Genomic DNA, 56,480 nt, shown 5'->3' on the forward strand with positions numbered 1-56,480 from the left:
GACGTGATCGAGCTGTTAGCCGTCGACAGGCCAGTCGAAGTCGACGTGGACAGCGACGTGATCGAGCTGTTAGCCGTCGACAGACCGGTCGAAGTCGAGGTCGACAGCGACGTGATCGAGCTGTTAGCCGTCGACAGACCGGTCGAAGTCGAGGTCGACAGCGACGTGATCGAGCTGTTGGCCGTGGACAGGCCAGTCGAGGTCGAGGTCGAGAGCGACGTGATCGAGCTGTTGGCCGTGGAGAGACCAGTCGAGGTCGAAGTCGAGAGCGAGGTGATGGAACTGTTGGCCGTGGACAGACCCGTCGACGTCGAGGTCGAAAGCGACGTGACGGAGCTGTTAGCCGAGCTCAGGCCGGTAGACAGCGAGTTGATGCCGCTCAAGGTCGACGTGGACAGCGACGCGATCGAGCTGTTGGCCGACGAGAGGCCCGTCGACGTGGAAGACGAAAGCGACGTGACGGAGCTGTTAGCCGAGCTCAGGCCGGTAGACAGCGAGTTGATGCCGCTCGAGGTCGACGTGGACAGCGACGCGATCGAGCTGTTGGCCGACGAGAGGCCCGTCGACGTCGAGGTCGAAAGCGACGTGACGGAGCTGTTAGCCGAGCTCAGGCCGGTAGACAGCGAGTTGATGCCGCTCGAGGTCGACGTGGACAGGGACGCGATCGAGCTGTTGGCCGACGAGAGGCCCGTCGACGTCGAGGTCGAAAGCGACGTGACGGAGCTGTTAGCCGAGCTCAGGCCGGTAGACAGCGAGTTGATGCCGCTCAAGGTCGACGTGGACAACGACGAGATCGAGCTGTTGGCCGACGAGAGACCCGTCGACGCCGAAGTCGACAGGCTGCCGATCGCGCTCGTGGTCGTGCTCATGCCGGTGCTGAGCTGCGCGACGGTGACGGCGTCCTGCGGAGCCGAGCCGTCGGCGACATTCGTGATGCGGCGCAGCGCGCTCGCGCTGCCGACCGACACTTCCGACAGCGGCGCGGCGCTGCCCGTCAGATAGCCCGTTCCGGTCGGCGCAGCCGTCCCGGTGACGCTTCCCGCGCCGAGCGCGACGCTGGACGCATACTTCGCGTTGCTGCCTGCGCCGAGCGCAAGCGCACCGGTACCAGTCGCCGTTGAGCCCGTGCCGAACGTCGTCGCGTTCGTGCCGCTGGCCGTGGAGCCGACGCCGATGACTTGCGCGCCCGTGCCGGTGGCGAGCGTGCCATTGTTGCCGATGGCGATCGAGTTCATGCCGTTGGCGGCAGTTTGGGCGCCGATCGCCGTCGAGTCTTGGCCCGTGGCCGCCGCACTGGTGCCGAGTGCCAGCGAATCGCCGGACCCCGACGGCGACGTCGCGGTTGCGCCGTTCCCGATTGCGATCGTGGTGCCGGAGAAAGCGGTGCCTGCGTTCGCGCTGTTGCCGATCGCGATGCCGCCACCCGTGCCCGTATTCGAACCGGCGGTTGCCGATTGACCCAGGGCGACCGACGAGACGCCGCTTGCCGTCGCGCCATCGCCTTGCGCGATGCCGTACGCACCGTTGACGGTCGCACCACGGCCAACAGCAATACCCGACGTGGCGCCCGACGCGACGGACGACTGCCCGCCGATCGCGATACCGTCCGACGCGGCGGACTGCGCGCCCTTCGTCGCGTTGCTGCCGATGGCGACTGCGCCCGCGCCCGAAGCGATGGTCGAGTTCGCATAGGAAAGCGGGGTGGTGCCATTACCGGCTGCACCGCCGATCGCGACCGAATTCAATGCGTTGGCCGTTGCCCCGAAGCCGAGCGCGGTAGAACCGGCGCCGCTGGCGGTCGACTCGAGACCGGCAGACGTGCCCCAGAGCGCAGCGGATGACAGAAAGCCCGTCGCCGTACCACCGGTGCCGGTCACTTGCGCGAAGGCACCATAAACCGTGGCCGCGAGATTGTTGTTGCCGCTGGAGTTACAGCCCGCAACCGTGGAGTAAGTGCCGGATCCGTCGACGGGATAGGCATTGGTGTTGCCTGTCGTCGTGCGGCCGACGGTGCCGCTGCCACCGCTCGACGTACACGACGACACGGTGAATTGGCTACCGTTCGTCGTGCCTGGCACGAAGGTATTGGCGCCGGCGAGCGACGGGAGCGTTGCGACGGCGACCAGTACTGCGGCAGCAACGGCCGACTTGTTCGGCTTACCCCGTGCCGAATCGTTTTCCGATGCCGCGACCCAGGCGCCAAGGGCTTCGTTCCAGATCGAGCGGTATGTGCGGTTCATGTCCTGCTACCTCCAAATGTGCACGCAACACACCGGTCTCTTTCGTTAGAGGATTACTCCGTGCGCTCGCGCGAATCTCAAAAATTGATGGGCGGAGTTTATTGGAGGTGGATTTTAAAGATTGACAAACAGTGATAAATGAGGTGTTTTTAAAGTTAAAGAATGGTTAATGCATCGTGTTTTGATGCGTCTGGCGTGAATGAATTTGAAAGATGGTCGAACGTTCGATGTAGGGGGCGTAAGTGGCTGCCACGTCAAAAAATTTACCTTTTAAATCAATGGCTTAATTGACTTTTGTGCGGTGGGTTACACACCGGATCGCTCAAAAAGTAAGACAAATGAAATAGCAAACGTTTGCGAGGTGCCAAAGTCTTTCATATTTGTAATGTAAGTCGATGTGCCGAGATATAATGCTGCAGGCGTTTAATTAACTTGTTAATGTTTTGGTTTTGACAGGATTTGAGTTTGTATTTTTTGGTTATCTGATAATTGAATTTATCCGACTCGGAGGGAATTGAATTATGCCGATATGCGCATCCCGGCCGGCGCAGTGGCCCGCGCGGCGGGCATTCCGGGCCGCCCGGTCGGTGGAAGTTGTAAAAAAGTGCTACGGAGCGCAGAGACGAAACAATTCGCGTCAATTTATCGGATTTGTCCTATTGACGATTGCATCAAAGTCGGCGTCAAGGCGGAATAGGCGCACATGCCGGAAGTCGAGTTGGCGCGCTCGCGGCAGGCGTTTCGCGTGATGGTGACGGGACGTCAGATATCGCGGGTCAGCGTCGGGTCGGCGGCGCCTGAAATGTCAGATCCGGGCGCGGCAATTTGCCGCCCATGCCGTGTGTGTGCTGGCGTGTCGAAGAAAAATAGGGATGGATTGAATGTGTCGGACACGCCACATTCGGTCCCGGGGCGTAGACTGAATCAGGCGCTTGCCGCATGACCGGCGGCAAGCGCCCGACTTTACTTCTTCATGAACCGCAGCGCGAACCGCGCCATCCGCGGCACGAACATCGGGCGCAGCAGGCGCTCGTCGTAACCGGCCATTCGCCGGTCGTTCTCGGCGAGACACAGCTCGATCAGCTCGCGCGGATTCAGCGCATCGCCGATGTCGGCGGTGCTCGTTGCCGGGAAGTTCGCGTCGTGCGCGACGCCATCGGCGTCAATGCCGCGCGCAATGCCGATGCGTTCGCGGATCAGGTGTGCCCATACGGCCGCGACACGTACGAAGAACCACGGCCGGCGCCACCACGGCAGGTTGCGCCAGTGCCACGCGAACCAGTTCACGAAGAACAGGATGTGGCGGCCTTCTTCCTGGATCACCGGTTCGAAGGTTTCGACGAGCTCGGGCGGGAAATAGCCGGAGCGCTGCGCGGAACGGAACAGGCCGAACGCGAAGAAGCTGTCGATGCACTCGCTGAAGCCCGTGACCATCCATGCCCATTCGGCATGCTTCGGCGCCGGGTAGGCCGGCTCCGGCGCGAGCGCGATGCCGTACGCCTCGACGAGCTTCGACAGCACGACCTTGTGGCGGGCTTCCTCGCCGCCGTCCATCTCGAGCGCGCGGCGCAGCAGCGGATCGTCGACCGTCGCGGCGTAGGTCGCCACGCGGATCGACGCGCGGCCTTCGGTTTGCACCGCGATGTCCCAGATCGGCAGCGACGTGAGCCGCCTGAGTTCGGCCGGCTGGAGCGCCGGCCAGTCGATCACGGCCGGCTTGTACGGGTTGTGTGTGTCGAGCAGCATCCGACAGAACATCTGCTTGTGCGCATCGGAACCGATTCGGACCGGGCCTTGCCTCTCGAAGGTCCAGTTGCGCATCGCGTGATCTGCGGCTGCATGCTCTTCGTGCAGCGTGTCGGTCATGGCTATTGTTATGCGATTACGGATCGAAAGATTCTTGCACAGCTTCCGTCATCGCGTATTTTCGAGTGGCCATGGGCACGCCGACCCCGCGCGCGTCGCGGTCACGCGTTCGTGTCGACCCAGAGGCGGCCCCAGCGTGACGCGTAGGCGAGGGCGTGTTCTTCCTCGAAGAAGAAATCGATTGCGTCGAACGACACGGAGCGCGGCGACGGCCCGCCGCTCGCGCGTTCGATCGTCAGGTTGGCGGCGAACAGCCCGTTCGGCAACCGGGCGGCAGCGGGAGCGACTTCGTAGCCCTTGTAGCGGATCGTACGGTTCATGGGGTGGCGCGCAAAAAAGTTCGGACTTTCAGCGTACGAAAACGGGCCGCCTGCGTGAACCAATCTTTCGGCCAATGCAAATTACGCGGGGGGCTGAATCGTTATCGGGGCGGTGCGCGGGGAGAGGGCTTTCGGCAGGGGCGGCGACACGCCCGGCACATCGCCGCGCGTCGGAAGACGCGCCGCGCGACCCCGTCGAATCCTGTCGATCGAAGGCGCGCGGCGGAATGCGGAGGTTACTGGTTGGCGACTTTCAGCACGGGAGCGAGCGCATCGACCGATGTCGCATGCGAGGCCGCACGATGCGACGCGAACGCGAGCGCGAATTCGGCGGCTTGCGCACCGACCGTCTCGAGTTGTGCGACGACCTTCGGATCCGAGCAGCTATCGGCGCTTTCGAAGCGGGTTTCGAGCGTGTTGACGGTGGCGCCGAACGGCGTCGGCCAGCCGCGCAGCGCATGGACGATCGAGCGCAGCGACGTCAGTACGGTGCCGGCCGCCTGCCAGCCGTACGCGGTGACGATCAGGCCGACCGCACGGCCGTCGAGATACGGGCGATCGTCCGCGCGCAGCTCCTCGAGCGTGTCGAGCGCGTTCTTCACGAGACCGGACACGCCGCCGTGATAGCCGGGCGTGGCGATGATGATCGCGTCGGCCTGGCGCACGGCGTCGATCAGCTCGCGCTGCGCGTCGGTCAGCGTTTTGTGTTCGGGCGCGTAGTGCGGCAGCGTATGCAGGAACGGGCCGTCGAACAGGCGCGTGCGCGCGCCGGCGGCTTGCGCGCCGCGCAGTGCGAACGACAGCGCGCGTTCGGTGGACGACGCGGCTCGGGTGGTCCCGCCGATGCCGACGACGAACGGGCGGCGGTGTTGATCGAATGCAGTCAAGGGGCGCTCCTCGGGAATGGCTTGCCCGGCTAAGCACAGGCTTAAAACCAGATGGTAACGACCCGGTCGCCACTCTGAAAACGACTTTTCGTTCTATCGATATGCCGCGCGGCGACGGCAAGCGTGTGCGCGGCCCCGCAGATCGATAGCAGAAATGCTTGGTTGGGACGGTGCGCCACGGTCGATAAGATGGGCTCGTCTCCTCCATGATGTCTCTACTGACATGGGTTGGCCCCGCCGCGCGGATGCTGGCGGGGCTTTTTTTCGTCCTCGGCCGGAAAACGGGGCGCGATGCGTAGGGGCGCGGCCCGTTACTCGAACACCGGCCGGAAGAAGCTGCGTTCGTAGCTGACGATGCACCGCGTTTGCTCCGCGTAGCGGAACGCGGCCTGGCAGGCGGGATCGTCCTTCGAGCGTTCGCGGTAGCGCTCGTAGTCGGCGAGGCTCGGGAACGAGAACATCGCGAGCGCGATGTTGCTCGCGCCTTCGGACGGCAGGAAGTAGCCGTGATGCGTGCCGCCGAACTGCTCGACGAGCGGAATCCACATCTTGCCGTAGGTTTCGAATTCGACGAGTTTGTACGGATCGACGACGTAGCGAAGGAAGCAGGTGATCATGGGCACTCGCGGGGGTGACGGAGCGGCGAGTCTGGAGCGCGGGGCGGCACGTGTCAACGGCGAGCGCGCCGGACAGGCCCATCATCACGCGACTTCATCGCACGACGCGTTGCTTGCGCGGGCAACGATCGATGCTTCGATGCGCTTGCCGTGACGTGCACGCGGCATCGGCGCGAACGATATTCGTTCCGTCCGCCAGCCGCGTTACCCCGGGATTTACTCGTTGCGGCTGTGCGTCTCGCCGCCGCCTTTCGCGAGGCGCCATGCGATCGCGCCGAGCACGCCGACCGCGACGATCAGCGCGCCCCACAGCATGTAGCGGCGCCCGGCATCCGCATCGGCGGCTGCCGCCGGCACGACCGCCGACGGCAGCGCCGCGCCGACGCGGGCGGGCCGCACTTCCGGCACCATGCCGACCAGCAGTGCGTCGCGGCTCACGGCCGACGATGCGAGCGACGCGTCGCCGACGCCGAGCGTAAACGGCGGCGTGCCGCGCGCGACGAAGGTCAGTGCGGCCGGATGCCAGCCGAGCGCGACGGCCGGCTGGCCGCCGCCGAGCCCGCCGTTGCGCATGTCGACGACGATTCGCCATGCGCGATCCGTGTTCGCGACGAACTCGAGCGGCGGATTGCGTTGCTCGCCGCCCTTGCCCTGCAGCCGGAACAGCACGGCGGCCGCGACGTCGCGCCACGGCGCCCGTGCATCGGCGCGGCTTTGCAGCGTCGCGCGCGCGACGGTGTTCGGCTGCGGCAGGTCGATGCGCACGCGGTCGACCGGATACGCGCCGTCGGTGTCGAACAGATACTCGCCCGGCGCAGCGCCGGCGCGTATCCGCACGGCGTCGCGCCACTGGCGCGGCACGGACGCCGTGTCGACGCCGCGCGCGTCGCGCGGATGCGTCTCGACGTCGACCGACGCGATCGACGGCGCGCCGTCGGGCCAGTCCAGCCGAAGGTAGCGCGGCGCCGCGCCGTCGAGCGCGATGCGCTCCTGCACCAGCATGTCGTTGCCGCGGCCGACCTTCAGCAACTGCGTGCTGCCGAGCGGCCGCCAGGTGCGCAGGTCGTCGCTGGCTTCGACGGACACACGCCCCTGGTAGCTGTCGTCGCCCACGTGTACGAGCAGCGCGTCGATGCTGCCGTCGGCATGCGACAGGTCGACGAGGTCCGCGCCGTGCCGGGTGCGCGAAGGCGTCGCGATGGCCGCGCGCAGCGCGCCGTCCGGGCCGACCGTCACGCCGGGCGGCGCGTTGCCGTTCTCGGCGCGCGCGGGCGGCAGCGGGAACCAATGCACCGGCGTGCGGGACGGCGGCACGGCGGCCGCAGCCGCGGCGGGTGCGTCGAGCGAGTACGGCACCGGCTCGCCCGCGCCGTTGAAGATGCGCACATCGCCGAGATCGTCGCGCCGGCTCGCCGCATACACGGGCTGAGGCACGGTGAGCTGGTAATACGCGGCGCTGCCGTCGAGGTCGAGCGCGAAGCGCTGCATCGCGCGTCCGGCGTTCGGTGCGCCGTCGGCCGCCGCGAACGACGCGAGCAGGCTCAGCCCGAGCAGGGCGGCGCGTCGTTTCATGGCCGGCCGCCTTGTTGCGCGGCGGCCTTCGGCGGCAGCGGCGAGAAATAGCCGATCAACAGCAGCAGCACGCCGATGCCGATGAACGACACGATGCGCTCGATGCCGGTGACGTGCGACAGGTCGAACAGGAACAGTTTGACGACCGTGAGCGCGAGCAGCGCGGCGCCGACGAACCACAGCGGTCGCAGCCCGCGGCGCGTGGCCCAGATCGTGATGGCGAGCGCGCAGACCGTCCAGTACACGGACACCGACGCCTGCACGAGCGTCGATTCGGCCATCGCGCCGAATGCGTACGGCACGCCGGCCCAGTGATGCAGCGTGCGCAGCATCAGCACGTTGAACCACAGGAACACGGTCGCGATCGCCAGATAGCCGGCGACGCGCGGATGCCACGCGATGCCGAGCGCTTTCAGGCGACGCAGCCACGCGGCGAACGCGACGAAGACGAGACCCTGCGCGACGTCGAGCGGATTGAGCAGCGGCAGCCAGAAGAGCGGCGCTGCGTCGCCGTCGCTCACCGTGCTGGCGAGGCTCCACAGCCACAGCAGCGCGGCGAGCGGCGCGGCCCCCCACACCTGATAGGCGCGCGGGAATGCCGCGACGGGCCAGCGCAGGCGCGAGCCCGGGCCCGACACGACCAGGAGTAGCGCGCCGAAGCCGTACGCCCATGCGCTCCAGCTCCATGCGCCTTCCGGGACGAACGCGCGCAGGCGCCAGAACCCTTCGAGCGCCAGCAGCCCGCCCAGGGTCCAGAACGTCAGCGTATGCAGCGGCGCGAGCATGCGTGCTGCAACGGAGGGCGTCACACCGCGCGCGTCGGCGGCGTCGGTCGTGCCGCGCGACTGGCGCCACAGCAGCGCAAATCCCGCGCCGATGGTCACGGGCCACGCGAACGCGCCCATGCCCGACAGCGGCGCTTCGTGCGCATCGAACGCACGCAGCGCGAGCAGCGCCAGCACCGGTGCGAGCGCGAGCGCGGGCCATTCGGCGAGCGGCCACGCGAGCCGGCGGCGCGCGGCGTGCGCGAGCCATGCGGTGCCGGCCGCGAACAGCGCGGTCGTATCGACGACGAAGCGGTCGGCATGCAGGTCGACGTGTCGGCTCGCATGGACGAGGATCTCGTGCAGCCCGCCGCTGACCCACCACAGCAGCCCCCACGCGGCGGCCGCGACACCGATCTCGGGCATCCATGCATGCCATGCGCGCGCTTCGCCGCGCCCGTGCAGCCACCAGCCGGTGAACAGGCCGGCGAGCGCGATCAGCAGCATCGCGATATACGGGCTGTTGAGCACCGGCAGCGCGGCCGTGTCGGCCGGGCCAAGCAGGCTCGTGAAGAACGCGCCGGCCGCGGCGACCTGCATCAGCAGCCCGAAGCCGAACGGCAGCAGGCGTTTCTGGCGCACGCCGAGCCACACGACGGCTGCGCCTTCGATGGCCCACGCGGCGCTGGTCGTCGGCCCCGAGAACGCGAACGGCACCGCGAGCGTCGCGAAGATGACCGCGAGCGCGAGCATCGATTCGAACAGCAGACCGAGGCGATCGCGGCGCCGCGCGAGCCATGCGGCCACCGCGACGTAGAACGCCGACAGCGCGACCGCGCTCCATGCAAGCCCGAACGGCATGCCTTTCACGAGCGACGCCTGCAGTGCGGACGCGACGATCGGCGTGCCGAACACGAGCGTGCCGTCCACATAGTGTCGCAGCGCGAGTTCGCGTTTCACCGCATACAGCAGTGCGATGCCGACATACATCAGGAAGAACAGGACGAGGAACGGCTCGGTGCTCGCGAACAGCGCGGGGCGATAGGCCGTCACGCCCCACGCGGAGCCGATCGTGAACGTGAACACGAAGCCGAGCAGGTTCAGCGGGCGCCAGGCCTTGAACCACGCGATCGCGAAGATGCCCGCGTTCAGCAGTGCGTAGTAGCCGAACAGCGCGACGTGGTTGCCCTGGCCGGTCGACAGCAGGATCGGTGCGAGGAAGCCGCCCGCACTGCCCATGAACGCGAGCGGCAGCGCGTTCTGCCGCACCGCGAGGAATGCGCTCAGCGCGCAGACCGCGACCATCAACGGGAACGCGGCGCCGACGGGCAGCAACGCATCGAGCCTGGTCGCGGCGAAGATCGTCAGGTACAGGATGCCGGTGCCGCCGCCTTGCAGCACGAGGCCGTATGCGGCGCGGCGCGCACGCACGCGCCAGCCGATCGCGAGCAGCGCGGCCGCCGCGAGCGCCGTGCCCGCGAGACGGAATTCGATCGGCAGCATGTCGTTGTCGGCAGCGTACTTGAGCAGGAATGCGACGCCGAAGAACAGTACGACGATCCCGACACGCACGACCGTGTTGCCGCCGAGCAGCCAGTCGCGCGCGGCGCCGAACGCGCGTTCGGCGATGCCGGGTTCGCGCGGCGCGGGCGGTTCGGGCGGAGTGGCAGGTGCGCTGGCGGTGGTGTCGGCGTGAACGGACGCAGCCGAGGCGCGTGCCGCGGTGGCCGGCGCGGGCGGTGTAGTGGGCGCCGGCGTCGAAGAGGAGGCCGGCGTGTCCGCGCGTGCGGCGGCCGGTCGTGGCGCGGGCGGTGTCGGGAAGTGCGTCGGCAGCGGTGCGGAGGCGGCGTCGGCCGAAGCCGTCGGCGCGATGCCACCGGATGTCGCCGTCCCGGCTTTCGCGCCCGCCAGTTGAGCGCGCAGCGCGTCGAGTTCGCGCGTGAGCGTGTCGACGGTGGCTTCGAGGCGCGCGACGCGATCGGCGAGCGGTAACGGGGTGGGAGGCGGCGCGGAGCTGGCCCATGCGTCGGGCACGGCGCGCCGGCTCTGCAGCTTGCGTTGCCGCAGCGCGTGCCCGACCCAGAACCCGGCGGCGGCCCCGAGCAGCGCGCCGCTCGCGGCCGGGAAATCCCCGATCAGGGCGGCGATGCCGCCCACGACGAAACCGATTACGGCGAATGCCCAGTTCAACGCCTTGCTCCCTCTCACTATCGTTATCGTCCTTCGATCGGGATCGCACCGGATCGAGGCGGTTTCAGCACGGCCGGCAGGCGAACCGGCATGCGCGCGCCATGCGGCTGGCGCCTTCGTGCGAAAGGCCCGCGGCAACGTCGCGATCGGCGTGTTTGCGGCGAATGTATCACAGCGTGCCTGCCCGGATTTCCGCGGTTGGCGCGGTATCGCGGCGTGCGCCGTTCGGTGTCGCCATACGGCTTTTTGCACGGTCATGCTTTTTATTGACGAATGCGATGCGCGTTTTCGTCTGAGTAGATGCGCGCCGGAACGGACGTCAACTTGTCGGAAAGCGACGCGTGCCGAATGCGGCCTGGCGCAAAATCCCATGTGCCGTTCGCCGCGCTGCTGCGCACAAGTCCGAAGGGCGATGCCCGTCGCAGCAGGCCGAGCGCGTATTGCGCCGCCGCAAAGGGCGGTGCGGCCCGCCGGACGGGGCTGGCGGCCGTGTCGTATTTGCGCAAGCGTTTGTCGTAATTCGTCGGCAGGCCGGGGTTTTTTCTGGCAACTATGTAGGCACGCTATGACAAGCGCGAGTCCCCGCTACACGAGGAGAAGGTTTCGATGGATGCCCCCAAGGTTGTGGTCGAAGGTCTGTGCAAGGTGTTTGGAAGCAATCCGCAGCAGGCGCTCGACATGCTCGCCGCCGGCGCGACGAAGGACGATGTGCTCAAGCGCACCGGTCAGGTCGTCGGCGTGCACAACGTCTCCTTCGATGTGCAGGAAGGCGAAATTTTCGTGCTGATGGGCCTGTCCGGTTCCGGCAAGTCCACGCTGATCCGCCTCGTGAACCGGCTGGTCGATCCGAGCGCCGGCAAGGTGCTGATCGACGGGCTCGACGTCGCGTCGGCGCGCCGCTCGGCGCTGACCGCGCTGCGTCGCAAGGACATGAGCATGGTGTTCCAGTCGTTCGCGCTGATGCCGCATCGCACCGTGGTGTCGAATGCCGCGTTCGGGCTGGAAGTCGCGGGCATGGGCAAGAAGGAGCGCGAGCGCCGTGCGATGGAAGTGCTCGAGCAGGTCGGCCTCGCGCCGTTTTCGCACAAGCTGCCGTCCGAGCTGTCGGGCGGCATGCAGCAGCGCGTCGGCCTTGCGCGCGCGCTGGCCGTGAACCCGTCGCTGATGATCATGGACGAGGCGTTCTCCGCGCTCGATCCGCTCAAGCGCCGCGAAATGCAGGACGTGCTGCTGCAACTGCAGAAGGACCAGCGCCGCACGATCATGTTCGTGTCGCACGATCTGGAGGAGGCGCTGCGCATCGGCAACCGCATCGCGATCATGGAAGGCGGCCGCCTCGTGCAGGTCGGCACGCCGCAGGACATCATCGCGAACCCGGCCGACGATTACGTGCGCGCGTTCTTCGACGGCATCGACACCAGCCGCTACCTCACCGCCGGCGACCTGATGCAGACGGGCGCCGTGCCTACCATGTCGAAGTGCGATGCCGCGAACGTCGCCGCGTCGCTGAACGGCAGCGCCGAATACGCGTTCGTGCTCGATGCGCAACGCAAGATCCGCGGCTTCGTCACGCGCGATGCGATCGGTCAGGACACGCCGTCCGTGCGGCCGATCGAAAGCATCCGGCGCGATGCGTCGCTAGAACACGTCGTCGCGCGCGTGGTCGCGAGCCCGAATGCACTGCCCGTCGTCGACGACGACGGCTGCTACTGCGGCTCGGTCGATCGCGCGCTCATCCTGAAGGCCATCACGCGTTCGCGAGGTTCCCATGTCTGAAATGATTCCGCTCGGTACCTGGGTCGACCAGTCCGTTCACTACCTGCTCGACCACGACGCGAAGACGTTCGACGCGATCGGTCGAGCGATCGAGGGGCTCGCGGCATTCGTCGAGCATGGCCTGCAGGCGATCCCGATGTGGCTGATGATGGCGATCTTCATCGGCGTCGGGCTGTGGCGGGTGGGCTGGCGCTTCGCGCTGTTCACCACCGCGTCGCTGCTGCTGATCTTCGCGACCGGCTTCTGGGATCAGACGGTCATCACGCTCGGCCTCACGCTGTCGTCGACGATCATCAGCCTCGTACTCGGCATCCCGCTCGGCATCTGGGCCGCGAAGAGCAAGTGGGTCGCCGCGATCGTGCGCCCGATTCTCGACCTGATGCAGACGATGCCCGCCTTCGTCTACCTGATTCCGGCCGCGATGCTGTTCGGTCTCGGCCGCGTGCCGGGGATCCTGTCGACGGTGATCTTCGCGATGCCGCCCGCGGTGCGTCTCACGAGCCTCGGCATCCGCCACGTGAACCGCGAGATCGTCGAAGCCGGCCAGGCGTTCGGCTGCACGCCGTGGCAACTGCTGTACAAGGTGCAGTTCCCGAACGCGCTGCCGTCGATCATGCAGGGCGTGAACCAGACGATCATGATGGCGCTGTCGATGGTGATCATCGCGTCGATGGTCGGCGCGGGCGGCCTCGGCAACGACGTGCTCGCGAGTATCCAGCGCCTCGACATCGGCCTCGGCTTCGAAAGCGGTCTGTCGGTCGTGCTGCTCGCGATCATTCTCGACCGCATCACCGAAAGCTTCGGCCGCGCGCCGGGCACCGCGAAAGCGCCGCTGTTCTCGGGCCTCAAGCAGCTCTTTCGCGTGAAGGCCGAGCCCGCGCAGGCCTGATCCCCGGCGGCCGGGCACGCTCCGGCCGCTCACCCTCGTCGAATAACGGCTCCCGCGGCTTGCGCCGCGGGGCTGGCTCCCTGCAACCTCCTCGCCAGGAGACCGATGTGACGTCCGCCGTCGCTGTCGCGCCCGTTGCCTGCGTTTCACCGGTTTCGTCCCTCGCCCATTTCGGCTTCCTGACGCTGCCGAACTTCTCGATGATCGCGTTCTCGAGCGCGGTCGAAGTGCTTCGGATGGCGAACTATGTCGGACGGGCGGAACACTACAAGTGGTCGATCTACTCGCTCGACGGCGCGCCCGCGCATGCCAGCAACGGCATCGCGGTGCGGCCCACGCAGCCGCTCGATTACGACGACCTGCCCGACGTGATGATCGTGTGCGGCGGCATCCGCATCCGCGACATGGTCGACGAACGCGCGCGCGATACGCTCGCGGCGCTTGCCGCACGCGGGCTGCCGCTCGGCGGCATCTGCACCGGCGCCTACGCGCTGATGGCGAGCGGGCTGCTCGACGGCTATCGTTGCACCGTGCACTGGGAGAACCTGTCCGCGCTGCATTCCGAATTTCCGCAGGTCGGGTTCGCTGACGAGTTGTTCGTCGTCGATCGCGACCGGCTGACCTGCACCGGCGGCACCGCGCCGCTCGATCTGATGCTGAACCTCGTCGGCATGCGGTTCGGCCAGCAACTGGCCGCGCAGGTATCCGAGCAGTTCATCCTGGAGCGCATCCGCAGTTCGACCGATACGCAGCCGATTCCGGTCGATGCGCGGGTCGGTTTCTCGCGCGCGGAGCTGATCGAGGTCGTGCGGCTGATGGAGGCGAACATCGAGGAACCGCTGTCGCTCGAGGAGCTTGCGCGGCTCGTGCGGCTGTCGCAGCGGCATCTGCAGCGCATGTTCAAGGTGTACCTGAACGTATCGCCGACCCACTATTACCTGACGTTGCGCCTGAAACGCGCACGCGACCTGCTGCGTACGACCGACGCATCGATCGCGCGCGTGACGACGGTCTGCGGCTTTCACTCGCCATGTCATTTCAGCAAGGCATACCGCGCGCAGTTCGGCCACGCGCCGAGCTACGAGCGCCGGCTGCCGGGGCGCTGAACGGGGCGATCAATCGGTCCGCGACGTCGCCGGGATCGCGGCGCGCGGCTTCAATAAACGATCCCGCATTCGAGCAAACGACATCACTTTGAGGAGAAGCAAGATGAAGCGCCTATTGATCGCAGCGGTGTGCGGGATCGGGATAACCGCGCCGATGTCGGCCGTTTATGCGGCCGATCCGCCCGTTTGCAAGAACGTGCGCTTCGCCGATGTCGGCTGGTCCGACATCGCGGCGACCACGGGCCTCGCGTCGACGATGCTGCAGGGGCTCGGTTACAACCCGACGAAGACGATCGCATCGGTGCCGATCACGTTCGCGGGGATCAAGAGCAAGCAGATCGACGTGTTCCTCGGCTACTGGTCGCCGACGATGGACCCGATCATCCAGCCGTTCACGAAAGCCGGCACGATCAAGGTGCTCGCGACGCCCAATCTGACCGGTGCGAAATACACGCTCGCGGTGCCCGACTACGTGTACCAGGGCGGCCTGAAGTCGTTCGCGGACATCCAGAAATTCGCGGACAAGCTCAACGGCAAGATCTACGGGATCGAGCCGGGCAACGACGGCAACGCGCTGATCAAGAAGATGATCGACGGCAACCAGTTCGGCCTCGGCAAGTTCAAGCTGGTCGAGTCGAGCGAGGCCGGGATGCTGGTCGAGGTGAACCGCGCGGCTCGCGACAAGCAGTGGATCGTGTTTCTCGGCTGGGAACCGCATCCGATGAACGTGCAGATGAAGATCGACTACCTGAGCGGCGGCGACGACGTGTTCGGCCCGAACTACGGCGAAGCGAAAGTGCTGACGGCCACGCCGCCCGACTACGCGCAGCGCTGCCCGAACGTCGCGAAGTTCGTGTCGAACCTGCAGTTCACGACGTCGATCGAGAACCACGTGATGGTGCCGATCATGAACAAGCAGGATCCGAACAAGGCCGCCGCCGAATGGCTGAAGGCGAATCCGCAATCGCTCGACAAATGGCTGGCCGGCGTGACGACGATCGACGGCAAGCCGGGCCTGCCGGCGGTGAAGGCATACCTCGGCGTGCATTGAGCGCGACGCGTCGGGCTTTGCGGCCGCGGCCCGGAGCCTGACGTGAATGTCGAGCCGGCGCAAGCAGGGCGACCTGCTTGCGCCGGCTTTTTGCTGCGTGCTGCGTACTCGCGCCAACGGCCGGCGGGCGATGCGCTAGACTGCTCGATCCCCGCCAAGGAGACGGCAATGACCCGCAACCCCCTCGATGCATCCCGGCGGCTGTACGCAGCCGGCACGCGGCTGAATGGCGCGATCGCTTCGGTCGACGCTGGCTGCAGCCGGACGATCCGGTACGTCGGCCGTTCATTCGCATGAAGCGCATCGAGCAAGTGGTGCTCGCCGCCGATCTCGCGGGCACGGCGGTGTTCGCGATCGAAGGCGCCAATGCGGCAATCGGCGCCGGACTCGATCTGTTCGGGGTGATGGTGCTGTCGCTCGTCGTCGCGCTCGGCGGCGGCGTGATTCGCGACCTGCTGATCGGCGCCCGCCCGCCGAGCGCCGTGAGCGACTGGCGTTATCCGGCGCTCGCGTTCGCCGCGGGACTGTTCGCGTTCGTGTTTCATGCACGGGTCGCGTCGTTCTCGCCGTCGCTGCTGACGACGCTCGATGCGGCCGGCCTCGCATTGTTCGCGGTCGCGGGCGCGGTGAAGGCGCTCGAATTCCGCGTCCACCCGTTCATTGCGACGCTGATGGGCGCCGTGACCGGCTGCGGGGGCGGCGTCGTGCGCGATCTGCTGCTTGCGCGGATACCGGTCGTGCTGGTCACGGATATCTATGCGAGCGCGGCGCTGCTCGGCGCGGTCGTCGTCGTGTCGTGCCGGCGACTCGGTTGCCCGCCCGTCGTCGCGGCCGTGCTCGGCGGCGCCGCGTGCTTTGCGCTGCGGATGGCGGCGGTGCGCTTCGGCTGGCAGTTGCCGAAAATTGCCGCGGGGGCGTAGAGCCTGTTCACGACCCCTTCGTCGCCGCCGGCACGTCGAACACGCGATCGAACGCCCACTGGAACACGAACGCGTAGCAGAAGAAGAACGCGAACAGCCCGATATCGACGACGAACGCATCGAACCACGTGATGTCGAGCCACCACGACACGACCGGCACGAGGATGAAGATCAGCCCGCCTTCGAATCCGGTGGCATGCAGGATCCGCCGCCCGAGCGTACGCGCCGGCTGCCGCCGCGACGCTTCCCAGCGTTCGAACAGCGCGTTGAAGATCATGTTCCACAGCATCGCGATCGCCGACATCGTCGCCGACAATGCGCCCGAATAGACGAGGTCCTGCTTGAAGATCGCCGCGATCGCGGGCGAAATGCAGGAAATGGCGATCGCTTCGTAGAGCACCGCCTGCGTGATCCTGCGCGGTAGGCCTTGCACGGGGTTCCTCCGGTTCGACGGCGGCGCCATGCCGCAACGTCCCGCAAGGCTAGCCGCGTTGCGCGCCCGTTTCAATTCACCTAATCTCACCCCGATTGAACCGAATTCAACCCGGCCGCATTCGATCCGCGAGGCTCCGTGTTCTCGAAAATCCCCCTGACCGCTTTGCGTGTATTCGAATCGTCGGCACGGCTCGGCACGTTCAAGGCCGCCGCGGACGAGCTGTCCGTGACGCCGGCTGCCGTGTCGCACCAGATCAAGTCGCTGGAGAGCCGCGTCGGCGTGCTGCTGTTCGAGCGCGGCGCAGGCGGCGTGCGGCTGACGGAAGAAGGCGAGCGACTGTTTCGCGCGAGCCACGAAGCGTTGCTGGCATTGAGCCGGGGGCTCGACGCCGTGCGGCCGGACGCGGCCGACGAGCGCCCGCTCGTGCTGACCACCACGCCGGCCTTTGCGGCGATGTGGCTGATTCCCCGGCTCGGTGCGTTTCGCCGTGTCGATCCGCATCTGCACATCAAGGTCGAAACGGGGAACGCGCTCGTCGATCTCGAACGCGAGGCGCGGATCGATCTCGCGATTCGCGCGACGTCGCGCAAGTTTCCCGCGCTGCACGAGATTGCGTTGATCGACGAGTATTTCGGCGCGTATGCGGCCGCCGGCTTCGACGCGCACCGCACCGACGAGCCGCTCGACCTGATCGAAACCGTGTGGAATACGCCGCTGCCCGTGTCGGTCGACTGGGCGTCGTGGTGTCGTGCGGCGGGCCGGCAAGCATGGCTCGAACGCGCGGTGTTCCGCCATTACGACGACGAGCATTACGCATTGCAGGCCGTGCTGCACGGGCAGGGTATCGCGCTGCTCAGCTCGGTGCTGGCCGCCGAGCATGTGGAGCGCGGTGCGTTGATGCCGATCGAGCCCGCGGTGCGGCTCGACGGTGCGCGCTTCGTCGCGCTGTGCCGGCCGGGGCGGGAGCGCGAGCCGCAGGTCAGGCGGTTTCTCGACTGGCTCGAAGCGGAAATCGCACGGACGCGCGATGCGGTGGCGCGGATGGCGCCCGGCGCGTCTCGCGCCGCTAACCGAACCTGACGCAATACACCGGCGGCAAATGCGCCGATACCTGTCGCCAATGGTCGCCGCCATCGACGGACGTCCATAACCCGCCCGTCGTCGACGCCATCGCGAGGCGCGTGCCGGAATCGTCGACCGCGAGCCCATGCCGGTACACGAGGTCGTACGCGGGCGCGGCCGGCAACCCGTTCGACAGGCTCTCGAAACTGCGGCCGCCGTCGCGCGTGCGCGTGACGACGAACCGGCCGTTCACCGGAATCCGGCACGCATCCTTCACGGCCGGCACGAACCACGCGGTATCCGGTTCATGCGGATGCACGGCCACCGCGAAACCGAAGCTCGACGGTTGCGCTTCGATGCGGCGCCAGTGTTCGCCGCCGTCGGTCGAGCGGAAGATCGCGCAGTGATGCTGCGTCCACAGCACGTCGGGATTGGCCGCGCACTGCACGACGCGGTGCGGATCCTGCATGTTCGGCTCGCCGCGTCGCTCGGGCGGCATGTAGTCGGCTTCCATGCCTTCCGCGGTCACACGCCATGTCGCGCCGCCGTCGACGGTCTGCCAGACGCCGCCGCACGAGATGCCGACGGCGACGTGTCGGCTGTCGCGCGGATCGACCATCACCGAATGGATGCCCGGCGCGTCGTACCCGCCGCCGCCCCATTCGGCGCGTTCGGGGCGATCCCACAGCGCGCGGTTGAGTACCCATGAATCGCCGTGGTCGCCGGAGCGGAACAGGCCGCCGGGAATCGTGCCGGCCCACAGTACGCCGGGCTCGTCTGGGCCGCCGGTTTCGAGCGACCAGATTTGCTGAAGGGTCCACGGCGGCTGCGGCGACCCCGCGGGCTCGTCGTCGGCGTCGCCGCTGCCCGTGTGCGTGTCGGTACGGGCGGCCGACGCGTCGGCAGGCTGCGGCGGATAAACCGGGGCCGCACATTCCTCCCAGTCGGTGGCGCCTGCGCGCAGCCGGTGGAGCTTCACGCCGAAATGGCCGAGATTGAGCGCCGCATACAGCGTGCCGTCGCGCGGGTCGGCGAGCGCCATGCTGACGGGCTCGCCGATGAAATGCGGTTCGCCGAGCGTCCAGCCGCCGTTACCGTCGGGTTGCAGGACGAACAGGCCCTTGCGGGTGGCGACGAGCAGTCGATCGTTCATATGCGGTGTCTCCGGATGGTCCGCCTTGGCGCGACGGCACTTGGTATGGAGGGATGCGCCCGTGCGTCGGCCCCTTTATCCGCCGGTCAGCGCCTGCACGACATACACGCGGCTGGCGTCGCCGAGCGCGTCGGACAGGCGCTGCCGGTCGCGGATCGGCTGGCCGTCGATGAACACCGACAGGTGCTTTCGCAGCGCGCCCTGGTCGTCGACGATGTAGCCGCGCAGCCGCGGTTGCTCGCTGAAAATGGTGTCGAATGCTTCGCCGACCGTGCGCGCGTCGATGTCGCGCTCGGGCGTTTCGACATGCCGCTGGATCGATGCGGCGAAGAAGAGGTGCGCCATGGCGGTAACTGGCAGGAGCCGCACGAAGGGATGGCTTGTAGTTTAGGCGATCCGGCGGGCGCCGAAAGGGGAAACGGCACTGCCGTGCGCGGCGCGGCTGCTAGACCGGAATCGACCGTCCCCTGATCCGGATCCCGAGCCGCACGACGCCGATCACCGCATTCGACAACCACGTGAGCCAGCGCGGCATCCCGCGCCGGCGGATATCGAGCAGCAGCACGATCCGCACTGCGTCGCTGTCGTTCCATACCTCGTGCGTGAACGTGTCGTCCCACAGCAGGAAGCGGCCTTCGTCGAGCCGGTATTCGCGGCCGTCGACCTTCAGCACGGCGGCCGGCGTGCCGTCCGCGCGCCTGGGCATCGACAGCACGAGATAGCCGCGCAGGATGCCGCGGAACGGCCCGCGATGCGGCGGGATGTGCTTGCCAGGCGCGAGGAACGACAGCGACGCGGACAGCACGTCCGGCGACGTCGCGACGAGCGACGCGACGGTCGGGCAGCGCGACAGGTTGCGCGCAAACGGCTGGCCGTATGCCTGCATGATGAACATGCGCCAGTCGCGCGCGTCGTTGGCCGAGATGTCGTACTGCTCGCGCATGATGTCGTGAAAGCGCGGGATGCGCGGCATGTCGCGTGCGACGTCGAGCGCCTCCGCGCGGATCGCGGGCCACGCGCGCGCGAATCGCTCGGCATCCGGGAATGCGGCCGTGTCGAGCACCGCGCCGCTGTCGATATGGCGGTCGTACAGCGTGCGCAGCAGGGCGGCTGCATGGTCGTAAGCGGCGGACATGGTCGATCGATGGGTGGTCCGGATGAAGTGGTGGTCAGTCTGCCCGAAGCACGACGGGCGTTGCGTTACGTCAGGTTACGCCGGCTGACGAACGAATGACAGTTCGATGAAGGTCCGGCAAGGGCGGCCCGGCAGGCCGGGAATAAACATGCCTCCTCCGTCGTCATACGGGTGTAGCACATCGTCTCGTTGACTTCTGAAGGAGTGGAACATGAACAAGCACTGGCTGTTGGCCGCCACGATGGTGGCGATGTCTGCCACAGGTGTCGCGACGCAAGCGTCCGCACAGGCACTCACGCGCACGCAGGTCCGGCAGGAATTGATCGACGCCGAAAACGGCGGGTTGCGCTTCGTGACCGATACGTCGTATCCGGACGTGAGCCCGTTGTTCCAGAACCAAGCCGAGCGGATGCCTCAGCGGCAGGCCAGCACGGCGGTCGGCAGCGATCCGGCCATGTCGTCCGAAGCGGGCAAGCCGGCGGCGATGCCGCCGCGTCAACGCGTCGCCGCATGCGTCGGCCCCGCGAGCTTCTGCGCGATCTATTTCGGAAGCTGATTCACCTGCCTGCATCCGCAGGTCACGCCTATCCCGTGGTCGGTCGATACGTCACATTGAAGGAGTTCATGATGAAAACATATATCGCACTACTGATGATGATCGGAGCGCTCGTCGGTCAGGCGGCATTCGCGCAATCGGCCGCGCCGCTGACGCGTGCACAGGTTCGCGAGGAGTTGATGCGTCTGGAAGCGGCCGGGTACGACCCGGCGAAGGGCGACGAAGGCGAGTATCCGGCGGATATCCAGGCGGCGGAAGCGATGCTCGCCGACCGGGACCGGGCGCACATGGCGGCGTCGGTTGCGCACGCACCGGATGCCGGCATGCCGGCGCAAACCGGCAACTAGGTGCCGACATGGTCGCGTGTCACGGCTGGCGGCCGTGTTCGCGGGACAGCAAAGCGCATGCGCGTCGCGCGACGTGCCCGAAGGGCGCCGGCCGCCGACAGCGCCGGCAACGGAACGATGCCGACGAGCGTCACGGCCCACGCGCGTGACGACGCGTCGATCCAGCCGAGCAGCGGCACCGCGATCAGCGTCTGCGATCGTACGAGCGTGACTGTGCGCACCGTGAAACGGATTGTAATTGCGCTGCCTCAAATGTCGGCCATTCTGAAGAACGCTAAGGTTGAGTGCCGATAATCCCGCTGCCATCGGCCACGACATTTCTCGGGTAGTGCTCCGCTTCCCCTGATCCCGAACCGGGCAGGTGCGTTCGCCAGGGGTCGGACGCACCTGCCCGCCAATCCGCGACCCTTTCGATCGGCGTACGGTCGATGCATGTCGCCCGTACGGGAGGTTCATTCCTGATGGCACCTTCGACGATCGAGCGATGGCGCGCCTACCTGCTGATCGCCGCACTGGCCGGCATGTTCATCCAGTGCTTCGTGCTGGTTTCGCTGCTGGCATGGCGCGTACCCGAAGCATTTTTCACGACGATGACGTTTCGCATCTGGATCGTCGTGGCGGTCGCCACCGCGATCCTGTCGGCACGTAAGCTTGCCGGCGCGGCGTTCAAGACCGCGGTGGCCTGCGGCTACGTGCGCATCACCGGAATCGATCGCCGCACGGTAGTTGTGTCATCTGATTGCGCGTACCGTCGGTTGGTCGTCCTTCATATCCGGTTCAACGGGAACCGATACGGCGGCGTGCACGGGTGAGCCGCGTGCGCGCGGCCGTTCCCGGGCGCCGCGGTCGTACGGGTCATCACTGGGGAGAACCATGGTTTTGCTGCATGTGCTGCGCGCGCTGGCCGGCGCAATGTCGATCGTCTGCGGGCTGAGCGTGGTGCTGGGCATTGCATACACGATCACGGCCAGCGTGCTGGTCGGCCGGTTCTTTTCCCGAGCGATGGCGCCGCCACGCACGTATCCGGGCGTCACCGTCGCGCAGCCGCTGCACGGCGACGAATGGGATCTCGTACAGCATCTCGAAAGCTACTTCGTGCAGGATTATCCAGGGCCGGTGCAGCACCTGTTCGGCGTGCACGATGCGGGCGACGCCGCGCTTGCGGCCGTCGAGACGTTGCGCGCACGCTATCCGGACGCGAACATCAAGGTCGTCGCCGATGCGCGGCTGTACGGGCCGAACCGCAAGGTCGGCAATCTCGTGAACATGCTCGAACACGCGGAGCATTCGGTGCTCTGTCTCGCCGACAGCGACGTGGTGGTCGAGCGCGATTATCTGCGCGCCGTCGTCGGTGCGTTACAGCAGCCGGATGTCGGCATCGTGACGAGCGTGTATCGCGGCGTCGCGGCGCCGGGATTCTGGCCGGGGGTCGCCGCGGCGATGACGGACTACCATTTCCTGCCGGGCGTGATCACCGGGCTCTTCATCGGGCGCGCGCGGCCCTGCTTCGGCCAGACGATCGCCATCACGCGGGCGACGCTCGAACGCATCGGCGGGCTGGTGCGTTTCGCGCACCACCTGGCGGAAGATCACGCACTCGGCGAAGCGGTGCGGCAAGCGGGCGCGCAGGTCGTCATTCCATCGTTCGTCGTCGGGCATGCGTGTGTCGAAGAGACGTTCGCGCGGTTGTACGCACACGAATTGCGCTGGAGCTGCACGATCCGCGCGGCGGACCGGCACGGTCATCTCGGATCGGTACTGATGCATCCGGTGCCGCTGGCGCTGCTGGCGGTGCTGTTCTCCGGCGGCACGGCCGCCGCGTGTGCGTTCGCGATTGCGGCGCTGGCGTCGCGCGCATGGTTGATGCTGAGAACGAGCCGCGCGACCGGCGCAAGCCTGCGCGGCGCATTCTGGCTGCCGCTCGTCGATCTCCTGCAGTTCGCGGTCTTCGTATCGAGCTTCTTTTCGTCGCATGTCGTGTGGCGCGGCACGCGCTTTCGCGTCGACCGGCAAGGCCTGCTGTCGCCGGCGGGCGAGTCATGACGACGGAGCCGAACCTCGACGCCGCGGCAGCGGGCCGGGTCGCCATGCGCGGCGATGCACGGCTTCGCCATGCGGGGCGCGCGATCGCGCTCGTCGGGCTGGCGCTCGCGGTGTGGCTGGTCTGGCGCGAGCATCCGCAAGACATCCTGCATCGGCTGCGGATCGCCGGAGCCGGGTTGCTGGTCGCCGCGCTCGCGCACATCCTGCCGATGCTCGCGAACGCGTGGGACTGGCGGATGCTGATCCGCGGCCCGCGCCGGCCTTCGTTGCCGACGATGCTGAAACTCGTGTGGATCCGCGAATCGATCAACGGGTTGCTGCCGGTCGCGCGCATCGGCGGCGAGATCGTGTCGTTCGGGTTGCTGCGGCAGGCGGGCGTGCGTCCGGCCACCGCCGTGGCCAGCCTCGTCGCCGACATGCAGCTCACGCTGATCAGCCAGCTGATCTTCGCGCTGATCGCGATCGGCTATGTGCTCGAACGCGTGTCGTCCGATGCCGCGCGGGTGGCCGCCAACCTCGCGATCGGCATGGCCGCGCTGGTGCCGGTGCTGCTGTTGTTCGCGCTGGTGCAGCATGCGCGGCCGTTCGAACGCGCGATGCGCGTGCTCAACCGCGTCACGAGCGGCAAGGTGGTGGCGCTGGTCGGCGAATCGGCACGCACCGACCAGTCGATCCGGATGATCTGGAGAAAGACGGGCGTCGTCGTGCGCTATCTGGGGATCTGGCAGACGCTGCAGTTCGCGGGCTATGCACTGGAAATCTGGCTGGCGCTGTATTTCCTCGGCGCCGAGCCGAGCTTTGCGCAGGCACTCGCGATCGAGGCGCTGATCCAGCTCGTGAGCAGCCTCGCGTTCCTGATGCCGGGCGGCCTGGGGGTGCAGGAGGGCGGGTTCGTGCTGATCGGCGGGCTGCTCGGATTCGATCCGCCGACCTGTCTCGCGCTGGCCGGCGCGCGCCGCGTGCGCGACCTGTTGTTCTATCTGCCGGGGCTGCTCGCGTGGCAGTGGGCGGCGGGTTCGGCGAACCGGCCGGGTGGAGCGAAACGCGCGCCGTTGCCTGCGGGGGAATCCGCCGGGCCGCGCTGACGCGGCCCGACGCGACGCAGCGGGATCAGTGCCGCTCGTCGGCGATATGGCTGCGAATCACGTCCGCGAACGACGTGTCGCCCTTCAGCCCGAGTGCTTCCGCGCGCGACGTATCCCAGCGGCCCGGCCAGCTGCCGACGATCTTCTCGACGCGTTCGTCGGGCGCATGGCGGATCAGCTTGACGACCGCGTCGCCCGCGACTTCGCGCAGCGCCGCGATCATCTCGTCGACAGATACCGACAGCCCCGGCAGGTTGATCACGCGCTTGTTGCCGAGCTTCGCGGCGTCGATCTCGCAACCGGCGACCAGCGCGTCGATCGCGCCGCGCGGCGACAGCAGCCACAGCCGCGTCGAGCCGGGCACCGGGCACACGCTTTCCTCGCCGTTCAGCGGCTCGCGGATGATGCCGCTCGCGAACGACGACGCGGCCGCGTTCGGGCGGCCGGGCCGCACGCTGATGGTCGGCAGCCGCAGCACTCGGCCGTCGACGAAGCCGCGTCGCGCGTAGTCGCACAGCAGCAGTTCCGCGATGGCCTTCTCGGCGCCGTACGACGATTGCGGGTTCAGCGCGGTGTCGTCCTGCACGACGTCGGGCAGCGCGCCGCCGTACACCGCGACGGAGCTCGTGAACACGACGCGCGGCCGGTGGCCGCGCGCGCGGCACACTTCGAGCAGCGTGCGCGATGCGTCGAGGTTGATCCGCATGCCGAGATCGAAATCGGCTTCGGCTTGCCCGCTGACGATCGCCGCGAGGTGGAAGATCGCGCCCGTGCGCGTGTCGATCGCGCGTTCGAGCACCGCGCGATCGGCGATGTCGCCGATGATCGACGTCACGCGCGCATCGCCGAAATCGCTGCCCTGGACGACGTCGAGCAGCACCAGCTCGTCGATTGTCTCGACACGGCCGTCGGGGCCGGTCAGTTCGCCGCGCTCGAGCAGCTTGCGCGCGAGACGCTGGCCGAGAAAGCCGGCGCCGCCGGTGATCAGTACTTTCATGTTCTTCATCCTTTCGGGAATACGGGAATCACAGGTACGGCCTGAGCCAGCCGAGGCCTTCGGACGTGCCGGCCTTCGGCCGATATTCGCAGCCGATCCAGCCGTCGTAGCCGAGCGCGTCGATCAGCGCGAACAGGTACGGGTAATTGAGTTCGCCGACGTCCGGCTCGTGGCGTTCCGGCACGCCCGCGATCTGGATATGGCCGATGCCAGCGAAATCGCGCTGGAGTTTCATCGCGAGATCGCCTTCGACGATCTGGCAGTGATAGCAGTCGAACTGCACCTTCAGGTTCGGCGCGCCGACTTCCGCGCAGATCGCCTGCGCGTCGTCCTGGCGATTCAGGAAATAGCCGGGCATGTCGCGCGGGTTGATCGGCTCGATCAGGATCGTGATGCCGTGCGCGGCCCCCGCCTGCGCCGCATGCCGCAGGTTCGACAGATAGGTGTCGCGATGGCGCGCGCGGTCGGCGCCCGGCGGCACCATGCCGGCCATCACGTGCAGCTTCCTGTTGCCGATCGTGCGTGCATAGTCGAGCGCCTGGTCGATACCGCGGCGGAACTCGTCCTCGCGGCCCGGCAGCGATGCGATGCCGCGTTCGCCCGCGGCCCAGGCGCCCGGCGGCGCGTTGAACAGCGCCTGTTCGAGGCCGTGCGCGTCGAGACGTGAACGGATGTCCGCGGCGGCGAAGTCGTACGGGAACAGGTACTCGACGGCCTTGAAGCCGTCGCGAGCGGCAGCGGCGAAGCGTTCGAGAAACGCATGCTCGGTGTACATCATCGAGAGGTTGGCGGCGAAGCGTGGCATGACGGAGCGTCCTGTGAATGAATGGCGCGGAGCGCCGTGCGCTCCGCGTCGAATGATGAATCGGCCGGCGGCGTATCAGCGGTTCACGAGTTTCGCGGGCGTGAGCCACACGGCGATCGCGCCGATCACGAGCATCGCGGCCAGCACGTACATGCCGGACGACGTGCTGTGCGTGACGTCCTTCAGGTAGCCGATCACGTACGGGCTCGCGAAACCGGCGAGATTGCCGACCGAGTTGATGATCGCGATCCCGGCCGCGGCCGCGGAGCCTGCGAGGAACGCGGTCGGCAGCGACCAGAACAGCGGGGCGCAGGTCAGCACGCCGCCTGCCGCGAGCGACAGGAACACGATCGACACGGCCGTATTGTGCGAGTACGACGCGGCGACCGCAAACCCGAGCGCGCCCATCAGCGCCGGCACGATCAGGTGCCAGCGGCGTTCGCGGCGCTTGTCCGCACTGTGGCCGAACAGGTTCATCACGACGATCGCGACGACGAACGGAATCGCCGACAGCAGGCCGATCTGCAGCGTATCGGTGATGCCGGTCGATTTCACGAGCGTCGGCATCCAGAACGTGAGCCCGTACTGGCCGGTGACGAACGCGAAGTAGATCAGCGACATCCACCACATGCGCGGGTCGGAGAACACGGCCTTCAGCGAATGGCCGTGGTTCTGCTGTTCCTGCGGCTGCGCGGCGATTTCGTCTTCGAGCAGCTGCTTCTCGCGCTCGTCGAGCCATTTCGCGCTGCGGATGCCGTTGTCGAGATACAGGATCGTCGCGATGCCGACGAGCACGGCCGGCACGGCTTCGATCATGAACATCCATTGCCAGCCGTGGAAGCCCGAGCCGCCGTGGAAGCGCTCCATGATCCAGCCCGACAGCGGGTTGCCGAAGATGCCCGACACCGGAATCGCGGACATGAACACCGCGATGATCTTCGCGCGGCGATGGGACGGGAACCAGTACGTGAGGTACAGGATCACGCCCGGATAGAAGCCGGCTTCCGCGAGGCCGAGCAGGAAGCGCAGCACGTAGAACTGCGCCGGCGTCTTCACGAACGCGAACAGCGCGGACAGCACGCCCCACGTGATCATGATCCGCGCGATCCAGATGCGCGCGCCGAGGCGGTGCATCAGCAGGTTGCTCGGCAGTTCGAACAGAAAGTAGCCGAGGAAGAAAATCCCCGCGCCGAGCCCGAACACGGTTTCGCTGAACGCGAGATCCTGCGACATCTGCAGCTTGGCAAAGCCGACGTTCACGCGGTCGAGATACGCGACCACGTAGCAGAGCATCAGGAACGGCACGATGCGCCAGAACACTTTCCTGTAGGTGCGGTCGAGTTCGCCCGACTGGGCGGCCGCGGCGGGCGAGCGGCTTGCGGCCGCGTCGAGAGCAGTCATCGTCGTGTCTCCAAGGACGTCGTGTGCCGGCGGCGCGTAGGCTGCCGGTTCGTATGTGTGTGCTGACGGAAGGGCCCGCGCACACAGCGGGCATGTGAATCGGTATCGGATGCGCGGTGCGTCACCAGCGCGCGCCGAAGGTCTGGCGCAATTCGTCGAGCGCGGCGTCGGACAGCGGTTCGGGCTTCGGCTGCGTCATCAGCCACAGCCGCGCCGTTTCCTCGAGCTCCTCGAGCGCATACGACGCGTGCGACACCGACGGCCCCCACATCACGGGGCCGAGGCGATCGAGCAGCACGCCGCGCACCTGGTCGGCCAGCGCCGCGACTTCGGCCGCGACGGCCGGGTCGCCGGGGCGGCGGTAACGGATCAGCGGGATGTGGCCGACCTTCATCACGTAGTACGGCGTGATCGGCGGCAGCACGTCGGTGTCGCGCCACACGCCCGCGAGCGTCAATGCGACGAGATGCGTCGAATGCGTGTGGACGACGCCATGCGCGTCTGCGTTGCGCGCGTAGATGCCGCGATGCAGCGCGAGTGTCTTCGACGGCTTGCCGCCCGATACGGGCTGGCCGTCGGCGCCGACCTTCGCGATGTCGTTCGGGTCGAGCCGGCCGAGGCACGCGTCGGTCGGCGTGATCAGCCAGCCGTCCGCGAGACGCGCGCTGATGTTGCCGGCGCTGCCGACCGCATGGCCGCGCGCATACAGGCTCGCGCCGACCACGCAGATCTCTTCGCGCAGTTTCGCTTCGTCGCTCATCGTGCGGCTCCGTCCAGCGCGCGCAGCGCCTTGTCGAAAAAGTCCGTCGCGCCGAAGTTGCCGGATTTCAGCGCGAGGCCGAGCGGCTGCGCGTCGACGGTGGCCGTGGCCGGCACGCCCGGGTCGATCTGCGCGCCGATCTGCAGCGACTTCACGTCGAGCGCCTGCACGACCGCGCCGGACGTCTCGCCGCCCGCGACGACGAACTTGCGCACGCCGAGTTCGCGCAGCCCGCGGGCAATCGCCGCGAGCGTGCTTTCGACGAGATGGCCGGCCGCGTCGACGCCGAGCGCCTGCTGCACGGCCTTCACTTCGTCGGGCGTGGCCGTTGCATAGATCAGCACGGGTTGCGGCAGGTGCGTGCGCGCAAAGGCGAGCGCCTGCTCGACGACGGGCTCGCCGCGCGACGCCGCGAGCGGATCGATGCGGAAGCTCGGCCGCGTCGCGCGCCACGCGGCGACCTGCGCGTTGGTCGCCTTCGACGCGCTGCCGGCGAGCACGGCCGACAGGCCGTCGATGCGCGGCAGCGACGCCGCGTTGTCGCGCTCGGGCAGTTGCTCCGCGCGGCGGAAATTCGCGGGCAGGCCGAGCGCGATGCCCGAGCCGCCGGTAACGAGCGGCAAGCCCGCGCACGCTTCGCCGAGGACGTAGAGGTCGCGGTCCGACAGCGCGTCTGCGATCGCGAAACGCACACCTTCCGCGCGCAACTGGTCGATCCGCGCACGCACGGCGGCCGCGCCGAGCGCGATCGTGTCGTAGCGGATCAGGCCGACCGACGACTTCGTTTGCTGCTGCAGCACGCGTACGAGGTTCGCATCCTTCATCGGCGTGAGCGGATGATGCTCCATCCCCGATTCGTTCAGCAGCACGTCGCCGACGAACAGGTGGCCGCGATAGATCGTGCGGCCGTTCTCGGGGAACGCCGGGCACGCGATCGTGAAGTCGCCGCCGGCCGCATCGAGCAGCGCGTCGGCCACCGGCCCGATGTTGCCCGCGTCGGTCGAATCGAACGTCGAGCAGTACTTGAAGAAGAACTGGCGGCACCCTTGCGCGCGCAACCATTCGTACGCGGCGAGCGATTGCGCGACGGCGTCGGCGGCGGGAATCGTGCGCGATTTCAGCGCGACGACGATCGCGTCGGCGTCGACGATCGTGTCGGCAGCCTCGCCGTCGGCGGGCACGCCGATCGTTTGCACGGTGCGCATGCCGCTCTTGACGAGCATGTTCGCGAGATCGGTCGCGCCGGTGAAATCGTCGGCGATGCAGCCGAGCAGGGGACGGGAAGCGGAAGCGGTCATGGCAGGAACGTCGTTCGAATCAGCGGGCGGGCGGCAGCGTGATGCCGGGGAAAGTCTTGATCACGGCGGAATCGTCCTCGCCGCCGTGGCCGGCGCTCGACGCGCTCATGAACATCTGGTGCGCGGTGGCCGACAGCGGCAGCGGGAATTTGCTGCGGCGCGCGGTATCGAGCACGAGACCGAGATCCTTCACGAAGATGTCGACGGCCGACAGCGGCGTGTAGTCGCCGTTCAGGATGTGCGGCACGCGGTTCTCGAACATCCACGAATTGCCGGCGCTGTGCGTGATCACGTCGTACAGCGCGTCGGCATCGACGCCTTCGCGCAGGCCGAGCGCCATCGCTTCGGCCGCCGCCGCGATATGCACGCCGGCCAGCAATTGATTGATGATCTTCACTTTCGAGCCGATGCCGTGTGCGTCGCCGAGGCGGTACACCTTGCCGGCGATCGCCGCGAGCACGTCCTCGCAGCCCGCATACGCGGCGGCCGGGCCGGACGTCATCATCGTCATCTCGCCGGAGGCCGCGCGCGCGGCGCCGCCCGACACGGGCGCGTCGAGCATCTGCAGGCCGGCCGCTTCGATGCGCGCGCCGAGCGCGACCGCGAATTCAGGCGCGACGGTCGCGCTCGCGATCACGATGCCGCCGGGCTTCATCGCCGCGACCGCACCGTGTTCGCCGAACAGCACCGTTTCCGTCTGCGCGGCATTGACGACGAGCGTGACGACGACGTCGCACTGCGCACCGAGTTCGGCCGGCGTCGCGCACGCGATGCCGCCTTCGGCGGCGAATGCCTGCAGCACGGTGTCGCGCACGTCGCATGCATGGACGCGCAGGCCGGCGCGCAGCAGCGAGCGTGCGACGCCGAGGCCCATTGCGCCGAGGCCGATGACTCCAACATTTCTTGACATGGTCAACCTTGATCGATTCGGGAGAGGTTCCGGACAGCGGCGGCGGGCGCCGCCGGCTTCAGCAGATGCCGGCTTCCGCGAGGCGGCGGGCGGCGTTGTACATGTGCGTGCGCGCCGCGTTGCGGGCGGCCATCGGGTCGCGCGCGCGGATCGCATCGGCGATCGCCGCGTGTTCGTCGCGCACCTGCCGCGAGAAATCGTCGCGCGTCGCTTCGTTGCCCCGCGTGACCTTCACGCCGGCTTCGAGGTACTGGTTCAGGAACTGCAGCGTCTTCAGGAAATACGGGTTGCCGGTGACGGCCGCGATCGTGCGGTGGAACGCGACGTCTTCCGCCACGCCGTCGCGCCCTTCGGCCACCGCTGCGTCGATCTTGCGCAGCGCGTCGTCGATGTCGGCCATGTCGTCGTCGGTGTGGTGCAGCGCGGCTTCGGCCGCGACTTCGGCCTCGATCGCGCGGCGCACCGCGAGCAGGTGCGGCAGCGAGCTCGCCTCGACGGCTTCCGCGTAGTCGATGCGCAGCGGCCGGATCGCGCCGTGCTGGTTCACGAATACGCCGCTGCCCTGGCGCGGCTCGACCACGCCTTCGTTCTTCAGCCGCGAGATCGCCTCGCGGATCACGGTGCGGCTCACGCCGAATTCCTGCGCGAGCACGGCTTCGGTCGGCAGCTTGCCGGTGGCCGAGAAACTGCCCACTTCGATCTGCTTGAGCAGTTGCTGCGCGACATGGTCGCTCATCGCGCGGGCCGGAATTTTTTCGAACATGATGCTCAAGTTTGTAGGGTGATGTGGTCATCATACAAATTTGAGTGCGCATCAGCATCCGGGATAACCCTCGTTTTATAGAGAGCAACGTCGGCTAAATTGATTGGAACCGGTTCCAAAAGCGCCGAAACCGATGCGAACGTGTGCGGTTCTGCCATCGGTCAAGGAAGAGGGCGGACGCCTCTGGGCCGTCAGTCGGCGAGGTCCTCGACGGCGTCGGCCGACGCATCGGGCATCGCATCGACTTCGGCCACGTCGCCGCCGCGCTCGCGATACGTCGCCGGCGGCACGCCGAACTGCTTGCGGAATTCGCGCCCGAGGTGCGATGCATCGGCGAATCCGCAACTCGACGCGATATCGGCGACGGTGCGGTCCGAGCTTGTCAGCAGCCAGGCGGCCGTGCGCAGCCGCACTTGTTTCGCGAAGGCCTGCGGGCTCTTGCCGGTCTCGGCCTTGAAGAGCCGCTCGAGCTGCCGCGTCGACAGGTCGAGCTTGCACGCCAGTTCCTCGAGCGGCAGCGCGCGCCCCACGTGCTGTTCCATCAGAAGAATCGCGCGCTTGACCTTCGGATGCGTCGCCGGTTCGAGGCCCGGCGGATGCGGCTGCGGCGCGTTGCCTTTCTGCATCTCGCCGACGAGCAGGATGCGTAGCGCCTTCTGCACGGTGGCGTGATCGAAATGGCGCAGCAGGATCGCGGCGGCGACGTCGATCGACGCGCGGCCGCCCGAACACGTGATCCGGCGCCGGTCGATCACGAACAGCCGGTCGGCGATCAGCAGGTCGGGATCGGCGGACGGAAAGCGCTCGATGAAGTCCCAGTAATGGAACCAGCTCACGCAGGTGCGGTAGCCGTCGAGCACGCCGGCGCGCATCAGCGTGAACACGCCGGTGCAGATGCCGACGACCGTCGCGCCGCCCGTTGCCGCGCGGCGGATGAAGTCGAGCGTTTCAGGGCCGGCCTGCGGCCCCGAATGCAGCAGCCCGCCAACCACCACCACATAGTCGAACGGCTCGGCCGCGTCGAACGTCTCCCACGGCGTGATCTGGATCCCGCAGCTCGCGCGCACCGGCGCGAGCGTCTCGCCGATCACGCTCCATGCGCAGCGCACGGGCTTGCTGTAGTCGCCGTCGTCGGCCGACAGCCGCAGCATGTCGACGAAGCCCGAGAAGGCCGTCAGCGTGAAGTTCGGCAGCAGCACGATGCCGAAGCGGATGCGCCGCGGCGCGGGTTCTGCGAGGGGGGAGGCGGGTACGTCGGGGGTCATCGCGGCCAATCTCGTCACGCCGGTAAGGCGGTCTCACTCGTTTCACTCTGTTTGCGGGCTACGGCTGCCGGAGGGCGGCACGGATGCAGCCAGCGTCGCCGATCGGCCGTGGCCGGACTTGTGGTTTTTCGTCGCGAACCATCGCCAAAACGCACTTTCCGGGCGGCCGGCGCGGCGCTTGGCGGCGCTATCCCACGCCGATGCCGTTTTTGTTCTATCGGCCGATTTTACGCCCTGATGTACTGAGGCCCAACGACATTTCACGCATGCAACCCAAAGGAAGCCAGATGAACGTGAGCGCGTTCGACCTGTTCAAGATCGGCATCGGCCCGTCCAGTTCGCATACGGTCGGCCCGATGATCGCCGCGTGCCGCTTCGCGTCGCACGTCGAGGACGCGAACCTGCTCGGCTTCGTGCGCCGCGTGCGGGTCGAGCTGTACGGCTCGCTCGGCGCGACCGGCAAGGGCCACGGCACCGACAAGGCCGTGCTGCTCGGCCTCGAGGGCCACCTGCCCGACACGATCGATCCCGACCTGATCGAGCCGCGGCTCGCCGCGATCCGCGCGGAGAAGTCGCTGACGCTGCTCGGCAAGCAGACGGTCCGCTTCGACGAGAAGGAACACATCGGCTTCTATCGCAAGCTGATGAGCGGCACCGGCATCGTGCACCCGAACGGGATGCGCTTCCAGGCATTCGACGAACACGGCCAGTTGCTCGTCGAGAAAGAGTATTACTCGGTCGGCGGCGGCTTCGTCGTGAATCGCGACGGCGATCGCGTGAACGGCGTGCGCGCGGCGGTCGACGTGCCGTATCCGTTCCGCACCGGCGACGACCTGATGCGCCAGTGCCGCGAACACGGGCTGTCGATCGCCGAGCTGATGCTGCGCAACGAATCCGCGCTGCGTCCGGCCGACGAAGTGCGCGCCGGGCTGATGGCGATCTGGCGCACGATGGCCGCGTGCGTCGAGCGCGGCTGCAAGGTCGAGGGCGACCTGCCGGGCCCGATGCGCGTGAAGCGCCGCGCGGCCGAACTGAACGGCCGCCTGCGCGCGCGTTCGGAAGAGTCGCTGCGCGACCCGCTGTCGATGCTCGACTGGGTCAACCTGTATGCGATGGCCGTGAACGAAGAGAATGCGGCCGGCGGCCGGGTGGTCACCGCGCCCACCAACGGCGCGGCCGGCGTGATCCCCGCGGTGCTGCACTACTACGTGAAGTTCGTGCCGGGCTCGAACGAAGCCGGCATCGTCGAATTCCTGCTGACGGCCGCGGCGATCGGGATTATCTACAAGGAAACCGCGTCGATCTCTGGCGCGGAAGTCGGTTGCCAGGGCGAAGTGGGCGTCGCGTGCTCGATGGCCGCCGCCGCGCTCGCCGCCGTGATGGGCGGCACGCCCGACCAGGTCGAGAACGCGGCCGAGATCGGCATGGAGCACAACCTCGGGATGACCTGCGATCCCGTGGGCGGGCTCGTGCAGATCCCGTGCATCGAGCGCAACGCGATGGGCGCGATCAAGGCGCTGAACGCGTCGCGCATGGCGCTCAAGGGCAACGGCCAGCACTACGTATCGCTCGATTCCGTGATCAAGACGATGCGCGAAACCGGCGCCGACATGAAGACGAAATACAAGGAAACGTCGCGCGGCGGCCTCGCCGTGAACGTCATCGAATGCTAACGAAGGATCCAAACATGAGCCGCTACTCGATATTCAGCCTGTTCCGCAACGGCCTCTCGTATCACGAGAACTGGGAGAAGCAGTGGAAGAGCCCGGAGCCGAAGAAGGAATACGACGTCGTGATCGTCGGCGGCGGCGGCCACGGCCTCGCGACCGCGTACTACCTCGCGAAGGAGCACGGGATCACGAACGTCGCGATCCTGGAGAAGGGCTGGATCGGCGGCGGCAACACCGCGCGCAACACGACGATCGTGCGCTCGAACTACCTGTGGGACGAATCGGCCGCGCTGTACGAGAAGGCGATGAAGCTGTGGGAAGGGCTGTCGCAGGACCTGAACTACAACGTGATGTTCAGCCAGCGCGGCGTGATGAACCTCGCGCACACGCTGCAGGACGTGCGCGACACCGAGCGCCGCGTGAACGCGAACCGGCTGAACGGCGTCGACGCGGAATTCCTGACGCCCGCGCAGATCAAGGAAATCGAGCCGACGATCAACCTGAACAGCCGCTACCCGGTGCTCGGCGCATCGATCCAGCGCCGTGCGGGCGTCGCGCGTCACGACGCGGTGGCCTGGGGCTTCGCACGCGGCGCGGACCGCGCCGGCGTCGACATCATCCAGAACTGCCAGGTGACGGGCATTCGCCGCGAAGGCGGCGCGGTGGTCGGCGTCGACACGGTGAAGGGGTTCATCAAGGCGAAGAAGGTCGCGGTGGTGGCCGCCGGCAACACGACGACGCTCGCCGACATGGCCGGCATCCGCCTGCCGATCGAAAGCCACCCGCTGCAGGCGCTGGTGTCCGAGCCGATCAAGCCGGTGGTGAACTCGGTGATCATGTCGAACGCGGTGCACGCGTACATCAGCCAGTCCGACAAGGGCGACCTCGTGATCGGCGCCGGTATCGACCAGTACACGGGCTTCGGCCAGCGCGGCAGCTTCCACATCATCGAAAGCACGCTGCAGGCGATCGTCGAGATGTTCCCGGTGTTCTCGCGCGTGCGGATGAACCGCCAGTGGGGCGGCATCGTCGACGTGTCGCCGGACGCGTGCCCGATCATCACCAAGACCGACGTGAAGGGCCTCTATTTCAACTGCGGCTGGGGCACCGGCGGCTTCAAGGCGACGCCAGGCTCGGGCTGGGTGTTCGCGCACACGATCGCCCGCGACGAACCGCATCCGCTGAACGCACCGTTCGCGCTCGACCGCTTCTACACGGGCCATCTGATCGACGAGCACGGCGCCGCCGCCGTCGCGCACTAACCCCCGCATTGAAGGAGAAACAAACATGTTGCTGATCGAATGTCCGTGGTGCGGGCCGCGCGCCGAATCCGAATTCACGTGCGGCGGCGAAGCCGACATCGTGCGCCCGGTGGCGAACGAGACCATGACCGACCGCGAATGGGGCGAATACGTGTTCATGCGCGAGAACAAGCGCGGGCTGCACAAGGAGCAATGGCTGCACACGCAGGGTTGCCGCCGCTGGTTCAAGGTCACGCGCGACACGGTGACCTACGATATCAAGGGCTACGAAAAGTTCGGTGGGGCTGCCATCAGTGGCGCGGCCGCCGGCAACGCAAACGAAGAGGGCACGAGCAAATGAGCCAGAAAGACCGCCTCGGCACCGGTGGCCGGATCAATCGCGCGATTCCGCTGACGTTCACGTTCAACGGCCGCACGTATCAGGGCTTCCAGGGCGACACGCTCGCGTCCGCGCTGCTCGCGAACGGCGTGCATTTCGTCGCGCGCAGTTTCAAGTATCACCGTCCGCGCGGGATCGTGACGGCGGACGTGGCGGAACCGAATGCCGTCGTGCAGCTCGAAACCGGCCCGTACACCGTGCCGAACGCACGCGCGACCGAGATCGAGCTGTACCAGGGGCTCGTCGCGACCAGCGTGAACGCCGAGCCGACGCTCGAGAACGACAAGTACGCGATCAACCAGAAGTTCTCGCGCTTCATGCCGGCCGGGTTCTACTACAAGACGTTCATGTGGCCGCGCAAGATGTGGCCGAAGTACGAAGAGAAGATCCGCGAAGCGGCCGGCCTCGGCAAGGCGCCCGAAGTGCTCGACGCCGATCGCTACGACAAGTGCTACGCGCACTGCGACGTGCTCGTGGTCGGCGGTGGCCCGTCGGGCCTCGCCGCCGCGCATGCGGCCGCCACGGCCGGCGCGCGCGTGATCCTCGTCGACGACCAGCGCGAACTCGGCGGCAGCCTGCTCTCGTGCCGCGCGGAGATCGACGCGAAGCCCGCGCTGCAATGGGTCGAGAAGATCGAGGCGGAGCTGCGCAAGCTGCCCGACGTGACGATCCTGTCGCGCAGCACCGCGTTCGGTTATCAGGACCACAACCTCGTGACGGTCACGCAGCGCCTGACCGATCATCTGCCGGTGTCGATGCGCAAGGGCACGCGCGAGCTGCTGTGGAAGATCCGCGCGAAGCGCGTGATCCTCGCGACCGGCGCGCACGAGCGGCCGATCGTATTCGGCAACAACGACCTGCCGGGCGTGATGCTGGCGGGCGCGGTGTCCACCTACGTGCATCGCTTCGGCGTGCTGCCGGGCCGCAACGTGGTCGTGTTCACGAACAACGACCGTGCATACCAGACCGCGCTCGACCTGAAGGCATGCGGGGCGAAGGTGACGGTCGTCGATTCGCGCGCGTCGTCGAACGGCGCGCTGCCGGCCGCGGCCAAGCGGCAGGGCGTGACGGTGATGAGCGGCGCGGTCGTCACGGCCGCATCGGGCAAGTGGCGCGTATCGTCGGTCGACGTCGCGTCCTACTCGAACGGCCAGACCGGCGGCAAGCTGCAGACGCTGCCGTGCGACCTCGTCGCGATGTCGGGCGGCTTCAGCCCGGTGCTGCACCTGTTCGCGCAATCGGGCGGCAAGGCGTGCTGGAACGACGAGAAGGCGTGCTTCCTGCCGGGCAAGCCCGTGCAGGCGGAAGCGAGCATCGGTGCGGCGGCCGGCGAATTCGGGCTGGCCCGTGCGCTGCGGCTCGCGGTCGATGCGGGCGTGGAAGCGGCGAAGGCCGCCGGCTTCACCGCCGCGCAGCGCCCGGCCGTACCGCAGGTCGCCGAAGCCGTCGAAGGCGCGCTGCAGCCGTTGTGGCTCGTCGGCAGCCGCGAGGCGGCCGCGCGCGGCCCCAAGCAGTTCGTCGACTTCCAGAACGACGTGGCGGCCGCCGACATCCTGCTCGCCGCGCGCGAAGGCTTCGAGTCGGTCGAGCACGTGAAGCGCTATACGGCGATGGGCTTCGGCACCGACCAGGGCAAGCTCGGCAACATCAACGGGATGGCGATCCTCGCGGGCGCGCTCGGCAAGACGATTCCGGAAACGGGTACGACGACGTTCCGTCCGAACTACACGCCCGTGTCGTTCGGCACGTTCGCGGGCCGCGAGACGGGCGATTTCCTCGACCCGATCCGCAAGACGGCCGTGCACGAATGGCACGTCGAGCACGGCGCGATGTTCGAGGACGTCGGCAACTGGAAGCGGCCGTGGTATTTCCCGAAGAACGGCGAGGATCTCCATGCGGCCGTGAAGCGCGAATGCCTCGCGGTGCGTAACGGCGTCGGCATTCTCGACGCGTCGACGCTCGGCAAGATCGACATCCAGGGCCCGGACGCGGTGAAGCTGCTGAACTGGATGTACACGAACCCGTGGAACAAGCTCGAAATCGGCAAATGCCGCTACGGGTTGATGCTCGACGAAAATGGGATGGTGTTCGACGACGGCGTGACCGTGCGCCTGGCCGACCAGCATTTCATGATGACGACCACCACCGGCGGCGCGGCGCGCGTGCTGACGTGGCTCGAGCGCTGGCTGCAGACCGAATGGCCCGACATGAAGGTGCGGCTCGCGTCCGTCACCGATCACTGGGCGACGTTTGCGGTGGTCGGACCGAAGAGCCGCAAGGTCGTGCAGAAGGTGTGCCAGGACATCGACTTCGGCAACGAAGCGTTCCCGTTCATGAGCTACCGCAACGGCACCGTCGCCGGCGCGAAGGCGCGCGTGATGCGGATCAGCTTCTCGGGCGAGCTGGCCTACGAAGTGAACGTGCCGGCGAATGCGGGCCGCGCGGTGTGGGAAGCGCTGATGGCGGCCGGCGCCGAGTTCGACATCACGCCGTACGGCACCGAGACGATGCACGTGCTGCGCGCGGAGAAGGGCTACATCATCGTCGGCCAGGATACCGACGGCTCGATCACGCCGTACGACCTCGGGATGGGCGGGCTCGTCGCGAAGTCGAAGGACTTCCTCGGCAAGCGTTCGCTGACGCGCTCGGATACCGCGAAGGAAGGCCGCAAGCAGTTCGTCGGCCTGCTGACCGAGGACGAACAATTCGTGCTGCCGGAAGGCGCGCAGATCATCGCGAAGGACACGCAGGTGTCGGCGGTCGATCCGACGCCGATGATCGGCCACGTGACGTCGAGCTACTACAGCCCGATCCTGAAGCGCTCGATCGCGCTCGCGGTGGTGAAGGGCGGCCTGAACAAGATGGGCGAGAGCGTCGTGATTCCGCTGGCCAACGGCAAGCGGATCACCGCGAAGATCTCGAGCCCGGTTTTCTACGATACCGAAGGGGTGCGTCAGCATGTGGAATGAAACGAGAAACCAGACGCAGGTGGCGGGTGCGGGCGGCGTGACGCTTGAATCGCCGTTCGTCGGCGCGGCCGACGTGCTGAAGGCGCACCAGGCGCGCGCGTCGAAGAAGTTCGCGCTGCGCGAGCGGCCGTTCCTCGATCTCGTCAACGTGCGCGGCGAGTTGAGCGACCCGGCATTCGTCGCCGCGTTCGAGCGTGTGGTCGGCTGCCGGCCGCCCGCGGAGCCGAACACGGTGGCGCGCGGCGCCGAGTACGACGTGCTGTGGCTCGGCCCTGACGAATGGCTCGTGCGGTCGAACGGGCCGGTTCAGGCAGGCGTGCTCGAAGCGAAGCTGGCGGAGGCCGTGCAGGGCTCGTATGCGGCGGCCGTCGACGTCGGCAGCGGCTACACGGTCGTCGAGGTCAGCGGCGAACGCGTGCGCGACGTGATCGCGCGCGGTTGCCCGCTCGATCTGCATCCGCGCGTGTTCAAGCCGGGCCAGTGTGCGCAGTCGCACTACTTCAAGTCGCCGATCACGCTGATCCCGACCGGCGACGCGTCGTTCGAGATCGTCGTGCGTCGCAGCTTCGCCGACTATTTCGCGCGCATCATGCTCGACGCCGCGGCGCCGCTCGTATCATGAAGCCGTTCGACGAACCGTTCGTGGCGATCGACGCGCCGCGCCTGCGCGGGCGCGGCTGGAGCGTGTTCGTCGACGAACTGAAGGTGCCCGCGCGAATCGGCATCCACGCGCACGAGCATGAAGCGCCGCAGCCGATCGTGATCGATGCGCGGCTCGGGTATCGCTGCGAGCCGAGCGAGCAGGGCGAGTGGATCGATTACGACGGCTATTGCGCGCGTGTCGCGTCGTTCCTGTCGCACAAGCCGCATACGCGGTTGCTGGAGACGCTCGTCGCCGATCTCGCGGTGCTGTCGTTTCGCGAATGGCCGGCGCTGGAATCGCTGACGCTGTCGGTGCACAAGCCGAAGATCCGGCCGGGGACGAAGCGCGTGGGCGTGTCGCTCGACTGGACGCGCGGCGATTATCTGCGGTGGACGGGGGCGGCGGGACAGCTTTGATCGGAGGGGGCTGGATCGAGGCACGAGGGAGGTGATCCGGCGACTCCATGGGACGGCGGCGCGAATGCGCCGCCGTACTCGTTTATAGTTCCTGAAATTCCGGAATTATGGCCCGCACCCTACCGCAACCCGTCGCGATACCTGACCCGCTCGCACTGGATCTCGCCGCCTTGGGGGCGCTCGTGCGCAACCGGCGCGCGCAGAACCAGATGCGGATCGACGATGCAGCCGACATGCTCGGCGTTTCCAAGGACGTGCTGTCACGCCTCGAAAACGGGCGCGCGGTGAGTCTCGACAAGCTGTTCAAGGTACTCGACGGCTTTGGCCTGAATTTGCTCGTCGTGCCGAAACGCGACGTTCAGGTGGCGCGCGACTGCGCCCGAGATCAACGTTGAATTTTGCCGGTATCGGCCTGCCTGCACTTACTTCGCGTTGCGGTTCGCGCCAGGCGCCGGGCCGGACGGATCGCCGATCGGCACCATGTGCGCCTTCCCGTCGCTCGCGGTATTCGCGCTTTTCGCATCGTCCTCGGGTTCGAGCACGAACCGGAATGCATCGACCCGCTGCATCACCTTCGCCGCATATGCACTGGATCCGCCGCTGTAGCTCTTCAGCCCGGCCTGCACGTTGCCGCCGGCGGCTTTCACGTAGCCCGACAGAATGCGCGAGCCGGCATCGACGTTCGCATTCGGCTCGGTCAGGTCCTTCACGTCGCGCAGCATGCCGCGGTGCGCGGACGGCACGACCTGCATCAACCCGGTCGCGCCATGCTGGCCACGCGCCTTTTCCTGGAAGCGCGATTCGATCGAAATGATCGCGTAAACGAGTGCCGGCGGCAGTGAATATTTCGTCGCAGTGACGCTCACGATATCGGCGAGCTTCGCGGCCTTTTCTCTTGCGACGCCGAATTTCTTCGTCAGGTAGGACGTGATGCGGCGGTTTGCTTCGTTGGGCTGATCGTTGGCGTTCGCGAGCGGCGCGGACGCGACAGTCGGCGCCGATGCCGGTACGTCGGGCGCGGAGGCGGACAATGCGGGCGCCTGCTGCGCCGCGGCCTGTTGCGCAATGCCGAGCGAAAGCACGATCAGCCAGAAGAACCGTCGTCGCATGGTCGAGTGCGGGGAAATGGGAGGCGCATAGTATATCGACCAATCGAGGAAGACGGTCGAGCGCTCGCTCGAATGAAAGCGACGTGTAGGCTTGTCACGTTCGCGATCATCGACGCGCCGATCGTTGCGCGGACACGCATCGGAGTCCGAACGAAACGCTAGTTGATGATCTCGCCGATGCCTGTTTCGATGCGGCTTCTGAGTTGCTGGATGAACTCGGGATCGTAGGGTTCCCAGCTATCGAGTTCGCCGACGATTTTCAACGGCAGTGTGCTTCGATACGATCGCGTCGGATTGCCCGGGAATTTCTTGTCCGTGACGTTCGGGTCGTTTTCGAATTCGCCGGTAGGCTCGACGATGTAGACGCGCGGTCGGCCCTCGCCTTTGGCCATTTCGGCAGCCAGGCCCGCGCCTTTGGGCAGCGCCGTGAAATAAACATGATTCATGACGACGTCGTCCCGATAATTCGATCTGAAGCCCGCCGTCAGCAAATCGCCGATCCGCAAATTCGCTTTCGTGCCATGAAAAAACGGGCCGGCGTCCAGGACTGGCATGGTGGCTCCTTCGAAAAAATTGCGTGACCGATGCTAAGCGCGCCGCGCGCTCGCCACCCGCGCAATCGCGCCGATCGCGTCGCTGACGAGTACCGCGAGCAAGCCGACGATCACGCCGCCTTGCAGCACGAACGCGGTGTTCGACGTCTGCAGGCCCGCGATGATCACGTCGCCGAGCCCGCGCGCGGCGACCGTCGAGCCGATCGTCGCGGTGCCGAGATTGATCACGACCGCAAGGCGGACGCCGTTGACGATCACCGGGAACGCGAGCGGCAGCTCGACGGACACCAGTTGCTGCCAGCCGCTCATGCCCATCCCGCGCGCGGCGTCGACGACGTCGCGCGGCACGTCCTCGAGCCCGGCGATCGTGCTTTCGAAAATCGGCAGGAGCCCGTACAGCACGAGCGCGATCAGCACGGGTTTCAATCCGAAGCCGACTGCCGGCACGGCAAGCGCGAGCACGGCGACCGGCGGGAAGGTCTGGCCGATATCGACGACGCTGCGCGCGACCGGCAGGAAATCCGCGCCGAACCGCCGCGTGACCGCGATGCCGGCCGCGACTGCGACGATCGTGCCGATCAGGCTCGACAGCGCGACCGTGCCGAGATGCGCGAGCGTGAGATCGAGCAGGCTCGCGCGATCGTAGATCACCGGCGCGCCGTTGTCCGCGAACGGCGCGAACAGGCCGTGCAGCCACGCGGGGCGCAACAGCAGCACGAGCAGCAGCGCGAGCGCGGCCGCGCGGGCGACGTACGCGGGAAGCGAAGACCGCCTGGGCCGTACGTTGCCGCGCGTCGTCATGCGGGCTGCCTCGCGTGCGAGCGGATCGCGTCGAGCGTGATGCGGCGGGGGCCGTGTGCGGTGCCGTTGCCCGTATCGTCGACGGGCAGTGCGTCGACACCGCGCCACAATAATTCGGACACCGCATCGCGCAGCGTGCGCGTCGCCGCGATCGGCTCGCCGTCGGCGCGGCCGGCTTCGGCCACTGCATCGATCGGCGTCAGCGCGAGCAGGCGCAGCGGCCGGTCGACGCCCGCGACGAGCTGCTCGACGACACCCGCTGCCGGCTTGCCGAGAATTTCGGCAGGCGGCGCGACCTGCAGCAGCCGACCGCCGTCCATCACCGCGATCGTGTCGCCGAGCTTCAGCGCTTCCTCGATATCGTGCGTGACGATCACGACCGTGATGCCGAGGCGGCGCTGCAGCGCGAACAAGTCGTCCTGCGCCTTGTTGCGGATGATCGGATCGAGCGCGCCGAACGGTTCGTCCATCAGCAGCATCGCGGGCTCGGCTGCGAGCGCGCGCGCAACGCCGACGCGCTGCTGCTGGCCGCCCGACAGTTCGTGCGGCAGCTTGCCCGCGAATTCGGCCGGCGCGAGATGGAACAGGTCGAGCAGTTCGTTTACGCGCGCGTCGATACGGGCGGCCGGCCAGCCGAGCAGGCGCGGCACGGTCGCGATGTTGCGCGCGACGCTCCAGTGCGGAAACAGCCCGTGCCCCTGGATCGCATAGCCGATGCCGCGGCGCAGTTGCTCGGGCGCGACGGTCGCCGTATCGACGCCGTCGATGCGGATCGTGCCGCTGGTCGGCGCGATCAGCCGGTTGATCATGCGCAAGAGCGTCGACTTGCCGCTGCCCGATGCGCCCACGAGCGCGGTGATCGTGCCGCGCTGTATCGTCAGCGATACGTCGTCGACGGCGACCACGTCGCCGAAGCGTTTGCCGATTCGTTCGATCTCGATCATCCTGCACGCCCCTTCGCGAGCGACGTCGCGGCTTCGAACACGACGGCGGCCGCCAGTGCGAGCGCGATCGTCGGGATCGCGCCGAGCAGCACGAGATCGGCGGCCGATTGCCCGATCCCCTGGAAGATGAACGTGCCGAATCCGCCGCCGCCGATCAGCGCGGCCACCGCGGTCAGGCCGATGTTCTGCACGAGCACGATGCGCACGCCGCTCAGGATCACCGGCAGCGCGAGCACGAGATCGACGCGCAGCAGCCGCTGCGCGCGTGTCATGCCCATCGCGCGCGCCGCTTCGGTCACGTGCGGCGGCACCTGTCCGAGCCCGACCACGACGCTCGATGCGATCGGCAGCAGCGAGTAGAGGAACAGCGCGAGCGCGGCCGGCGCGACGCCGATGCCGCGGATGCCGAGTGCGGCCGCGAGCGGCACGTGCGCGGCGAGCAGGCCGAGCGGCGCCATCATCAGCCCGTACATCGCGATGCTGGGGATCGTCTGCACGATATTGAGCACGGGCATCGCGACGGTGCGCACCGCCGCGATGCGCGCGCATGCGATGCCGAGCGGCACGCCCGCGACGAGCGCGGCGGCGACCGAGCCGCCCGCGAGCGACACGTGGCGGATCGCTTCGCGCCAGAAATCGTCGCTGCGCACCGCGTATTCGCGCATCACGGAGAGGCCGTCCCACCAGCCGCTCGCGAGCGGCACGGAAATCGCCGCTATCGCGACGGCGAGCGCGGCGAGGCGCCGCCACGGGCCGAACGCGAGGCGTGCGAGCGCGTCGGCGATGAGCACCGCCCACGCGAACAGCAGCAGCCAGACGCCGGCGTCGGGCGATACGCGGGCCAGCATGTCGTCGGGCGCGACGACGTGCGTCGCGGCCGCGCCGACCGCATACGCGAGTGTCGCGAGCCCCGCGCAGCCGGCCGCGAGCCGCCACGCGGGACGGCTCGCCGTCATCGCCCACAGCGCGCCGGCGGTCCATAGCGCGGCGAGCGCGGTGCCCTGCATCGCGGGCAGCGCGGCGAACACCGATAGCCCGGTGCCGGCCGCGATCCGGTTCGGCCGCAGCACCGCGAACGACAGGCCGAACACGGCGACGATCGTCAGTACGCCGATCAGGATGCCGACCTTGTCGAGCGTGACGCGCCGCGCGGACGCCGCCGCGCCCTCCGTCATTTCACGAAACCCTTCGATTTCAGGTAGCTTTTCGCGACGCCGGCAGCCGGCTCGCCGTTGAGCTGGATGCGCGCGTTCAGCGATTGCAGCGTCTTCAGGTCGAGGCTCGCGAACACGGGCTTCAGATACTCGGCGATTTCCGGATGCGCTTTCAGCGCGGCTTCGCGGATCACCGGCGCCGGCGCGTAGACGGGCTGCACGTGCTTGTCGTCGTCGAGCACCGCGAGGCCGCTCGAGGCGATGCCGCCGTCGGTGCCGTAGACCATCGCGGCGTTCACGCCGTCCGTCTGGTTCGCGGCGGCTTTGATCGTCGCCGCCGTGTCGCCGCCGGACAGCACGACGAGCTGCTCGGGCTTCAGCTTGAAGCCGTACGCTTTCTCGAACGACGGCAGCGCGGACGCGCTGTTCACGAATTCGGCCGACGCCGCGAGCTTCACCTTGCCGCCGCCGGCCACCCACTTGCCGAAGTCGGAGAAGGTCTTCAGGTGCTGCGACTGCGCGACGGGCGCGAGCAGCGCGACGCCCCACGTGTTGTTCGCGGGCGCCGGTGCGAGCCACACGAGATGGTTCGCCGCGTAGTCGAGCTTCTTCGCGGTGTCGTAGCCCTGGCTCGCGTTCTTCCACAACGGGTCGTCGGCCTTGTTGAAGAAGAACGCGGCGTTGCCCGTGTATTCGGGGTAGATGTCGATCTCGCCGCTCGTGAGCGCCTTGCGCACGATCGGCGTCGTGCCGAGCGCGATCTTTTCGGTGACGGGAATGCCGTGGGCCTTCAGCACCTGTGAAATGAGGTTGCCGAGCAGGTTGCCTTCGGTGTCGATCTTCGACGACACCACGACGGGCGTGTCGGCGTGCGCGCCGGGCGCCGCGATGGCGGCGGCGAACGCGAGGCCCAGGATCCGGGCGGGCAGGGCGAGCTTCATCGGGGCCAATCTCCAGGACGGGGGCGTACGCCGAAAGTTACTTGACTGAGCCGGCTTTGGCAAACCGCGTGCGGCGGCGTGCCCACAGCCGGTGTGGGGATAACCCGCACCCGTCATACGGGCTTGTTACACTGAAATTCGTTCCCGCCTGCGGACATTTGCTGACATGAAGCCCGAGCTGCTGGTCCTCATCGCGCTGCGCGCCGACGCGCATCGCGAGATCGCCGCGTCGTTCGACGTGCACTACGCCCCGACGCCCGACGAGCGCGAACGCGCGATCGCCGCACACGGCAGCACGATTCGCGCGGTGCTGACCAACGGCAGCACGGGGTTGACCGCCGCCGAAATCGACCGGCTGCCGCGGCTCACGTTCGTCAGCGCGCTCGGCGCGGGCTACGAGCACATCGACGTCGCGCACGCGAAGGCGCGCGGCATTACCGTGGTTACGGGCGCCGGCACCAACGACGACTGCGTCGCCGATCACGCGTTCGCGCTGCTGCTCGCGGCGGTGCGCAACGTCGTGCAACTCGATGCGAAAACCCGCGCGGGCGTGTGGCGTGACGGGCTGTCGATGCCGCCGAACGTGTCGGGCAAGAAGCTCGGCATCGTCGGGCTCGGCAAGATCGGCGAGAAATGCGCGCGCCGCGCGGCCGGCTTCGACATCGAGATCGGCTATCACAACCGGTCGGAGAAGCGGGGGCCGTACCGCTATTTCGACCGGATCGACGCACTCGCGCAGTGGGCCGATTTCCTGATCGTCGCGACGCCGGGCGGCGCGGGCACGCGGCACCTGATCGATCGCACCGTGCTCGACGCGCTCGGCCCCGGCGGCTTTCTCGTCAACGTGTCGCGCGGCAGCGTTGTCGATACCGCTGCTTTGGCGGATGCGCTGCGCGAACGACGCATCGCGGGGGCGGGGCTCGACGTGTACGAAGGCGAACCGGAGCCGCCGCGTGCGCTGACGGATCTCGACAGCGTCGTGCTGACGCCGCACATGGGCGGCTGGTCGCCCGAGGCGCTCGATCGTTCGGTGCGGCAGTTTCTCGACAACGCGGCGCGGCATTTCGCCGGGCAACCGGTGTTGACGCCGGTGTAAGCGCCGGGCGGCGGCGTCGAGTCAGTCCGCCTGTTTGCAGAATGCCCAGTAGAAATCCGGCAGGTTCGCCGGCTTGTCGGCATCGAGATCGATCCAGCCGAACCGGTCGTGCTCGGCGCTCAGCACGATTTCACGGCGCTCGACCTGGCACGCGAAGCACACGATCAGTACGCGCCTGCCCGGCACAACCTCGCACGAACGGCTGCCCACGTAACGGATTGCCGATGCGGCGATTCCGCATTCTTCCTGCACTTCGCGCGCGACGGCGGCTTCGAGCGATTCGCCGGCCTCGGGCCAGCCGCCAGGCAGCTCCCACTCACCGCGAGGGTTGCGCAGGAACAGGACCGAACGTCCGTCGCGGACGATGGCTTTGGCGCTGATGGGAATCATGTGGGCTCACCGCAGGCATTCGATTTCCGCAGCCTATCGCAGGTGCCTCTTTCGTGCAGCGAATCCCCGCCCGCATCGACGCGCATGCAGGCGGGGGAGGCGGTGTCGTTACGCCGGCAGCCGGCGCACGGCTACGCGCCTGTCGACGAGGACGACGACGACGCGAGCGGCACCGTCACCGACGTGCCGGCCGGATCGAGCGTCAGGCCCGTGCCGGGCGTCGGCCGCAGCGTCGCCTCGTAGTCGCTGGAGAGGACGACGAGCCCCAGCCGGTGGCCGGCTTCCAGCTTGTAGTCGCGCGGCATGAACGTCAGCTTCAGGTCGTACGGCATGCCGGGCAGCACGGGTTGCGACACCCACTCGGACAACCGGTTGCGCGGGTCGGTCCACGCACGCGTGACGATCGTCGCCGTGCCGTCCGGCGCGCGGTCGATCAACAGCGCCGTCACGTTCGCGACACCCGTGAAGGTCAGCCTGACGCGCGCGGTCGCGGCGCCGGAGAGGCGCGTCGCGGCCGTCAGCGGGGCCGTCTCGAAGCGGCTGCGGTTTTCGCCCGTCGGCGTGTTCGCCAGCGTGAGCGCGGGAATGCGCGCATCGTCGGTGAAGCGTGCGAGCGGGCCGCCGCTCGGCAGCCGCAGCAGCGTGCCGGTGCCGGCGCCGTCGCCGCCCGCGAAGTACGTGACCGGCGTGGCGTGCCGTGCGGCCCAGTCGGCTTCCTTCAGCAGCGTGCCGTCCGCTTGCGCGATCACCGCGCGCGGATCGCGCTCGACGCCGTTGTCATAGCCGATCAGGTAGCGCGTGAACCACCGGTTCACCTCCGCGGTCCATGCGTCGGCCATCGCCGGCACACGGGTCGGATCGGTGTGTTTCAGGCGATGCAGCCACAGCTGGGTCGGCACGCCCTGGCGTCGCATCGCCAGATACCACGACGTCGACTGGTCGACGCGCACGTTGTCGTCGGTGAGCCCCTGCGCGACGAGCGCCGGTGCGACCGCGAACGCGGTCGGAATGTCGCGCGCGGCCCAGAACGGCGAATAGTCGCCGGTCTTGCGGTCCTCCTGCTGCAGCGCTTCGTCGATCAGGTGCGTGCAGCGCTCCGGATGCGCGTTCGTCAGCAGCGCCTTGATGTACACGTCGACATCCTCGCCCTGGTAGCCTTCCGGCGCGCGCACGAGCCCGCCCGAGCGGTAGTAGCCGTACATGTTCGACAGCCCGGCCACCGGGACGATCGCGTCGAGCCCGCGCGTGCGCAGGCTCGCGACCATCTTCGGCAGCGTGCCGTCGTACGACACGCCGTACATGCCGACGTGGCCCGTCGACCAGTTCGCGACGACCGTCTTGCCGTTCGCGTCCTTCGCGGTCGCGTCGTGGCCGAGCCAGCGGATCACCGACGCCATCGCGACCGATTCGTCGCGCGTCAGGATCGTCGGGCAGCCGTCCGAGCCGGCGGTGCCGAGCGAATCCGCATAGACGATCGTGAAGCCGCGCGGCACGAAGTAGCTTTCGATCCACGAGCGGCCGGCGGCGGCCGCCTCGACCTGCTGCAGCATCCGCGATTGCGGCGCGGCGGCCAGGATGCGGGTGGACGCCGATGCCGCGGCGCCGGCCGCCGCGGCCGGATGCGGCGTGCCGTCGAGTTCGACGTCGACGTCGTGGTCGGGGCTGTCGGCCAGCCCTGCGTAATACGGGCTCGCGAGCACGATGACGGGCGTGCGCGCGCCGTTCGCGGTCTCGGACGGCCGCACGATGCGCACGTGGATGCGGTCGCGCGTGCCGTCGCCGTCGGAGTCGACCGGCGTGTCGACCCACGCGTTCTCCTCGATCGTGCCGCCCGACAGCGACGGCTGCACCTGGCCGTTGCTGATCACCGGCTTGTAGCGCCCGTTGCTCGCGGGATTCGCGTAAGGAACGCCGGACGGCGAAAAGTGCGACGCGAACGATTGCGTATCGGATGTATCGGCCGCGGCGGCGGCCCCCTCCCGTTGGCCCTGCGCGAGCGCTGACACGCCCGCCGCGCCGCCGCCGTCGTCGCCGCCGCACGCGGCAAGCGTCGCGGCCGCCACGAGCGCGGGCAGCCATGCGCGCCGCACTCCGGTTCGATGAATGTTCATTGAATCGACCTCGTCTCTTGTGTTTGTCTGGAACCGGCCGGCTCGCGATACGCCCCCTGCGGCCTGGCCGGGTGCTGCGTCGGATGAAGCGGAACTGCACCATCGAACAACGACGGGCGAGACGTACGGGACGCTCGCCCGGTGCCGGCGCGCGTCAGGCGACGCGCAGCCGGCCGGCGTCGAGGCGAGCGCGTCGCCCCGAACGGAAATCGTCAGTGCGGCGGTTCGCCGCGAACGCCGTAAATACAGGAGTGCGAATCGAATATGGGCATGCCCGAGCTTCCTTCAGGTTTCGGATGAAACGGAACGGCACGACGCGATGAGGCGGGAATGTTGCGAACGGCGGTGCTGCAACGACAGGAAAGCGCGACGCGAGCCGGCACGCTGGCCGGATTGCTTTCCGGAAGCTTGCGCAAAAGTTATCTCAGTGAAATGCGCGTGTCAAACTTTTTTAGTTCGAGTCAAACAAAGTTTCGTTGCGCGGCGGCGGGCGGGCCGACTTTCCCGAAGTCCGTCCGTAAACAGGGAAAGGCGGGCTGAAAAAGAGAGAGTGCAATGGCGATTCCGGTCACGGAGGCGGCCGGTCTTTCGCCCGCGCACATGGCGCGGGCGGCGCTCGACGGGCGCCGGCTGGGGTAGGGCTGGCGCAGTAGGCGCGGCCCCGCGCCGATTCAGACGCTGTAGCCGATCCGCAGGACACCCCATGGCCGGCCGCCGACGACGATCGGCGCGGACACGTCCTTCATCAGCACGAACTGGCCGTTGCCCATGTCGCGGCGATAGGTCTGCAACAGGAACGGCTTGTTATGCGAGACGGACATGCGCGCCGTCCGGTCCGTGTAGATCCGGCGGTTCCGGCAATTCGCCGCGTTCCAGGCGGCGTCTGCGCGCTGAGGCAGCGAGAACTTCCGGTTGTGGGTCGGCAGGTAGCACTGGCGGTCGAAGCTCGCGCAATAGACGATGCGTTCGTCCACGTCGAGCACCGGCTCCTGGATGGCGGGCAGCACGCGATCGGTGAACGCGGTGAAGCGCGTCATGAACTGCTGCGGGTCGGTGCCCGGAATCGGTTCGTAGTGCGCATCGAAGAGCGCGTCGAGCGCGATATCGCCGCGGCCGACCGCCTCCTCGAAGAGTTTGCCGATCGCGGCGGCCGTGTGCCGCGCGGTGTCGATCAGCCGCGTGTCGGGCGATTCGATGCCGGTCGCGGCCGTGAGCTCGATCAGCGTCTCGGAGACGGAGAGCAGATTGCCGAGCCGGTCCTTGGCCTGCGAGAAGTTGTCGGCCGAATTCTCGACGCCGGACGCCATCTCGCCCACCTGCTCGTCGAGACGGTGACACTGCGTCTCGATCTCGTCCGTCAGCGACGCGATCTGTTCGGCTTCTCCTGCAAGCTCGGTGATCGCGTGGCCGGTCGCATGCACGACCTCGCCGATCGTGCGCGTGCCCTCGCGCACGCGATGCGCGCGGGCGGCGTTGTCGGTGCCTTCCGCGATCAGGTGTTCGGTCTGCTCGGCGAGCCGCGCGAGGGTCGTCTCGATCTGGGCCGTCGCCTGCCCGGTCTTCGCGGACAGGTTCTTGACCTCGGCCGCGACGACCGCGAAGCTGCGTCCCGACTCGCCGGCGCGTGCGGCCTCGATCGCGGCGTTCAGCGCGAGCAGGTGGGTCTGGCGCGCGATGACGGAGATTTCCTCGGACACGGCCCGCACGTGATCGAGCGCGTCGCGCAGCGCGCCCATCTGATCGCCGATCGTGGTGACGCCCTCGACGAGGCCGTGAATGTCGGCGAGCGATGCCTCGATCGTCTGCTGCGACTGCCGGACCGCATTCGACGCATTGGCGCTGACGTCGCGCACCTGCTGGGCGGCCTCGGCGATCCGGTGGTTGCCGCGCAGCGTGAGCGCGGCCGATTCGCGCAGCGTATGGCACACCTGTGCCTGCCGGGCGACGCGGGGCGCGACTTCCTCGACGTGGCCCGACACGTCGCAGATCTCGATGCCGAGCCTGCCGGCCTGTTCGGCGATGTCGCCGACGAGCGCGCGCGACGAACGGCGGCCGCGGCCGATTCCGAAGAAGTTCACGTTGGTGGGCCTCCTTGAGGGCATGCGCGTCGGTTTCCCGGCGAATGTTGGGCGTGCGTTCCTGACTTGACGGCCCCGCGGCTGCGGACTTGAGGTCGGGTAAACATCGAGATCGGCATGCTGGATGGTCGGACCGATGCCGGCCGGGATGCGTTTGCGCCACGTTTCCGTGGCGGCGCCCCCGCGGTGCGGAGCCGGACGGGCGGCGTGCGGCGGCCGCCCGTGCGCAGGCGCTGCGTCAGAACACGTGATGGATGCCTGCGTTGACGCCGACCGTCGTGCCCGGCAACCCGTACAACGCGCCGCCCGTAATGCCGAGGCCCGTATTCATCGCACCGTGGTTGTTGACCACGCCAACCTGCACATACAGGCCCGTTCGTTTCGACAGGCTGTAGTCGGCGCCGATCGCGGCAAGCAGCGAATGATTGTGCGAATCGTTGCGGTCGGTCGTATACCACGCACCGGTGTTCAGGTCGAGGGCGGGCGTGATGCGATAGTCGAGGCCGGCGCTGTACACGTTGTTGCTGAACGAGCCGGCGACCTTGTAGCTCGTGAACGACGCCTTGCCGGTCACCGGCCCGAACGTATAGGCGGTGCCGATCGTGCGGCCGACGAACGCGACCGTGCTCGGCACCGGCGTCGGCGACGTGCCGCCGTTGCCATCGTAGAGCGCCGCGTTGAGCATGAAGCCGCCGTTCGTATAGGTGAGGCTGCCGGAATACTGGCGTCCCGCCTGGAAGTCGCCGGCCTTGCCGCCGAAACCGAACATCGCGCTGGCCGTCAGCCCGGCGATCGTGGGGCTCGTGTACGAAATCGCGTTCGGGTTGAACAGGCCCGTGACAAGCACGTTGTCGACATACGGCACCAGCGCGGCGCCGAAGTGCGAGACGTTGCGCGGATCCGATCCGAGTATCGCGAGCACGAACGGCGAGAACTGCAGGCCGACCTTCGTTTCGCCGAAGCCGCCGTCGATTCCGACCCACGCCTGGCGGCCGAAGAAGTTGCCGTTCGAATGGCCGAACGCGCCGTCCGTGACGTTGAAGCCGCTTTCCAGCTTGAATCTCGCGTGCAGCCCGCCGCCGAGATCCTCGGTGCCCGCGATGCCGAAGTTGGTCGGCGTCATGCCCGTGTCGGTCAGCGCGAACTGGCGGCCGGCGTTGCCGCCGGTTGCCGAATCGAGCGATCGGTTCGTATAGAGCAATGCGGCGTCGAGATCGCCGTACAGCGTGACGCTGCTCTGCGCGAAACCGTTCGGGCTTGCCGCCGCGCCGAGCAGCGCCGCGCAAATCGTCCATGTCCTGCTCTTCATCGTGTGTCTCCGTTTTTGTGAATGTTGTAATACGTATGACTAATTAAAAATTAGATGGCGAAAGCGATGCGAGCCGCCTGCATGCCGTGCCGTCGGGGAACGCACGACGCCGCGCCGCGACGCGCCGTCGCGCGCGGGCCCGGCCTCAGGCGAGCTTGGCATAGACGTTGCACCAGCCTTCGGCGGCAACCGTCTTGCCCGCGAACATCGGGCAAGTACCGAAGGATTCGCCCGTGGCGGCCTTGTAGAAGCGGCAGTTCGAACAGGTCTGTCCGGCCTGATACTTCGGGAACTTGCCGGCATCGACGGCCGTGGCCTTTGCGCGGTAGCCGAGCGTCTTCGCTGCGGCGTCGTTCTCGTCGACGGGCGGTGCGGCTGCGAATGCGCGCGTGCCGGCCGCGAGCGCGGCGCACAGGCCGGCGGCCTGTACGAAGAAGGTTCTGCGATGTCGGGAGATCATGATGTATTCCTGAATGAAATGACGAGAAAAAGTCCGACCCGCGCGCCGGGCATGCTGCCGGGCACGAAGGTCGACCGAAACGAAAGCGGGCGGGAAGTTATTTGCGCGGGCCGGCGACGAGCGGCGCCTTCGACGCGTTGGCGATATCGGCGGTCAGCTTGGTCTTCGACGCGTCGTAGCCGTTCGAGTACAGCAGGAACGCCATCAGGTCCTCGTATTCCTGGGCAGTCATCTTGCCGGGGCGATCGGCCGGCATGTTGCTCGACATGTACAGGAAGATGCCGCCGACCGTGATGTGCGACTTGCCCTCGGGCGCGAACGATTCCCCGCTCAGCGCGGGTGCGGTATTGCCCTCGAGCTGGTCGCCGTGGCATTTCGCGCATGCATCGGTATAGAGCTTCTTGCCGTGTTGCACCTGCGCCTGGTCGAACGACGGGACGCCACTGCCTTCGCTCGTCGAAACCTTGATGAAGCCGTTTTTTGCCGGCCGCCGAGCGGCCGCGATCGCACCGTCGAGAAACCGCGCGGGCACGGGCGTGGCGGCGGCTTGCGCGATGTCGTCGGGAAGCGTCCAGCCGCGCGTGAGCGAGGCGAGACGGCCGTTGCCGCTCATCCGCGACAGCGTGGCGTCGATGCGCCGTTGCAGCGCGTCCTTGCCCGGCCCGAATGCGAACGACAATTGCCAGTCCGAGTACGGCGACGATGTCGCCGCCACCTTGAACCGTTGTCGCGGGTGCGCACGCTCGTAGGCGACGACGCTCGGATACCAGACGATCGCGCGCTGCGCGCGACCCGTGGCGAGCGCGCCGATCGTCTTTTCGCTCGTGTTTTCGAGGTCGAAGCGGGCGTTCGCCTGCTGCGCGGCGATCAGTTGCGACGGGCTGCCATACGTGGCCGCGATCGTTTCCTTCGCGCCGGTCGGCGCTTGCGCGTCGCGCAGCGACACGCTGACGTAGCCGGAGCGCAGATAGCCTTGCGAGAACGTCATTTTCGATTCCGACGCATCGGCGATCGCCGAACGCGGGAAGCCCGCGACCACGTCGCAGTCGCGTTCGAGCGATTTCGTCAGCTCGCTGGCGGAGATGCCGTCGTCGTCGCCGTTGTCGTCGACGCCGCGTGTGTTGAAGGTCGCAGCGATGCCCGAGGTGCGGAACACCTCGCGCGCAACGGAGCGGTCGAGCGCCGTGGTCGGGCTGCCGGGCAACGTGCAGACGCGCACGCCGGCCGACGCGGCTGCCGGTGTCAGCGCCACGCCCACGGCGAGCAGACTGGCGACGGTAACGGAAGTGAGGCGAGTATTCATGGTCGTGGGTCCGGTTGAAGCGGGTGGGGCGTCGCGCCCGCATCGGGCGCATGCGGGCGCGACTCGGGCGCGATTCGGGCGTGGCGCCCGTTCAGTCGAGCGCGAACACGTAGAGCGTGCCGCCGCGCGGAACGTCCTTCGCGATGTCGGCCATCGGGCCGCCCCAGATCGGGTTTGCGCCGCCGTAGCCAGCGAGCACGGCGACATACTCCTTGCCGTCGACCTCGTACACCGACGGCTGCGAAATGATGCCGCTCGCCAGTTGCGGGCTTTCCCACAGCACCTTGCCGGTCGCCGTATCGAACGCGTACAGGTGGCCGTCGAGCGAGCCGCTGAACGCGAGGCCGCTCGCCGTGGTCGCGACGCCGCCGTTCCACGGCTTCTTCGTCCAGTGACTCCACAGCTTCTTGCCGGTGTTCACGTCGATGGCCGTCAGTTCGCCGTAGCCTTCGCTGCCCGGCTCGGGCTTGATCTCGAAGCCTTCGCCGAGATACGGCAGGCCTTCCATGTAGCTGACCGATTTGCCGGTCAGGCTCATGCACGCATGCAGCGCGGGTACGACCGCGATGTTGCGTTCCTGGTCGTACGAGATCGACCACCAGTTCTTGCCGCCGAGGAAGCTCGGGCACGTTTCGATCGTCGTGCCGGCCTTCGGGAACTTCGATGCGTCCTGGATCGGCTTGCCGTCGGCCGTGTAGCCGGTGACCGACAACGCCTTCACGAACGGCGTCGCGTAGATCAGCTTGCCGGTCGTGCGGTCGATCGCGTGGAAGAAGCCGTTGCGGTCGGCGTGGATGATCGCGTCGTAGTCCTTGCCCTTGTACTTGATGTCCGCGAGGACGGCCGCGTTCACGCCGTCGTAGTCCCACGTGTCGTTGTTCGTGTACTGGTAATGCCACTTCAGGTTGCCGCTCTTCGCATCGAGCGCGAGCAGCGAGTCGGAATACAGGTTGTCGCCGGGACGCAGCGCCGCGAGCCATGGGCCGGGGTTGCCGACGCCCCAGTACAGCGTGCGCGACGCGGCGTCGTACGTGCCGGTGAGCCACGCTGCGCCGCCGCCATGGCTTTGCATGCCGTCGGGCCAGGTTTCCGCGCCCTTTTCGCCGGCGGCGGGGATCGTGTAGCGTTTCCAGATCTGCGAGCCGTCCTCCGGATTCAGCGCGGCGATGTAGCCGCGAATGCCGTATTCGCCGCCGGACGTGCCGACGACGATCGCGCCGTCGATCGCGAGCGGCGCGAGCGAGAACGCGTAGCCGAGGCCCGGCTCGAACATCTGCTTCTTCCACACGAGATTGCCGCTCTGCGCGTCGAGCGCCGCGATTTCGCCGTTCAGCATCGCGATGTAGACGTTCTTGCCGTACAGCGCGACGCCACGGTTGACGACGTCGCAGCACGCGGTCTTGAACGATGCGGCGCCGAGCCTCGGCTCGTATTTCCACAACTGCTTGCCGGTCTTCGCATCGAACGCGTAGACGTTGTCCTTCGGCGTCGTCACGAACAGGTAGTTGCCGTTGACGATCGGCGTGGCCTCGAAGCCTTGCTTCAGGTCGGCGGGGAATTTGTACGCCCACACCTGCTTGAGATCCTTCGCGTTCGACGTGTCGATCTGCTTGAGCGGCGAATGCGAGCGGCCGTCGTAGGTGCGGTAGTAAGTCAGCCAGCCCGGGTCGCCGTGTGCATCGGTCAGGCGCTGGTAGGTCACGGCAGGGTAGTCCGCGGCCGCTTCGACGAGGCCGGGGTTCAGCGCGACGGCGGCCGCCACTGCTATTCCGATCGTCGCCAGCCGGCTCGCTGAAGCCGAGAGTTTCTTCATGGTTGTCTCCTGGGTCATTGTGGTCGCACCGCGCCGCGAACGATTCGTCGCGCCGGCACGGTTGGGGTTCCGGGCCGAGTGCACTGCCCGTCACGCAAGTCGCATGCCATCGCGGCCGGAAGCCGGTGTGGCGCGGCGCACCGGCGCATCGCAGGCGATGCGTCGCACGACGCAGCGCGCCATCGGATCGACGAAGGTGTTGCATTCAGGGACACCGTCGCGCGCGAAGTGTTGCCAAACATGACAGGTGGCGCAGTCCGCGGAACAGCGGGCCGTCGGTCGCGCGCATGCCGGTCCGACGCGATGGGCGGGGCAGTGCGCGCCGCTCTTGCTCGGGGGCTGGCACGGTTCTCGCACGTCGGCTTCGCGACACCCGTCGCCGCGCGGTGCATCGCACGGGCCGGCGCAATGCAAGTGCGGAGACAACGGAAATGATCAGGAGGCCAAAGGCAACCGGGCGCGACGGCGCGACGCGGCGTGGCCGGCGTGTGCGATGCGTCGGCACGACCCTCGGCGCGCTGGCGCTGTGCGGCCTGCCGCCCGGTGGCGTGCGCGCGCAGCAGCAGGCGGAGGGCGCCGCGGCCGCGCTGCCCGCCTCGACCGTCGTGCTGCCCGCGGTGGTCGTGGTCGGCACGACGCCGCTGCTCGGGATCGGCACGCCGCTGTCGAAGGTGCCGGCGAACGTGCAGACGGTGCGGGCGGCCGAGCTCGACGTGCAGCACCGTGCGACGCTCGCCGATTTCTTCGCCGCGAACCTGCAGAGCGTGACGATCTCGGACGCGCAGGGCAACCCGTACCAGACGGACGTCAACTATCGCGGCTTCGCCGCGTCGCCGCTGCTCGGCACGCCGCAGGGCTTGTCGG

53 protein-coding genes and 2 pseudogenes (1 of these 55 running past the window's edge) are annotated in these 56,480 nt (G+C 67.6%); 21 read left to right on the top strand and 34 right to left on the bottom strand.

Annotated features, from left to right (window positions below; all coding sequences use genetic code 11):
- The 8 genes from WS89_RS31925 to WS89_RS33630 form a co-directional block, all read right to left on the bottom strand.
- Nucleotides 1–2,240 (bottom strand): YadA family autotransporter adhesin (locus tag WS89_RS31925; RefSeq protein WP_257128140.1); only part of this gene is annotated, 2,240 nt, incomplete at its 3' end.
- 963 nt (nucleotides 2,241–3,203) lie between these two features.
- Nucleotides 3,204–4,106 carry a hypothetical protein gene (locus tag WS89_RS06415; RefSeq protein ID WP_059502140.1) on the bottom strand — a complete coding sequence of 301 codons (903 nt, stop codon included), beginning with the start codon at nucleotides 4,104–4,106 and terminating at the stop codon, nucleotides 3,204–3,206.
- Between the two features lie 101 nt (nucleotides 4,107–4,207).
- Nucleotides 4,208–4,426, bottom strand: coding sequence for a hypothetical protein (locus WS89_RS06420; protein ID WP_006480563.1), 219 nt, complete (start codon nucleotides 4,424–4,426; stop codon nucleotides 4,208–4,210).
- A 236-nt stretch (nucleotides 4,427–4,662) separates the two neighbouring features.
- The gene (locus WS89_RS06425) at nucleotides 4,663–5,313 is read right to left on the bottom strand and encodes an NADPH-dependent FMN reductase (protein ID WP_059789975.1); all 651 of its coding nucleotides are present in this window, start codon (nucleotides 5,311–5,313) and stop codon (nucleotides 4,663–4,665) included.
- 311 nt (nucleotides 5,314–5,624) lie between these two features.
- A complete protein-coding gene (locus WS89_RS06430; protein WP_059502145.1) occupies nucleotides 5,625–5,930 on the bottom strand; it encodes an NIPSNAP family protein in 306 nt (101 codons plus the stop codon).
- Between the two features lie 216 nt (nucleotides 5,931–6,146).
- On the bottom strand, nucleotides 6,147–7,502 hold the full coding sequence (locus WS89_RS06435; protein ID WP_059789976.1) for a DUF3999 domain-containing protein: 1,356 nt from the start codon (nucleotides 7,500–7,502) through the stop codon (nucleotides 6,147–6,149).
- Nucleotides 7,499–10,456: a DUF2339 domain-containing protein gene (locus WS89_RS06440; RefSeq protein WP_059789979.1), complete on the bottom strand. Its 2,958-nt coding sequence runs from the start codon at nucleotides 10,454–10,456 to the stop codon at nucleotides 7,499–7,501. The genes WS89_RS06435 and WS89_RS06440 overlap by 4 nt, the downstream gene beginning before the upstream one ends.
- A 263-nt stretch (nucleotides 10,457–10,719) precedes the next feature.
- Nucleotides 10,720–10,962, bottom strand: a complete 243-nt coding sequence (locus WS89_RS33630; protein WP_156440262.1) for a hypothetical protein — start codon at nucleotides 10,960–10,962, stop codon at nucleotides 10,720–10,722.
- Here WS89_RS33630 and WS89_RS06450 point away from each other — a divergent pair.
- From WS89_RS06450 to WS89_RS06470, 6 genes and pseudogenes are all read left to right on the top strand, one after another.
- A pseudogene (locus tag WS89_RS06450) lies at nucleotides 10,941–12,232 on the top strand (quaternary amine ABC transporter ATP-binding protein); the annotation flags it as partial. The gene WS89_RS33630 and the pseudogene WS89_RS06450 sit on opposite strands and share 22 nt — an antisense overlap.
- A complete protein-coding gene (gene choW, locus WS89_RS06455; RefSeq protein ID WP_059502151.1) occupies nucleotides 12,225–13,121 on the top strand; it encodes a choline ABC transporter permease subunit in 897 nt (298 codons plus the stop codon). The pseudogene WS89_RS06450 and the gene choW, both read left to right, overlap by 8 nt.
- Before the next feature lie 107 nt (nucleotides 13,122–13,228).
- Nucleotides 13,229–14,227, top strand: coding sequence for a GlxA family transcriptional regulator (locus WS89_RS06460; RefSeq protein WP_059502153.1), 999 nt, complete (start codon nucleotides 13,229–13,231; stop codon nucleotides 14,225–14,227).
- A 103-nt stretch (nucleotides 14,228–14,330) separates the two neighbouring features.
- Entirely contained in the window at nucleotides 14,331–15,278 is a 948-nt protein-coding gene (locus WS89_RS06465) for a choline ABC transporter substrate-binding protein (protein ID WP_059502155.1), read from the top strand.
- Between the two features lie 168 nt (nucleotides 15,279–15,446).
- Complete coding sequence (locus tag WS89_RS34560; protein ID WP_257128141.1) at nucleotides 15,447–15,575, top strand: hypothetical protein; 129 nt, start codon at nucleotides 15,447–15,449, stop codon at nucleotides 15,573–15,575.
- Nucleotides 15,572–16,198 (top strand): trimeric intracellular cation channel family protein, encoded by a 627-nt coding sequence (locus WS89_RS06470; RefSeq protein ID WP_059789981.1) that lies wholly within the window; start codon nucleotides 15,572–15,574, stop codon nucleotides 16,196–16,198. The genes WS89_RS34560 and WS89_RS06470 overlap by 4 nt, the downstream gene beginning before the upstream one ends.
- A gap of 7 nt (nucleotides 16,199–16,205) precedes the next feature.
- Here WS89_RS06470 and WS89_RS06475 read toward each other — a convergent pair whose 3' ends face one another.
- A complete protein-coding gene (locus WS89_RS06475) occupies nucleotides 16,206–16,631 on the bottom strand; it encodes a PACE efflux transporter (protein WP_059790071.1) in 426 nt (141 codons plus the stop codon).
- A 138-nt stretch (nucleotides 16,632–16,769) separates the two neighbouring features.
- Here WS89_RS06475 and WS89_RS06480 point away from each other — a divergent pair, with 138 nt between their 5' ends.
- Nucleotides 16,770–17,714: a LysR substrate-binding domain-containing protein gene (locus WS89_RS06480; protein ID WP_059789983.1), complete on the top strand. Its 945-nt coding sequence runs from the start codon at nucleotides 16,770–16,772 to the stop codon at nucleotides 17,712–17,714.
- On the opposite strand, the gene WS89_RS06485 is transcribed toward WS89_RS06480, so the two are convergent.
- The 3 genes from WS89_RS06485 to WS89_RS06495 form a co-directional block, all read right to left on the bottom strand.
- Nucleotides 17,701–18,849, bottom strand: coding sequence for a WD40/YVTN/BNR-like repeat-containing protein (locus WS89_RS06485; protein ID WP_059789985.1), 1,149 nt, complete (start codon nucleotides 18,847–18,849; stop codon nucleotides 17,701–17,703). The two genes, WS89_RS06480 and WS89_RS06485, sit on opposite strands and share 14 nt — an antisense overlap.
- A gap of 75 nt (nucleotides 18,850–18,924) precedes the next feature.
- Nucleotides 18,925–19,194 carry a MoaD/ThiS family protein gene (locus tag WS89_RS06490; protein WP_059502162.1) on the bottom strand — a complete coding sequence of 90 codons (270 nt, stop codon included), beginning with the start codon at nucleotides 19,192–19,194 and terminating at the stop codon, nucleotides 18,925–18,927.
- Between the two features lie 100 nt (nucleotides 19,195–19,294).
- A complete protein-coding gene (locus tag WS89_RS06495) occupies nucleotides 19,295–19,984 on the bottom strand; it encodes an aspartyl/asparaginyl beta-hydroxylase domain-containing protein (protein WP_059789987.1) in 690 nt (229 codons plus the stop codon).
- Between the two features lie 211 nt (nucleotides 19,985–20,195).
- Between WS89_RS06495 and WS89_RS06500 the strand changes: the two genes are divergently transcribed.
- Both WS89_RS06500 and WS89_RS06505 read left to right on the top strand, forming a co-directional pair.
- Nucleotides 20,196–20,540, top strand: a complete 345-nt coding sequence (locus tag WS89_RS06500) for a DUF4148 domain-containing protein (RefSeq protein WP_059789989.1) — start codon at nucleotides 20,196–20,198, stop codon at nucleotides 20,538–20,540.
- 71 nt (nucleotides 20,541–20,611) lie between these two features.
- Nucleotides 20,612–20,887 (top strand): DUF4148 domain-containing protein, encoded by a 276-nt coding sequence (locus WS89_RS06505; protein ID WP_059790073.1) that lies wholly within the window; start codon nucleotides 20,612–20,614, stop codon nucleotides 20,885–20,887.
- A gap of 83 nt (nucleotides 20,888–20,970) precedes the next feature.
- Here the strand turns inward: WS89_RS06505 and WS89_RS34565 are convergent.
- Nucleotides 20,971–21,075: pseudogene (locus tag WS89_RS34565) on the bottom strand (cytochrome b); the annotation flags it as partial.
- A gap of 240 nt (nucleotides 21,076–21,315) precedes the next feature.
- Between WS89_RS34565 and WS89_RS06515 the strand changes: the two are divergent.
- The 3 genes from WS89_RS06515 to WS89_RS06525 all read left to right on the top strand — a co-directional run bounded on the left by WS89_RS06515 (nucleotide 21,316) and on the right by WS89_RS06525 (nucleotide 24,015).
- The gene (locus WS89_RS06515) at nucleotides 21,316–21,699 is read left to right on the top strand and encodes a hypothetical protein (RefSeq protein WP_156440518.1); all 384 of its coding nucleotides are present in this window, start codon (nucleotides 21,316–21,318) and stop codon (nucleotides 21,697–21,699) included.
- A gap of 61 nt (nucleotides 21,700–21,760) precedes the next feature.
- Nucleotides 21,761–22,930 (top strand): bacteriohopanetetrol glucosamine biosynthesis glycosyltransferase HpnI, encoded by a 1,170-nt coding sequence (hpnI, locus tag WS89_RS06520; RefSeq protein WP_059789995.1) that lies wholly within the window; start codon nucleotides 21,761–21,763, stop codon nucleotides 22,928–22,930.
- Between the two features lie 44 nt (nucleotides 22,931–22,974).
- Nucleotides 22,975–24,015 (top strand): lysylphosphatidylglycerol synthase domain-containing protein, encoded by a 1,041-nt coding sequence (locus WS89_RS06525; RefSeq protein WP_373558379.1) that lies wholly within the window; start codon nucleotides 22,975–22,977, stop codon nucleotides 24,013–24,015.
- Between the two features lie 25 nt (nucleotides 24,016–24,040).
- Here WS89_RS06525 and denD read toward each other — a convergent pair whose 3' ends face one another.
- The 8 genes from denD to WS89_RS06565 form a co-directional block, all read right to left on the bottom strand.
- Nucleotides 24,041–25,012 (bottom strand): D-erythronate dehydrogenase, encoded by a 972-nt coding sequence (gene denD / locus WS89_RS06530; protein ID WP_059790075.1) that lies wholly within the window; start codon nucleotides 25,010–25,012, stop codon nucleotides 24,041–24,043.
- Nucleotides 25,013–25,040: 28 nt separating this feature from the next.
- The gene (gene otnI / locus WS89_RS06535; protein WP_059790000.1) at nucleotides 25,041–25,817 is read right to left on the bottom strand and encodes a 2-oxo-tetronate isomerase; all 777 of its coding nucleotides are present in this window, start codon (nucleotides 25,815–25,817) and stop codon (nucleotides 25,041–25,043) included.
- Between the two features lie 75 nt (nucleotides 25,818–25,892).
- The gene (locus WS89_RS06540; protein WP_059790002.1) at nucleotides 25,893–27,218 is read right to left on the bottom strand and encodes an MFS transporter; all 1,326 of its coding nucleotides are present in this window, start codon (nucleotides 27,216–27,218) and stop codon (nucleotides 25,893–25,895) included.
- 121 nt (nucleotides 27,219–27,339) lie between these two features.
- Nucleotides 27,340–27,978, bottom strand: coding sequence for a 3-oxo-tetronate 4-phosphate decarboxylase (otnC, locus tag WS89_RS06545; protein ID WP_059502174.1), 639 nt, complete (start codon nucleotides 27,976–27,978; stop codon nucleotides 27,340–27,342).
- Nucleotides 27,975–29,276, bottom strand: a complete 1,302-nt coding sequence (gene otnK / locus WS89_RS06550; RefSeq protein ID WP_059790004.1) for a 3-oxo-tetronate kinase — start codon at nucleotides 29,274–29,276, stop codon at nucleotides 27,975–27,977. The genes otnC and otnK overlap by 4 nt, the downstream gene beginning before the upstream one ends.
- 19 nt (nucleotides 29,277–29,295) lie before the next feature.
- Complete coding sequence (gene ltnD, locus WS89_RS06555) at nucleotides 29,296–30,186, bottom strand: L-threonate dehydrogenase (RefSeq protein ID WP_012339469.1); 891 nt, start codon at nucleotides 30,184–30,186, stop codon at nucleotides 29,296–29,298.
- A 58-nt stretch (nucleotides 30,187–30,244) separates the two neighbouring features.
- Entirely contained in the window at nucleotides 30,245–30,949 is a 705-nt protein-coding gene (locus WS89_RS06560) for a FadR/GntR family transcriptional regulator (RefSeq protein WP_034204194.1), read from the bottom strand.
- Between the two features lie 191 nt (nucleotides 30,950–31,140).
- On the bottom strand, nucleotides 31,141–32,214 hold the full coding sequence (locus tag WS89_RS06565; protein WP_059502747.1) for a GlxA family transcriptional regulator: 1,074 nt from the start codon (nucleotides 32,212–32,214) through the stop codon (nucleotides 31,141–31,143).
- Between the two features lie 287 nt (nucleotides 32,215–32,501).
- On the opposite strand from WS89_RS06565, the gene WS89_RS06570 reads away from it, so the two are divergent.
- The 7 genes from WS89_RS06570 (at nucleotide 32,502) to WS89_RS06600 (ending at nucleotide 39,948) form a co-directional block, all read left to right on the top strand.
- Nucleotides 32,502–33,887: an L-serine ammonia-lyase gene (locus WS89_RS06570; protein WP_059790007.1), complete on the top strand. Its 1,386-nt coding sequence runs from the start codon at nucleotides 32,502–32,504 to the stop codon at nucleotides 33,885–33,887.
- A 14-nt stretch (nucleotides 33,888–33,901) separates the two neighbouring features.
- Nucleotides 33,902–35,146 carry a sarcosine oxidase subunit beta family protein gene (locus tag WS89_RS06575; protein ID WP_059502182.1) on the top strand — a complete coding sequence of 415 codons (1,245 nt, stop codon included), beginning with the start codon at nucleotides 33,902–33,904 and terminating at the stop codon, nucleotides 35,144–35,146.
- 25 nt (nucleotides 35,147–35,171) lie between these two features.
- Nucleotides 35,172–35,486, top strand: coding sequence for a sarcosine oxidase subunit delta (locus tag WS89_RS06580; RefSeq protein ID WP_059502184.1), 315 nt, complete (start codon nucleotides 35,172–35,174; stop codon nucleotides 35,484–35,486).
- Entirely contained in the window at nucleotides 35,483–38,494 is a 3,012-nt protein-coding gene (locus WS89_RS06585; protein WP_059790009.1) for a sarcosine oxidase subunit alpha family protein, read from the top strand. Before WS89_RS06580 ends, WS89_RS06585 begins: the two co-directional genes overlap by 4 nt.
- Complete coding sequence (locus WS89_RS06590; RefSeq protein WP_059790011.1) at nucleotides 38,484–39,116, top strand: sarcosine oxidase subunit gamma; 633 nt, start codon at nucleotides 38,484–38,486, stop codon at nucleotides 39,114–39,116. The genes WS89_RS06585 and WS89_RS06590 overlap by 11 nt, the downstream gene beginning before the upstream one ends.
- Nucleotides 39,113–39,553, top strand: a complete 441-nt coding sequence (locus tag WS89_RS06595) for a dihydroneopterin aldolase (protein WP_059502190.1) — start codon at nucleotides 39,113–39,115, stop codon at nucleotides 39,551–39,553. The genes WS89_RS06590 and WS89_RS06595 overlap by 4 nt, the downstream gene beginning before the upstream one ends.
- Nucleotides 39,554–39,660: 107 nt before the next feature.
- Complete coding sequence (locus WS89_RS06600; RefSeq protein ID WP_059790013.1) at nucleotides 39,661–39,948, top strand: helix-turn-helix domain-containing protein; 288 nt, start codon at nucleotides 39,661–39,663, stop codon at nucleotides 39,946–39,948.
- A 27-nt stretch (nucleotides 39,949–39,975) separates the two neighbouring features.
- On the opposite strand, the gene WS89_RS06605 is transcribed toward WS89_RS06600, so the two are convergent.
- The 6 genes from WS89_RS06605 to osmF form a co-directional block, all read right to left on the bottom strand.
- Complete coding sequence (locus WS89_RS06605) at nucleotides 39,976–40,662, bottom strand: lytic transglycosylase domain-containing protein (RefSeq protein WP_059790014.1); 687 nt, start codon at nucleotides 40,660–40,662, stop codon at nucleotides 39,976–39,978.
- 158 nt (nucleotides 40,663–40,820) lie between these two features.
- Nucleotides 40,821–41,216: an NAD(+)--rifampin ADP-ribosyltransferase gene (arr, locus tag WS89_RS06610; protein ID WP_059502194.1), complete on the bottom strand. Its 396-nt coding sequence runs from the start codon at nucleotides 41,214–41,216 to the stop codon at nucleotides 40,821–40,823.
- 33 nt (nucleotides 41,217–41,249) lie between these two features.
- Nucleotides 41,250–42,017: an ABC transporter permease gene (locus WS89_RS06615; protein ID WP_059790016.1), complete on the bottom strand. Its 768-nt coding sequence runs from the start codon at nucleotides 42,015–42,017 to the stop codon at nucleotides 41,250–41,252.
- Nucleotides 42,014–42,961 (bottom strand): ABC transporter ATP-binding protein, encoded by a 948-nt coding sequence (locus WS89_RS06620; protein WP_059502198.1) that lies wholly within the window; start codon nucleotides 42,959–42,961, stop codon nucleotides 42,014–42,016. Before WS89_RS06620 ends, WS89_RS06615 begins: the two co-directional genes overlap by 4 nt.
- Nucleotides 42,958–44,136 carry an ABC transporter permease gene (locus tag WS89_RS06625; protein WP_059790017.1) on the bottom strand — a complete coding sequence of 393 codons (1,179 nt, stop codon included), beginning with the start codon at nucleotides 44,134–44,136 and terminating at the stop codon, nucleotides 42,958–42,960. Before WS89_RS06625 ends, WS89_RS06620 begins: the two co-directional genes overlap by 4 nt.
- Entirely contained in the window at nucleotides 44,133–45,056 is a 924-nt protein-coding gene (gene osmF / locus WS89_RS06630) for a glycine betaine ABC transporter substrate-binding protein OsmF (RefSeq protein WP_059790019.1), read from the bottom strand. The genes WS89_RS06625 and osmF overlap by 4 nt, the downstream gene beginning before the upstream one ends.
- A 166-nt stretch (nucleotides 45,057–45,222) precedes the next feature.
- On the opposite strand from osmF, the gene WS89_RS06635 reads away from it, so the two are divergent.
- On the top strand, nucleotides 45,223–46,152 hold the full coding sequence (locus WS89_RS06635; RefSeq protein ID WP_059790021.1) for a 2-hydroxyacid dehydrogenase: 930 nt from the start codon (nucleotides 45,223–45,225) through the stop codon (nucleotides 46,150–46,152).
- Between the two features lie 21 nt (nucleotides 46,153–46,173).
- Here WS89_RS06635 and WS89_RS06640 read toward each other — a convergent pair whose 3' ends face one another.
- The 7 genes from WS89_RS06640 to WS89_RS06670 form a co-directional block, all read right to left on the bottom strand.
- Nucleotides 46,174–46,542, bottom strand: coding sequence for an NUDIX hydrolase (locus tag WS89_RS06640; RefSeq protein ID WP_059790023.1), 369 nt, complete (start codon nucleotides 46,540–46,542; stop codon nucleotides 46,174–46,176).
- A 131-nt stretch (nucleotides 46,543–46,673) separates the two neighbouring features.
- Nucleotides 46,674–48,653 carry a Xaa-Pro dipeptidyl-peptidase gene (locus WS89_RS06645; RefSeq protein ID WP_059790025.1) on the bottom strand — a complete coding sequence of 660 codons (1,980 nt, stop codon included), beginning with the start codon at nucleotides 48,651–48,653 and terminating at the stop codon, nucleotides 46,674–46,676.
- Nucleotides 48,654–49,324: 671 nt separating this feature from the next.
- Nucleotides 49,325–50,731: a methyl-accepting chemotaxis protein gene (locus WS89_RS06650; RefSeq protein ID WP_059790027.1), complete on the bottom strand. Its 1,407-nt coding sequence runs from the start codon at nucleotides 50,729–50,731 to the stop codon at nucleotides 49,325–49,327.
- A gap of 238 nt (nucleotides 50,732–50,969) precedes the next feature.
- Entirely contained in the window at nucleotides 50,970–52,040 is a 1,071-nt protein-coding gene (locus WS89_RS06655; protein ID WP_059790029.1) for a porin, read from the bottom strand.
- Nucleotides 52,041–52,185: 145 nt separating this feature from the next.
- On the bottom strand, nucleotides 52,186–52,500 hold the full coding sequence (locus tag WS89_RS06660) for a high-potential iron-sulfur protein (protein ID WP_059790031.1): 315 nt from the start codon (nucleotides 52,498–52,500) through the stop codon (nucleotides 52,186–52,188).
- 97 nt (nucleotides 52,501–52,597) lie between these two features.
- Entirely contained in the window at nucleotides 52,598–53,803 is a 1,206-nt protein-coding gene (locus WS89_RS06665) for a c-type cytochrome (RefSeq protein ID WP_059790033.1), read from the bottom strand.
- A gap of 91 nt (nucleotides 53,804–53,894) precedes the next feature.
- Nucleotides 53,895–55,616, bottom strand: coding sequence for a methanol/ethanol family PQQ-dependent dehydrogenase (locus tag WS89_RS06670; RefSeq protein ID WP_059790076.1), 1,722 nt, complete (start codon nucleotides 55,614–55,616; stop codon nucleotides 53,895–53,897).
- 431 nt (nucleotides 55,617–56,047) lie between these two features.
- On the opposite strand from WS89_RS06670, the gene WS89_RS06675 reads away from it, so the two are divergent.
- On the top strand, nucleotides 56,048–56,480 hold the beginning of the coding sequence (locus WS89_RS06675) for a TonB-dependent receptor (RefSeq protein ID WP_059790078.1). The gene runs 1,898 nt beyond the window's last position; only the first 433 of its 2,331 coding nucleotides appear in the window; it begins with the start codon at nucleotides 56,048–56,050; the stop codon falls past the right edge of the window.

This window comes from Burkholderia sp. MSMB1072 (genome assembly GCF_001524725.1).
Lineage (GTDB): Bacteria > Pseudomonadota > Gammaproteobacteria > Burkholderiales > Burkholderiaceae > Burkholderia.

Coding starts and splice junctions, on each gene's coding strand:
- WS89_RS06415 (WP_059502140.1), bottom strand. CDS start 4,106: ATGACCGACACGCTGCACGAAGAGCATGCAGCCGCAGATCACGCGATG.
- WS89_RS06420 (WP_006480563.1), bottom strand. CDS start 4,426: ATGAACCGTACGATCCGCTACAAGGGCTACGAAGTCGCTCCCGCTGCC.
- WS89_RS06430 (WP_059502145.1), bottom strand. CDS start 5,930: ATGATCACCTGCTTCCTTCGCTACGTCGTCGATCCGTACAAACTCGTC.
- WS89_RS06435 (WP_059789976.1), bottom strand. CDS start 7,502: ATGAAACGACGCGCCGCCCTGCTCGGGCTGAGCCTGCTCGCGTCGTTC.
- choW (WP_059502151.1), top strand. CDS start 12,225: ATGTCTGAAATGATTCCGCTCGGTACCTGGGTCGACCAGTCCGTTCAC.
- WS89_RS06465 (WP_059502155.1), top strand. CDS start 14,331: ATGAAGCGCCTATTGATCGCAGCGGTGTGCGGGATCGGGATAACCGCG.
- WS89_RS34560 (WP_257128141.1), top strand. CDS start 15,447: ATGACCCGCAACCCCCTCGATGCATCCCGGCGGCTGTACGCAGCCGGC.
- WS89_RS06470 (WP_059789981.1), top strand. CDS start 15,572: ATGAAGCGCATCGAGCAAGTGGTGCTCGCCGCCGATCTCGCGGGCACG.
- WS89_RS06485 (WP_059789985.1), bottom strand. CDS start 18,849: ATGAACGATCGACTGCTCGTCGCCACCCGCAAGGGCCTGTTCGTCCTG.
- WS89_RS06490 (WP_059502162.1), bottom strand. CDS start 19,194: ATGGCGCACCTCTTCTTCGCCGCATCGATCCAGCGGCATGTCGAAACG.
- WS89_RS06495 (WP_059789987.1), bottom strand. CDS start 19,984: ATGTCCGCCGCTTACGACCATGCAGCCGCCCTGCTGCGCACGCTGTAC.
- WS89_RS06500 (WP_059789989.1), top strand. CDS start 20,196: ATGAACAAGCACTGGCTGTTGGCCGCCACGATGGTGGCGATGTCTGCC.
- WS89_RS06505 (WP_059790073.1), top strand. CDS start 20,612: ATGAAAACATATATCGCACTACTGATGATGATCGGAGCGCTCGTCGGT.
- WS89_RS06515 (WP_156440518.1), top strand. CDS start 21,316: ATGCATGTCGCCCGTACGGGAGGTTCATTCCTGATGGCACCTTCGACG.
- hpnI (WP_059789995.1), top strand. CDS start 21,761: ATGGTTTTGCTGCATGTGCTGCGCGCGCTGGCCGGCGCAATGTCGATC.
- WS89_RS06525 (WP_373558379.1), top strand. CDS start 22,975: ATGCGCGGCGATGCACGGCTTCGCCATGCGGGGCGCGCGATCGCGCTC.
- denD (WP_059790075.1), bottom strand. CDS start 25,012: ATGAAAGTACTGATCACCGGCGGCGCCGGCTTTCTCGGCCAGCGTCTC.
- otnI (WP_059790000.1), bottom strand. CDS start 25,817: ATGCCACGCTTCGCCGCCAACCTCTCGATGATGTACACCGAGCATGCG.
- WS89_RS06540 (WP_059790002.1), bottom strand. CDS start 27,218: ATGACTGCTCTCGACGCGGCCGCAAGCCGCTCGCCCGCCGCGGCCGCC.
- otnC (WP_059502174.1), bottom strand. CDS start 27,978: ATGAGCGACGAAGCGAAACTGCGCGAAGAGATCTGCGTGGTCGGCGCG.
- otnK (WP_059790004.1), bottom strand. CDS start 29,276: ATGACCGCTTCCGCTTCCCGTCCCCTGCTCGGCTGCATCGCCGACGAT.
- ltnD (WP_012339469.1), bottom strand. CDS start 30,186: ATGTCAAGAAATGTTGGAGTCATCGGCCTCGGCGCAATGGGCCTCGGC.
- WS89_RS06560 (WP_034204194.1), bottom strand. CDS start 30,949: ATGTTCGAAAAAATTCCGGCCCGCGCGATGAGCGACCATGTCGCGCAG.
- WS89_RS06565 (WP_059502747.1), bottom strand. CDS start 32,214: ATGACCCCCGACGTACCCGCCTCCCCCCTCGCAGAACCCGCGCCGCGG.
- WS89_RS06570 (WP_059790007.1), top strand. CDS start 32,502: ATGAACGTGAGCGCGTTCGACCTGTTCAAGATCGGCATCGGCCCGTCC.
- WS89_RS06575 (WP_059502182.1), top strand. CDS start 33,902: ATGAGCCGCTACTCGATATTCAGCCTGTTCCGCAACGGCCTCTCGTAT.
- WS89_RS06580 (WP_059502184.1), top strand. CDS start 35,172: ATGTTGCTGATCGAATGTCCGTGGTGCGGGCCGCGCGCCGAATCCGAA.
- WS89_RS06585 (WP_059790009.1), top strand. CDS start 35,483: ATGAGCCAGAAAGACCGCCTCGGCACCGGTGGCCGGATCAATCGCGCG.
- WS89_RS06590 (WP_059790011.1), top strand. CDS start 38,484: ATGTGGAATGAAACGAGAAACCAGACGCAGGTGGCGGGTGCGGGCGGC.
- WS89_RS06595 (WP_059502190.1), top strand. CDS start 39,113: ATGAAGCCGTTCGACGAACCGTTCGTGGCGATCGACGCGCCGCGCCTG.
- WS89_RS06600 (WP_059790013.1), top strand. CDS start 39,661: ATGGCCCGCACCCTACCGCAACCCGTCGCGATACCTGACCCGCTCGCA.
- WS89_RS06605 (WP_059790014.1), bottom strand. CDS start 40,662: ATGCGACGACGGTTCTTCTGGCTGATCGTGCTTTCGCTCGGCATTGCG.
- arr (WP_059502194.1), bottom strand. CDS start 41,216: ATGCCAGTCCTGGACGCCGGCCCGTTTTTTCATGGCACGAAAGCGAAT.
- WS89_RS06615 (WP_059790016.1), bottom strand. CDS start 42,017: ATGACGACGCGCGGCAACGTACGGCCCAGGCGGTCTTCGCTTCCCGCG.
- WS89_RS06620 (WP_059502198.1), bottom strand. CDS start 42,961: ATGATCGAGATCGAACGAATCGGCAAACGCTTCGGCGACGTGGTCGCC.
- WS89_RS06625 (WP_059790017.1), bottom strand. CDS start 44,136: ATGACGGAGGGCGCGGCGGCGTCCGCGCGGCGCGTCACGCTCGACAAG.
- osmF (WP_059790019.1), bottom strand. CDS start 45,056: ATGAAGCTCGCCCTGCCCGCCCGGATCCTGGGCCTCGCGTTCGCCGCC.
- WS89_RS06635 (WP_059790021.1), top strand. CDS start 45,223: ATGAAGCCCGAGCTGCTGGTCCTCATCGCGCTGCGCGCCGACGCGCAT.
- WS89_RS06640 (WP_059790023.1), bottom strand. CDS start 46,542: ATGATTCCCATCAGCGCCAAAGCCATCGTCCGCGACGGACGTTCGGTC.
- WS89_RS06645 (WP_059790025.1), bottom strand. CDS start 48,653: ATGAACATTCATCGAACCGGAGTGCGGCGCGCATGGCTGCCCGCGCTC.
- WS89_RS06655 (WP_059790029.1), bottom strand. CDS start 52,040: ATGAAGAGCAGGACATGGACGATTTGCGCGGCGCTGCTCGGCGCGGCG.
- WS89_RS06660 (WP_059790031.1), bottom strand. CDS start 52,500: ATGATCTCCCGACATCGCAGAACCTTCTTCGTACAGGCCGCCGGCCTG.
- WS89_RS06665 (WP_059790033.1), bottom strand. CDS start 53,803: ATGAATACTCGCCTCACTTCCGTTACCGTCGCCAGTCTGCTCGCCGTG.
- WS89_RS06670 (WP_059790076.1), bottom strand. CDS start 55,616: ATGAAGAAACTCTCGGCTTCAGCGAGCCGGCTGGCGACGATCGGAATA.